Origin of the sequence: Rhizobium sp. PP-F2F-G48 (assembly GCF_004342335.1) — a bacterium.
Classification (GTDB): domain Bacteria; phylum Pseudomonadota; class Alphaproteobacteria; order Rhizobiales; family Rhizobiaceae; genus Ferranicluibacter.
Genome location: NZ_SLVH01000002.1, coordinates 647,996 through 702,903, shown reverse-complemented (window position 1 = coordinate 702,903; position 54,908 = coordinate 647,996). Strand labels below are relative to the sequence as shown.

At 63.0% G+C, this 54,908-nt stretch carries 51 protein-coding genes and 1 tRNA gene (1 of these 52 cut by a window edge); 36 read left to right on the top strand and 16 right to left on the bottom strand.

What is annotated here, in order from left to right:
• Positions 1-58 precede the first annotated feature (58 nt).
• The 3 genes from C8J36_RS07875 to C8J36_RS07865 form a co-directional block, all read right to left on the bottom strand.
• On the bottom strand, positions 59-1,507 hold the full coding sequence (locus tag C8J36_RS07875; protein ID WP_132533879.1) for a hypothetical protein: 1,449 nt from the start codon (positions 1,505-1,507) through the stop codon (positions 59-61).
• Between the two features lie 19 nt (positions 1,508-1,526).
• Positions 1,527-3,413, bottom strand: a complete 1,887-nt coding sequence (locus C8J36_RS07870) for a hypothetical protein (RefSeq protein WP_132533877.1) — start codon at positions 3,411-3,413, stop codon at positions 1,527-1,529.
• Positions 3,414-4,528: 1,115 nt separating this feature from the next.
• Positions 4,529-5,971 carry an IS1182 family transposase gene (locus tag C8J36_RS07865; protein WP_132533875.1) on the bottom strand — a complete coding sequence of 481 codons (1,443 nt, stop codon included), beginning with the start codon at positions 5,969-5,971 and terminating at the stop codon, positions 4,529-4,531.
• Between the two features lie 71 nt (positions 5,972-6,042).
• Here C8J36_RS07865 and C8J36_RS07860 point away from each other — a divergent pair, with 71 nt between their 5' ends.
• The 14 genes from C8J36_RS07860 (at position 6,043) to C8J36_RS07795 (ending at position 23,578) form a co-directional block, all read left to right on the top strand.
• Positions 6,043-6,564 carry a GNAT family N-acetyltransferase gene (locus tag C8J36_RS07860; protein WP_077107721.1) on the top strand — a complete coding sequence of 174 codons (522 nt, stop codon included), beginning with the start codon at positions 6,043-6,045 and terminating at the stop codon, positions 6,562-6,564.
• 607 nt (positions 6,565-7,171) lie between these two features.
• On the top strand, positions 7,172-8,788 hold the full coding sequence (locus tag C8J36_RS07855) for a phage tail protein (RefSeq protein ID WP_132533873.1): 1,617 nt from the start codon (positions 7,172-7,174) through the stop codon (positions 8,786-8,788).
• Between the two features lie 178 nt (positions 8,789-8,966).
• On the top strand, positions 8,967-9,266 hold the full coding sequence (locus tag C8J36_RS07850; protein WP_082477095.1) for a hypothetical protein: 300 nt from the start codon (positions 8,967-8,969) through the stop codon (positions 9,264-9,266).
• Positions 9,267-9,386: 120 nt separating this feature from the next.
• A complete protein-coding gene (locus C8J36_RS07845) occupies positions 9,387-10,079 on the top strand; it encodes a response regulator transcription factor (protein WP_062594724.1) in 693 nt (230 codons plus the stop codon).
• Positions 10,080-10,116: 37 nt separating this feature from the next.
• Positions 10,117-11,505, top strand: coding sequence for a HAMP domain-containing sensor histidine kinase (locus tag C8J36_RS07840; RefSeq protein WP_062594945.1), 1,389 nt, complete (start codon positions 10,117-10,119; stop codon positions 11,503-11,505).
• A gap of 157 nt (positions 11,506-11,662) precedes the next feature.
• Positions 11,663-12,121: a hypothetical protein gene (locus C8J36_RS07835; protein ID WP_062594725.1), complete on the top strand. Its 459-nt coding sequence runs from the start codon at positions 11,663-11,665 to the stop codon at positions 12,119-12,121.
• Between the two features lie 228 nt (positions 12,122-12,349).
• The gene (gene ccmI, locus C8J36_RS07830; RefSeq protein ID WP_132533871.1) at positions 12,350-13,537 is read left to right on the top strand and encodes a c-type cytochrome biogenesis protein CcmI; all 1,188 of its coding nucleotides are present in this window, start codon (positions 12,350-12,352) and stop codon (positions 13,535-13,537) included.
• Positions 13,534-14,019, top strand: coding sequence for a cytochrome c maturation protein CcmE (ccmE, locus tag C8J36_RS07825; protein ID WP_132533869.1), 486 nt, complete (start codon positions 13,534-13,536; stop codon positions 14,017-14,019). The genes ccmI and ccmE overlap by 4 nt, the downstream gene beginning before the upstream one ends.
• Positions 14,016-16,004: a heme lyase CcmF/NrfE family subunit gene (locus tag C8J36_RS07820; RefSeq protein WP_132533867.1), complete on the top strand. Its 1,989-nt coding sequence runs from the start codon at positions 14,016-14,018 to the stop codon at positions 16,002-16,004. Before ccmE ends, C8J36_RS07820 begins: the two co-directional genes overlap by 4 nt.
• Positions 16,005-16,051: 47 nt before the next feature.
• Positions 16,052-16,501 carry a cytochrome c-type biogenesis protein gene (locus C8J36_RS07815; protein WP_132533983.1) on the top strand — a complete coding sequence of 150 codons (450 nt, stop codon included), beginning with the start codon at positions 16,052-16,054 and terminating at the stop codon, positions 16,499-16,501.
• A 131-nt stretch (positions 16,502-16,632) separates the two neighbouring features.
• A complete protein-coding gene (locus tag C8J36_RS07810) occupies positions 16,633-18,225 on the top strand; it encodes a Do family serine endopeptidase (protein WP_132533865.1) in 1,593 nt (530 codons plus the stop codon).
• A 134-nt stretch (positions 18,226-18,359) separates the two neighbouring features.
• Positions 18,360-19,073, top strand: coding sequence for a response regulator transcription factor (locus C8J36_RS07805; RefSeq protein ID WP_062594729.1), 714 nt, complete (start codon positions 18,360-18,362; stop codon positions 19,071-19,073).
• Positions 19,070-20,479, top strand: a complete 1,410-nt coding sequence (locus C8J36_RS07800; protein WP_132533863.1) for an ATP-binding protein — start codon at positions 19,070-19,072, stop codon at positions 20,477-20,479. Before C8J36_RS07805 ends, C8J36_RS07800 begins: the two co-directional genes overlap by 4 nt.
• 96 nt (positions 20,480-20,575) lie before the next feature.
• Positions 20,576-23,578, top strand: coding sequence for a bifunctional [glutamine synthetase] adenylyltransferase/[glutamine synthetase]-adenylyl-L-tyrosine phosphorylase (locus tag C8J36_RS07795; RefSeq protein WP_132533861.1), 3,003 nt, complete (start codon positions 20,576-20,578; stop codon positions 23,576-23,578).
• A gap of 47 nt (positions 23,579-23,625) precedes the next feature.
• Here the strand turns inward: C8J36_RS07795 and C8J36_RS07790 are convergent, their stop codons facing one another.
• Together C8J36_RS07790 and pepN are read right to left on the bottom strand one after the other, a co-directional pair.
• Positions 23,626-25,953 carry an ATP-binding protein gene (locus C8J36_RS07790; RefSeq protein WP_165914990.1) on the bottom strand — a complete coding sequence of 776 codons (2,328 nt, stop codon included), beginning with the start codon at positions 25,951-25,953 and terminating at the stop codon, positions 23,626-23,628.
• A 206-nt stretch (positions 25,954-26,159) separates the two neighbouring features.
• Positions 26,160-28,808: an aminopeptidase N gene (gene pepN / locus C8J36_RS07785; RefSeq protein WP_132533857.1), complete on the bottom strand. Its 2,649-nt coding sequence runs from the start codon at positions 28,806-28,808 to the stop codon at positions 26,160-26,162.
• 325 nt (positions 28,809-29,133) lie between these two features.
• Here pepN and C8J36_RS07780 point away from each other — a divergent pair, with 325 nt between their 5' ends.
• Positions 29,134-30,072 carry a DMT family transporter gene (locus C8J36_RS07780; RefSeq protein ID WP_062594734.1) on the top strand — a complete coding sequence of 313 codons (939 nt, stop codon included), beginning with the start codon at positions 29,134-29,136 and terminating at the stop codon, positions 30,070-30,072.
• Positions 30,073-30,389: 317 nt separating this feature from the next.
• On the opposite strand, the gene C8J36_RS24825 is transcribed toward C8J36_RS07780, so the two are convergent.
• From C8J36_RS24825 to C8J36_RS07770, 4 genes are all read right to left on the bottom strand, one after another.
• Complete coding sequence (locus C8J36_RS24825) at positions 30,390-30,530, bottom strand: hypothetical protein (protein ID WP_165914989.1); 141 nt, start codon at positions 30,528-30,530, stop codon at positions 30,390-30,392.
• 106 nt (positions 30,531-30,636) lie between these two features.
• Complete coding sequence (locus C8J36_RS24820; RefSeq protein ID WP_165914988.1) at positions 30,637-30,813, bottom strand: hypothetical protein; 177 nt, start codon at positions 30,811-30,813, stop codon at positions 30,637-30,639.
• A gap of 177 nt (positions 30,814-30,990) precedes the next feature.
• On the bottom strand, positions 30,991-31,902 hold the full coding sequence (locus C8J36_RS07775; protein ID WP_132533981.1) for a uracil-DNA glycosylase: 912 nt from the start codon (positions 31,900-31,902) through the stop codon (positions 30,991-30,993).
• A gap of 117 nt (positions 31,903-32,019) precedes the next feature.
• Positions 32,020-33,318, bottom strand: a complete 1,299-nt coding sequence (locus C8J36_RS07770; protein WP_132533855.1) for an Hsp70 family protein — start codon at positions 33,316-33,318, stop codon at positions 32,020-32,022.
• A gap of 379 nt (positions 33,319-33,697) precedes the next feature.
• Here C8J36_RS07770 and C8J36_RS07765 point away from each other — a divergent pair, with 379 nt between their 5' ends.
• The gene (locus tag C8J36_RS07765) at positions 33,698-35,377 is read left to right on the top strand and encodes an electron transfer flavoprotein-ubiquinone oxidoreductase (RefSeq protein ID WP_132533853.1); all 1,680 of its coding nucleotides are present in this window, start codon (positions 33,698-33,700) and stop codon (positions 35,375-35,377) included.
• A gap of 122 nt (positions 35,378-35,499) precedes the next feature.
• Here the strand turns inward: C8J36_RS07765 and C8J36_RS07760 are convergent, their stop codons facing one another.
• A complete protein-coding gene (locus C8J36_RS07760; protein WP_062594736.1) occupies positions 35,500-35,766 on the bottom strand; it encodes a sel1 repeat family protein in 267 nt (88 codons plus the stop codon).
• 450 nt (positions 35,767-36,216) lie between these two features.
• On the opposite strand from C8J36_RS07760, the gene C8J36_RS07755 reads away from it, so the two are divergent.
• Entirely contained in the window at positions 36,217-36,564 is a 348-nt protein-coding gene (locus C8J36_RS07755; RefSeq protein ID WP_132533851.1) for a DUF2147 domain-containing protein, read from the top strand.
• A 111-nt stretch (positions 36,565-36,675) separates the two neighbouring features.
• On the opposite strand, the gene C8J36_RS07750 is transcribed toward C8J36_RS07755, so the two are convergent.
• Positions 36,676-37,377 carry a glutathione S-transferase N-terminal domain-containing protein gene (locus C8J36_RS07750; RefSeq protein ID WP_132533849.1) on the bottom strand — a complete coding sequence of 234 codons (702 nt, stop codon included), beginning with the start codon at positions 37,375-37,377 and terminating at the stop codon, positions 36,676-36,678.
• A 279-nt stretch (positions 37,378-37,656) separates the two neighbouring features.
• Here C8J36_RS07750 and C8J36_RS07745 point away from each other — a divergent pair, with 279 nt between their 5' ends.
• The 3 genes from C8J36_RS07745 (at position 37,657) to C8J36_RS07735 (ending at position 39,913) form a co-directional block, all read left to right on the top strand.
• A complete protein-coding gene (locus C8J36_RS07745; RefSeq protein WP_132533847.1) occupies positions 37,657-37,830 on the top strand; it encodes a hypothetical protein in 174 nt (57 codons plus the stop codon).
• A 167-nt stretch (positions 37,831-37,997) separates the two neighbouring features.
• Positions 37,998-38,336 carry a YnfA family protein gene (locus C8J36_RS07740; protein ID WP_132533845.1) on the top strand — a complete coding sequence of 113 codons (339 nt, stop codon included), beginning with the start codon at positions 37,998-38,000 and terminating at the stop codon, positions 38,334-38,336.
• Between the two features lie 77 nt (positions 38,337-38,413).
• On the top strand, positions 38,414-39,913 hold the full coding sequence (locus tag C8J36_RS07735) for an AMP nucleosidase (protein WP_132533843.1): 1,500 nt from the start codon (positions 38,414-38,416) through the stop codon (positions 39,911-39,913).
• A 40-nt stretch (positions 39,914-39,953) separates the two neighbouring features.
• On the opposite strand, the gene C8J36_RS07730 is transcribed toward C8J36_RS07735, so the two are convergent.
• Together C8J36_RS07730 and C8J36_RS07725 are read right to left on the bottom strand one after the other, a co-directional pair.
• Positions 39,954-40,904: a diacylglycerol kinase family protein gene (locus tag C8J36_RS07730; protein ID WP_132533841.1), complete on the bottom strand. Its 951-nt coding sequence runs from the start codon at positions 40,902-40,904 to the stop codon at positions 39,954-39,956.
• A gap of 208 nt (positions 40,905-41,112) precedes the next feature.
• Positions 41,113-41,736: a L,D-transpeptidase gene (locus C8J36_RS07725; RefSeq protein ID WP_132533839.1), complete on the bottom strand. Its 624-nt coding sequence runs from the start codon at positions 41,734-41,736 to the stop codon at positions 41,113-41,115.
• 277 nt (positions 41,737-42,013) lie between these two features.
• Here C8J36_RS07725 and C8J36_RS07720 point away from each other — a divergent pair, with 277 nt between their 5' ends.
• A complete protein-coding gene (locus C8J36_RS07720) occupies positions 42,014-42,535 on the top strand; it encodes a DUF992 domain-containing protein (RefSeq protein WP_062594742.1) in 522 nt (173 codons plus the stop codon).
• Positions 42,536-42,624: 89 nt separating this feature from the next.
• On the opposite strand, the gene C8J36_RS07715 is transcribed toward C8J36_RS07720, so the two are convergent.
• From C8J36_RS07715 to C8J36_RS07705, 3 genes are all read right to left on the bottom strand, one after another.
• On the bottom strand, positions 42,625-43,749 hold the full coding sequence (locus tag C8J36_RS07715; protein WP_132533837.1) for a pyridoxal phosphate-dependent aminotransferase: 1,125 nt from the start codon (positions 43,747-43,749) through the stop codon (positions 42,625-42,627).
• A 116-nt stretch (positions 43,750-43,865) separates the two neighbouring features.
• A complete protein-coding gene (locus C8J36_RS07710) occupies positions 43,866-44,279 on the bottom strand; it encodes a DUF2177 family protein (protein ID WP_062594744.1) in 414 nt (137 codons plus the stop codon).
• Positions 44,280-44,401: 122 nt separating this feature from the next.
• Entirely contained in the window at positions 44,402-44,767 is a 366-nt protein-coding gene (locus tag C8J36_RS07705) for a PilZ domain-containing protein (protein ID WP_062594745.1), read from the bottom strand.
• A 270-nt stretch (positions 44,768-45,037) separates the two neighbouring features.
• On the opposite strand from C8J36_RS07705, the gene C8J36_RS07700 reads away from it, so the two are divergent.
• From C8J36_RS07700 to C8J36_RS07630, 15 genes are all read left to right on the top strand, one after another.
• Positions 45,038-45,127 (top strand) — tRNA-Ser (locus C8J36_RS07700).
• A 101-nt stretch (positions 45,128-45,228) separates the two neighbouring features.
• Positions 45,229-46,872 (top strand): site-specific integrase, encoded by a 1,644-nt coding sequence (locus tag C8J36_RS07695; RefSeq protein ID WP_132533835.1) that lies wholly within the window; start codon positions 45,229-45,231, stop codon positions 46,870-46,872.
• A gap of 513 nt (positions 46,873-47,385) precedes the next feature.
• Positions 47,386-48,597 carry a phage portal protein gene (locus C8J36_RS07690; protein WP_132533833.1) on the top strand — a complete coding sequence of 404 codons (1,212 nt, stop codon included), beginning with the start codon at positions 47,386-47,388 and terminating at the stop codon, positions 48,595-48,597.
• Positions 48,594-49,016, top strand: coding sequence for a gene transfer agent family protein (locus C8J36_RS07685; RefSeq protein WP_132533831.1), 423 nt, complete (start codon positions 48,594-48,596; stop codon positions 49,014-49,016). Before C8J36_RS07690 ends, C8J36_RS07685 begins: the two co-directional genes overlap by 4 nt.
• Complete coding sequence (locus C8J36_RS07680) at positions 49,013-50,599, top strand: phage major capsid protein (protein WP_165914987.1); 1,587 nt, start codon at positions 49,013-49,015, stop codon at positions 50,597-50,599. The genes C8J36_RS07685 and C8J36_RS07680 overlap by 4 nt, the downstream gene beginning before the upstream one ends.
• A 12-nt stretch (positions 50,600-50,611) precedes the next feature.
• Positions 50,612-51,007, top strand: coding sequence for a hypothetical protein (locus tag C8J36_RS07675; protein ID WP_132533827.1), 396 nt, complete (start codon positions 50,612-50,614; stop codon positions 51,005-51,007).
• A 3-nt stretch (positions 51,008-51,010) separates the two neighbouring features.
• Positions 51,011-51,625: a phage tail assembly chaperone gene (locus tag C8J36_RS07670; RefSeq protein WP_132533825.1), complete on the top strand. Its 615-nt coding sequence runs from the start codon at positions 51,011-51,013 to the stop codon at positions 51,623-51,625.
• Positions 51,622-51,969 (top strand): HNH endonuclease signature motif containing protein, encoded by a 348-nt coding sequence (locus tag C8J36_RS07665; RefSeq protein WP_132533823.1) that lies wholly within the window; start codon positions 51,622-51,624, stop codon positions 51,967-51,969. The genes C8J36_RS07670 and C8J36_RS07665 overlap by 4 nt, the downstream gene beginning before the upstream one ends.
• A complete protein-coding gene (locus C8J36_RS07660; protein WP_132533821.1) occupies positions 51,969-52,526 on the top strand; it encodes an Ig domain-containing protein in 558 nt (185 codons plus the stop codon). Before C8J36_RS07665 ends, C8J36_RS07660 begins: the two co-directional genes overlap by 1 nt.
• A gap of 4 nt (positions 52,527-52,530) precedes the next feature.
• Positions 52,531-53,070 carry a hypothetical protein gene (locus C8J36_RS07655; protein ID WP_132533819.1) on the top strand — a complete coding sequence of 180 codons (540 nt, stop codon included), beginning with the start codon at positions 52,531-52,533 and terminating at the stop codon, positions 53,068-53,070.
• Positions 53,067-53,372 carry a head-tail connector protein gene (locus tag C8J36_RS07650; RefSeq protein ID WP_132533817.1) on the top strand — a complete coding sequence of 102 codons (306 nt, stop codon included), beginning with the start codon at positions 53,067-53,069 and terminating at the stop codon, positions 53,370-53,372. The genes C8J36_RS07655 and C8J36_RS07650 overlap by 4 nt, the downstream gene beginning before the upstream one ends.
• Before the next feature lie 25 nt (positions 53,373-53,397).
• Entirely contained in the window at positions 53,398-53,799 is a 402-nt protein-coding gene (locus C8J36_RS07645) for an HK97-gp10 family putative phage morphogenesis protein (protein WP_165914986.1), read from the top strand.
• The gene (locus C8J36_RS07640) at positions 53,792-54,211 is read left to right on the top strand and encodes a DUF3168 domain-containing protein (RefSeq protein ID WP_132533813.1); all 420 of its coding nucleotides are present in this window, start codon (positions 53,792-53,794) and stop codon (positions 54,209-54,211) included. The genes C8J36_RS07645 and C8J36_RS07640 overlap by 8 nt, the downstream gene beginning before the upstream one ends.
• Complete coding sequence (locus C8J36_RS07635) at positions 54,211-54,525, top strand: phage head closure protein (protein ID WP_348631353.1); 315 nt, start codon at positions 54,211-54,213, stop codon at positions 54,523-54,525. The genes C8J36_RS07640 and C8J36_RS07635 overlap by 1 nt, the downstream gene beginning before the upstream one ends.
• Positions 54,522-54,908, top strand: partial view of a phage terminase small subunit P27 family gene (locus tag C8J36_RS07630; RefSeq protein ID WP_132533811.1) — the 5' portion only. The gene runs 6 nt beyond the window's last position; only the first 387 of its 393 coding nucleotides appear in the window; the start codon lies at positions 54,522-54,524; the stop codon falls past the right edge of the window. The genes C8J36_RS07635 and C8J36_RS07630 overlap by 4 nt, the downstream gene beginning before the upstream one ends.

The following is a 54,908-nucleotide window of genomic DNA, read 5'->3' as shown; positions in this document are numbered from 1 at the left end:
ATCTGCTCTTCCGTAAATCTCTGCTTCTTCATTCGTCCGTCCTTCGTCAGGCCGAACTCTAATCAAGTCTGGAGGAAATTCTCAGTGGCAGGTCATCGGCCAGCTCAGACTTGAACTGGAAAAGCCATTCGGTGCCGGCTTCTTCTCTGGCCTCCTGAGAGAGCTCATGAAGGAGGTTTACCGCGTGAACAACGAGCTCCGGTACCGGTACCCGATCCACATCTTGAAGCGTTTTTTCGATGTAGACTGTAAGATAAACGATCCCCCTCCACATAACGATTGGATAAGCGCGGAGCGAGCCGGTTTCATTTCGTCTTCTGCCCGCAAGCGCCCCTATCAACATAGACGCAGCAACGAAAAGATATTGAAGCGCGTGTGTAAGTAGGAGACGCCCTTCATGGAAAGGTGATACGGGAGCAAGGGCTAGACTGAGCGCCGGAACGCCCTGCGGCCTTTCAAGGTCCATGCGCTCTGTTAATTCAGCTAGGGAGGAAATATTCGAGTGTCGGTTTCCGCCAGGATTTATGAGCTTCCTTTCTCGTAGGCACTTTAAGATGTAGGGTGAGTAGTCGAGAACCCATGTGGAGGACAGCTTCAAAAGCCGGTGAAGGTCTCGAGGCATCAGAGTTGTCGTGCGGTGCTGTACAGGTGAGCGACTGCGGCGTACATCGACCTGTGAAGGCTGGAATACAAGTGGGTCATGGCTGATCAAACCCTTGATCGATAATCGCTCTAAGGTGTCCCAGGCCAGAAGGCGGTGAAAAGGGTTTCGCTCCTCTGACGCTCGGCCTTCTGCTTCACCTAGGAAAAAGTCTACATCTTTTGGGGAAAGGTTCGATCTTTGCAAAAACGAAGGCGCGCGATCAGAAAAGGCCTGCCTGACCTTCTTCGAATGCCCAATGCTCCACCGATGTACGCCAAGCGTGTTAGCGAAAGCCTTCCAATCCATCCTGAAGCGACGACCGTGTCGATATAGCGGAAGCTGGTAGTTGCGATCTTCTAAGAGCACATCCAGTCGATCAACCATGGGAAGGAGGTCAGTTATGTCCGAGGTGCTGGCATCGTCTACGAACCGGCGATAGTGTTCGGGCGTCAGGTCGTGGAAACATCGAACTCCCAGAGAGTTGCGCCACCTTATTACCCATTCGAGATGTCGAAGGATCTTAACCGTCTGCGCCGCTGCGACCTTCTTGGCAGTTCCATTCCCCTTCAGGACTTCTACGCAGGCGATACGTATCAAGAGTGCATCACTTAACGGCGTGACACCCCCGGTCCAGCCATGACGAAAATCAAGTGAATCACCTAGCCAGACGTAACAGTCAGCCTTGCGGTTTTTCTCGGGATCTGCGGTTCGAAGGACATAGTAATCATGGCGAAGATCTCGGTGCTCGTCGTAGCACCACCCGCTGCGACCCTCTGGTCTTAACTCAAACGCCGATGTCGCGTGCAAGCTGGGCGGTAGAAGGATAGATGACAACAGGTTTTCGTAGTCATGAACTAGGAGCATGTTCAAATTCCGCGTTACGTTAATCGTCCATGACCGTGGGGACGACAATTTCTCTTTTCTGAAGTCGCTTGAGCGATGTCCGGACGGCGTCGAAATATTGGTCGATCAATCCCGCATCCAGCAAATGTCTGCGCATTGCGACTACGTAACCAAGTATCGGCACACCTTGGACACGCCACCGCCTCTCCCCAACACGTTGCCTCGCTGCGAGAATCCCGCGTCTAACGAGGTAGATCTCCTGAAAGGCTTCAGACGACCTTTCGATTTCAAGATAGTCACGTTCGTGAATTGTCAGTTTTCGCCCACGAACTTGGATTGAAGATGCGATGCCAGATGCGATCGCCAGATTGCTGAACCACTCCAGGTCATCGTCAGATATCTTGAGAGGAGAGCGAAGCGAAGTATCCCCCTCGATGACAAGTGCCTGGAAGCAGTTCTGCCAGAAGGCTATGGCAGCATCTAGTTCGGCCTGTATTTCAGGATCATCGTAGTGTGTTAGTAAAACTCCCGTAGCGCTGTTGTTGGTCAGATGGATGCTGGCAGCCAGTGATCCTGTCGAGCGTCGGATTACATTGACAAAAGTCTGTCGAGTTGTCCTGTAACTGACACCTCGTCGACCAAGTAGTTCGGAAAGCTTGTATTCGCGAATATTAAGATCAGTTCCAGAAAGCCCACCTTGTCCAATCGAAACAAAAAACCGATCGTTAAATCGCGATTCAAGGTCGAACTCGCGAAGCGGCTCTGTCATCGTGACGTATCGATCGAGAACCTCCATCGCAGACGGCGAGTTTACGATGCACGCCTCGCTGGAACCCTCAAGTTCTTGAACTGCATCGTCCCACAGAGAAAAATTCTCGTCCCGTGAGATGGTTTTGACCGCGGCTCCGCGTTCCAAATGAGCGTTCACGAAGTGGCCGGCACGCCGCTTGAAAACGGTCATGAAACCTGCTTCGCAAATCCCGCAAGCATCCTCGTACCGGAACGCGTATGGATCAAATGGTACGAGGCCAATCTGAGTCCGGTTCCAGCCGGTTACGGTACAGAGGTGCAACTTAACTGATGCCGTTAAGCGGTTTGTCGCTCCGATACATCTCGATGCCAGTTCGCGAACAGCATACGGCTCAAGAAAAGGTTCTGGCGCGTACCTCTTAGGAAAACCGGCATAGATCCAAGTCGATGACAGGTTCAAACCGTCAACAGCGCCATCTCGAAGGTCCTCTCCAGCCCTCAAGCGAGCTATCGTCTCATGAAGATACCGTTTAACTAGCATCCAGCATTCGTCGTTAACGTGCTTTGGCGGGGATGCCGCTCTGAGCACGGATTGGCCGTATGAAAAGACTGCTTCGGACTCCTCTAGGATCTCGATAATGTTGGATCGGACGAGTTCGAGAGCCTCTTCGTCTCTCAGGCTCGGCCTGATGCCAGCTAGTTCGGGCCAATCCAACGCTCCGAGGGATTTTGGGCTCCGTGAGTTCGATCCTGCTCTTACGGGCAAAAGCCCATGGTCGAATGATGGATACCTCTTACTAGGTAGCTCTCCCAGTAAGATAAACATCGAGGCAATTGCTCTCTGAGTGCGCCTAGGCCAGTCCGCTCTGAACATTTTGTAGTTAACAAGGATGTATTCATCAATAACTGCCGCGACTTTCATGGCAGCCAATTGGGGGCTGAACGCCGTCCAGGAGCCAGCGTTGTATATTTCTACAACTTCATTCGAATTAGGATTCGGGTTGTGGAATAGGTCTTTTAGGAATCTCCGAACAGGTGCATCCTGAGTCAGTTGTTCGGAAATGGAACGTAAGTCACGTGAGAAAGTTGGATCAATCATATTACAGATGTCATCCCAGCTTGGCGCTTGGTTCGCATCATCGTGAGCCCCAAGTCCGGTCTTAGCTTTAAAAGGCATTATAAACTTCTTCGAAAGAAGGACCGCATCGTTCAACGAGTTCGGCGGTAGTCATATGACGTAGCTTGGTAGGCACCCGGCCAATATTCACAAAGGGTCGATATCGATAAGCGACGGCTCCCTGCGCCCAAAGTCCTGAAAGGACATTGACCATTACGTATCTCAGCCTCAGCCTCGGCCTGATCGGGCGTTTGGCGGTCAGACAACGGTAAAACTCCCTCCAGTATGGCCGCAACTCTTTAGGCCATTCGTTGGAGCGTTCTGGACCAACGTCAGTAGTTTGATCGCAAACGCGCTCAGACCTCGCGAACAGAAGTATCCATCGCGAGAAGGGCGATGGTTCAGGCCATCTGCGGTACAGAATCCCGATACGATTGATTGATGACACGTCTGACGTTCTCACGGTGAGGAATGACAAGCTCACGGTAAGACTAGGCCGAAAATATCCGTCTGGTCCAATTTTATATTTTTAGGTTTAAAGTACAAAAGTGTTGCAAATGGAATTAGAATAGGGCATGGGCGAGAGATTTGCGAATCAAGCAGTATTGTTGACAATATCCAAAGTATGTGTTCGTTTTTGCTCGATTTAATATGCAATTATGAACATACGAATCCTTGAGTCCATTCTTGCTGCGCGCAAAAAATTCTCGCTTGGAAGTTCGGGTATTTTCTACCTAAACTATTGAAAATATTGAAATTTTTTCAAATAAATTGCGAGAATGGAAGGTCACATGCAGTCCGAGATTCTTAGGGGTTGCTTTACATAGAGCAAGGATTCATTTCCTCGCCTAGTTCGTGCGCCTCGCATGAATAAAGGTGCAGGCCAGCGGCTCCGAGATGAGCAATGTGGCACATTTATTATAGATACGACCTATCCGAAGCCCAACTCGCCCAGTTAGGCTAATCAGCGAAGCGGACGTTGCTCATCACAACGGATGCGAAAGTTCTGCAGACCGTCCAAGGACTCTTAGGCTGATTGATGCGATGCGCTGTTCCATGCCGGAACTCTGCAAGTGACGAGGTTTGTCGGATTTCGATGTCCAAAGAGCCTGATAAAGCACTGTTGAGCGGTTTGGCACCAGTATTTGGCTTAGGAAGTGCGCGCGGTGGCGCTATCATGCCCTAACGGCGGCAATCAGGCCCGAAACGCCGACAAGGGTGATGGCTCTTTTGATGTTGTAGGCGAGCGCCGTCAGGCTGAACTCCCCTCTCACGTTTTCCAGCCGCCGCATCAGGAATGCGCCCTGATACATCCACTGTTTTATCGTCCCGAACGGGTGCTCGACGCTTTCGCGCCTTTGGTCCAGAACGTCGGGCCGGGCGGCAAGACGCTCCCCCATGCGGTCGAGCACCGCCTCGTTCTCAAGGCGCGACACGCGGCGGAAGCTTTTGGTGCAGCGCTCGCGCAGATGGCATGCCTTGCAGGCGTCGCGGTTGACATAGTCGATCTTCACATTGTCGCGCGACTTGCCAAAGTGACGGGGTGAGAGCACCTGGTCTGCGGGGCAAAGGTAAATGTCCTTGTCCGGATCGTAGCGGAATTCCTCATTGGAGAAGAAACCCTCGGCCACGGCCGGACCGCGGATCGGCTTGGGAACATAGGCGGTGATACCGGCCTTCTCGCAAGCTTCGATGTCCTCGATCTTGAAGTAGCCGCGGTCAGCCACCGCCTCTATTCTGTCGACGCCGAGCGTGTCCATCGCCGCCTCAACCGTTGGGGCCAGAAGCCCCATGTCCAACACCTGATTGCAGACCTCCTGCTCGGCGATCAGCTTGTGCTTCACATCAACCGCAAGCTGGATGTTGTAACCGACGCCGACCTTGGTCATGCGTGCCATGGCACGGGAATCCGGATCGGTTAGCGAGATTTGGTCCTCGCCGGTTTTATCCAGTTCATCCAGCAGCGCCTTATGACGATCCCGCTTGCCTTTGATCGCTGCGATCTTTTCCGCGAGTTTGTCATCGCCGCGGCCTGAACCGCTATTGTTGCTGGCTTTCTCCTCTTGCGCATCGCCCTCATCGAGCCGCTTCATATAATCGGCCAGTTTCTCGTCGGCTTCGTGGATGAACTTCGTCAAAGCGCGCCGCGTGAAGTTGCGATCCTTGTTGTTCACCGCCTTGATGCGCGTGCCATCGACCGCCAGCAGTTCTCGCCCGAACAGATCGAGCTGTCGGCACAGGATGACAAATTCCCGGAACACCTGCCTGAAGGCCGACCGGCTCACGCGGCGGAAATCGGCGATGGTGCGAAAGTCCGGCTTCAGGTGCCGCAGCAGCCAGATGACCTCGATGTTGCGATGGGCCTCGGCCTCCAGCCGCCGGCTGGATCGCACCCGATTGATGTAGCCGTACACATAGAGCTTCAAAAGGTCGGCCGGATCATAACCCGGACGACCCGTCTCCTTCGCAGCCACCCGCACGAAGCCTGCGGCAGCAAGATCGAGGCCGTCGACGAAGGCCTCGATGAAGCGGACCGGATTATCCGGGCCGACGTAATCGTCCACCGCTTCCGGCAGAAGCAGCAATTGCGCGCGATCTGTTCCTGAAAGATGTGCCATGATGCATTGTAGGGGAGAACGCCATTTTCTGGAATCCCAGGTCTTCGCTTTACCAATGCAGTTTGAACAAGATGATCGATCACCACCAGGTACCAGTCGCAGAAACCCGACGCACCGACCGCCTATTGCTGCGTCTCCCAAAGGCGGATGACCTTCCCTTTTTGACAGAGCTGTTCGCAAAACCCGAACTGGTTGCTCACCGCCCTGTTCCCCGGCCGGACAGCCCAGAAGAATGTGCTGCGAGGTTGGCGAGGGACAGGGCGCATTGGAAGGACCACGGCTTTGGGCGATGGGCAGTTATAGCCAATGGAAAGCTGATTGGGTTTGGCGGGGTTACCGTGTCGAAGGAGTTTGATGGCCTCAATCTGTCCTACCATCTCGACCCGCAAAGTTGGGGGAACGGTTATGCAACAGAACTGGTACGAGAGAGCGTATCCTTCGCTTTCAAAGATCTTGGAGCCCGTCGAATTATTGGGCTTGTGCGATCAGCAAATCCAGCATCTCAGAAAGTTCTGCAAAAATCCGGCTTCAGCTTCGAAAGGGAGGTCATGCTTCATGGCGCGCCAACCGATCTCTACAGCCTTACACCGTAGAGTTCTTGGACGGTCTGTCTGGGTTAAACGGCAATCAGCATTCTGTCTGTCACGGAAAGGCCAGCACCTGTTATGCAATCTAGGGTATCGCAGTCGCGTGCATATAGCCATGAAGGCGTATGCTCGAAGTCCTGCCGATGGCTGCAATTTGCGATTGGACAAAGATATTAATGTTAAATGGTTTCACGCTGCTGTCACCGCGAATATCGACAGCTACTTCCCTCTCCATACGATGAATCGGTGACAACCCCGCACGATCTTTTGCCCTCCAGCAAGCGCCAAGACACCGAGTACATGTTAGGAGGCTCAAAGATTCACCCCACAACTGCGTCCGCTAAGGTCTTCGTGCATAAACCGCTGTCTGGCGCAATTATTTCGAACCTAGCTTGATGTGCTGGCGCTGAATTTTTCGATTCAAGCTTACTACTCGATGGACTCCATAAGCCGCCATCCACTGGTTGAGGAGTAGTATGATTTATCTAAGGCAGACCGTAACTGACTGAAAACGGGAATTTATTTCTGGTCGGTGACTACTACTAATTCTGAGCTACGTGAAAATGCTAGGCAGACAGGCCACTGGCTGAACGGCCGGCTGGGCACGGCGACGATGGCCGACACGATCGCGGCCATCCTGGCCGATCACCACTTTGCCGAGGGCGATACGCGCCTCGTCTGCGGCGATCTCGGCGGCTATGTGCAGGCCGAACAGATGTCGGCGCGCGACCTGCTGGAGCCGTTGATGGCGGCCGGCAGCATCGATGCGGTGGAGCGGGACGGGCGGCTCGTCTTCCGCTCGCGCCTGCTGCAGGCCGGCCCGCCGGTGCGGCTCGACACGCTGGCGGAGGTGAAGGACGCGGCCTTGCTGGAGGACCTGCGCGGTGATGCCGGCGACTTCGCCCGCGAGGCGATCCTCGACCATCTCGACCCCATGAACGACTATGGCCGGACGACGGCGCGCTCGCGCCGGGCCGCACCCGGCAACGAGCGCCTGCTGCGGCTGTCGCTCGCGGGCGCGCTGCACGAGGCGGCGGCGACCGATGCCGTGGAGGCGGCTTTGCGCGACCACCAGGCCGGGCGAAGGCGGGTGAGCTTTGCGCTGTCGCCGAGCGCGATCGGCCCGGTGCCGGGGGATGTCGCGACGTTCGAACAGGGGCCGGCCGGGACCTTCCTCATCGAGCGGATCGACGATGGCGACGTGCGCCGGGTGGAGGCGCGCGGCATCGTCACCGGCGGCGCCAGCCGCTTCGTGCCGGAGACGCGCACGCCGACCGTCGGCCACAGCGCCGCCTCCGCCTTCTCGCCGCTCGTTCACCTGATGGACCTGCCGCGCTACACGGACGGCGAGGCCAGCGGCTTTGCGCGGGCGGCGGTCTTCGCGCGGCCCTGGACGGCCGTGACGCTCTCGGCCTCGCCGACGCGCGAGGGTTTTGCCGCGCGCCTGTCGCTCGCGCGGCCGGCGCGCACCGGGACGCTGGCCGAGGCTCTCGGCCCCGGCGTCTCCGGGCGGTTCGACCGTGCGAACAGCCTGGTCCTCGACCTTCTTGCGGGCGAACTGACCGCGCTGAGCGACCTGGCGCTGTTCGGCGGCGAGAACCGCATGGCCGTGCTGTCGCGCAACGGGGCCTGGGAAATTCTGGGGTTCGGTCTCGCCGACGAGATCGCGCCCGGACGCTGGCGATTGTCGCGGCTCCTGCGCGGGCTGGGCGGTTCCACGGATGCGCAGGCGGCGGGCGCGGCGGCCGGTGCCGCGATCGTGATGCTCGACGCGGCCGTGCAGCCGCTGGGCTTGAGCAGTGCGGAAGCGGGGCAGGCCCTCAACTGGATCGTCGAGGCGCAGGGCCGGCCGGCCGGCGCGGCGCAGACCTACGCCTTTGCCGGCGGCCTGCGGGCGGAAACGCCGCTGGCGCCGGTGCACATCCGCGCGCGGCGGGATGCGGGCGGCAACCTCACGCTCCGCTGGATCCGCTGCGCCCGCGCCTCGGCAGACGCCTGGCTCGACGGGGAAACGCCGCTCGACGAGCCCGTCGAGGCCTACCGGATCGAGATCCTCTCGGGGACGCAGGTCCTGCGCCGGGGCGAGGCGACCGCGGCCGAATTCGCCTATCCGCTGGCGCAGGAAATCGCGGATTTCGGATCGCGGCAGAGCCGGCTTTCCGTGCGGGTGCGCCAGAGGGGGCAGGTGGTGGCGCTCGGGCTTGCCGCCGAGGTACTGCTGGCCGTCTGAGGCGGCCTTTGCCGACCGTGGCGGACGGCGAGGGCGAAACCGCTGGCGGGCGCGCAGATCAGGGGGTATCAGGGCTTGATCCGGAGCGGAGAGAATGGCGTGAGTCGCGCATTCATTCGCCATTCAGGCAGGGACACCTAATAGACACGCAACACCTCGGAAATGCGAAAGTGCGTTCATGCCGTCACCGCTGATCATCGCGATGCTCGCCGGAAGCCTGGCCGGAAGCCTGATGCTGCTGTCGCTGCCGACGGCCGCAGCACCGTTCGCGGTCACGCCCGCCATCGGCACCGTCGAGGCCCTGGAGGCCGCGCCCGTTTCCGGCGATTGCAGTTCGGCGGCCTCGGAGGTTGTCGAGAAGACCGGCGGCGATCTCCTGTCGGTGCAGCTGACCTCCGACGGGCAATGCGTGGTGACCGTGCTCATTCCCGGCAATGGCGGACGGCCGAAGAAGGTGACGATGCGGGTGCCGATGTAGATCGGCGCCGCGCGCCGGCCGTGCCGCTTCCCTCCGGGGGCGGAGAGCGGCTATGAACGCAATGCAGCCGGGCTTGCCCGGCGAGGTCCGTGACGACGGACAGACGGAGAGTGATATCGGATGCGCATTCTGGTGGTCGAAGACGACGTCAACCTCAACCGGCAGCTGGCCGACACGCTGAAGGAAGCGGGCTATGTCGTGGACCAGGCCTTCGATGGCGAAGAGGGGCACTATCTCGGCGAGGGCGAGCCCTACGACGCGATCATCCTCGACATCGGCCTGCCCGAAATGGACGGCATCACGGTGCTGGAAAAATGGCGCGCCGCCGGACGCCGCATGCCGGTGCTGATCCTCACGGCCCGCGACCGCTGGAGCGACAAGGTCGCCGGCATCGATGCCGGGGCCGACGACTATGTGACGAAACCCTTCCACGTCGAGGAGGTGCTGGCCCGCATCCGCGCGCTGATCCGTCGCGCGGCCGGCCACGCGACGTCCGAGATCGTCTGCGGCCCGGTGCGGCTCGACACCAAGGGCTCTAAGGCGACGGTCAACGGCGTCGCGCTGAAACTCACCTCGCACGAATTCCGGCTGCTCTCCTACCTGATGCACCATATGGGCCAGGTGGTCTCGCGCACCGAACTGGTCGAGCACATGTACGACCAGGATTTCGACCGCGATTCCAACACGATCGAGGTCTTCGTCGGCCGGCTGCGCAAGAAGATCGGCAACGACCTGATCGAGACCGTGCGCGGGCTCGGCTACCGGATGCAGGCGCCGGGTGTCGCTGAAAAAGGCATGGCGGAAAAGTCTTGAGGCAGACGCTGCCCAACAAACGCCGGCACGGCTGATGCTGCGGCTGCAATCCCTCACCGCGCGCGTGCTGCTCGTCTCCACCATCTGGGCGGCGGCGGCGCTCGTGGTGATCGGCGTCGTGATCTCGACGCTCTACCGGCAGGGCTCCGAGCGCGGTTTTCAGGATCTGCTGCGGGCGCAGCTCTACAACGTCATCAACTCGATCGTCGTCAACGACAAGGGGGTGCTCGCCGGCAGTCCGCAGCTCGGCGACCTCCGGTTCTCGCAGCCGCAGACGGGCTGGTACTGGATCGTCGAGCCGATCGGCGAGTTCAACACGCCGCCGCTCGTCTCGACATCGCTCGGCTCCGGCAAGCTGCCGATCGTCAGCGTCGACGAGGTGCCGTTCGACATCCGCTACGAGCGATTCTACACGACGCTCGACAGCTTTGGCAACGAAGTCGAGGTGGCCGAGACCGAGGTCGTGCTCGACATTCAGGGCCGCACCGCACGGTTCCGCATCGCCGGCAACCGCGATGTGCTGGAAGCCGATATCAACGATTTCAACCGCAACCTCTATCTGGCGCTGGCGATCTTCGGCTTCGGCGGGCTCGGCATGAACGCGCTCGCCATCCTGTTCGGCCTGCGCCCGCTCGACCAGGCGCGCCGGTCGCTCGAAAAGATCCGGGCGGGCGAGAGCGAACGGCTGGACGGAGAGTTTCCGCGCGAGATCCAGCCGCTGGCAAGCGAGGTCAACGCGCTGATCGACAGCAACCGCCGCATCATCGAGCGGGCGCGCATGCAGGTGGGCAACCTCGCCCATTCGCTGAAGACGCCGCTTGCCGTGCTGATCAACGAGGCGCGCGTGCTGGAGCCGCCGCATGGCGAGCTGGTGCGCAGCCAGGCCGACGCCATGCAGGTGCAGGTGCAATCCTATCTCAACCGCGCGCGCATCGCCGCCCAGCGCGAATCGGTGCTGGCCCGCACCGAGGTCGAGCAGGCGCTGGAGCGGCTGGTGCGGGTGATGCGCCGCCTGCATGCGGAAAAGACCTTCCACCTGACGATCTCGCCGCCGAACCTGGTTCTGGCGATGGAGCAGCAGGATGTGGAGGAGACGGTCGGCAACCTGCTCGACAATGCCGCGCGCTATGCGCGGACGGAGGTCCGGATCACGGCGCATCTCTCGGCCGAAGGCGTGCAGGGGCTCGACCCCGGAAGGCGCGCCTGGATCACGGTGGATGTCGAGGATGACGGGCCGGGCATCGAGCCGGAGCAGATCGCCATGGCGATGAAGCGCGGACGACGGCTGGACGAGAGCAAGCCGGGCACCGGCCTCGGCCTCTCGATCGTGCGGGAGATCGCCGGCGAATATCACGGGACGCTGGCCATGGACCGGGCCGAGATCGGCGGTCTCAAGGCGACGCTGGTGCTGCCCGCGGCCTCCTGAGTAGACACGCAGACGCTCCGGCGTGCTTTTTCGACACCGCTCGGGCGGAAATGCACGGGCGCCCGCGCTTATTTCGCGATGCGCTGTTGCCCGCATTTTGCGGCGATGCAAAATAAGCGCTTCGACCGTTCCCGATGAAGCCGGATCCGCATTGCGCATGACAGACAGACACCGCTTTTCCCGCACGATCCGGACACTGGCAACCGCAGGGCTTCTGGTCGCGCTTGGGGTGGCCGGCGGCTGCGCCTCCCGCGCCACCGGCGGCAAGGCGGCCGCGCTGGGCGGCGTGGCGACACGCAGCGGCGCCTCCTCCTCCTTCATCGCGGCGCTCGGAAACGGCATCATCGGCCAGATCGCCGGCATCAAGCTCTCGGGGGCCGATCGCCAGAGGGCGCTCGAAGCGGAATATCGCGCCCTGGAGGCCGCACCGGGCGGCCAGCCCGTCGTCTGGCAGGGCAGCGGCATCCGCGGCTCGGTCGTCGGCGCCGCCCCCTATCAGGTGGGCTCGCAGAACTGCCGGCAGTACAGCCATACGGTGACGGTGGGAGCAACCGACAGCGTGGCGCGCGGCGTCGCCTGCCGCAATGCCGACGGCAGCTGGACGCCGCTGATCTGAGCGTCGTCTCCCGGCCGAGTGCGACCTTTCGCCGGAGCGCGCCCGCCCGTTTCGCGCCTCAATTTTTCGTCATGCTCGCTTTGGCGATTGGAACCCGGCTGCCTGCATAGTATGGCAGCATAGGACGGCTGCGGCGCAGGACGGCTCGTCCTGCGTTTTTGCAGCGCGGACAGGGGGATGGCGGAGGTGCCGCATCCTCGTGCCGAAGATGGGCTTGAAAGACTGGACATGCTGTTCTGGATCATCGTTGCCGTGATGACCGCCGCCGTCGCGGCGCTGCTTCTCCTGCCGCTCTTGCGGGCCGGCAGGGCGGAGGCCGTGGCCGGCGACTATGACGCCGAGGTCTATCGCGACCAGCTGGAAGAGTTGAAACGAGACGCCCGGACGGGGATGATCGCGCCCGAAGAGGCCGAGCTGGCCCGCGCCGAGATCGCCCGGCGGCTGCTGGCCGCGAGCGCCAAGGCAGAGCGGAACCGGGCGGAGCGGACCCCGGCGGTCGGGGGGATGTCGGCCCATGGCCGCACCAACCGGCTGGCGCAGGCGGCCGTCATCGTCGTGCTGCCTCTGGTCGGGCTCTGTCTCTATCTCAACACCGGCAGCCCGGAGCTGCCCGATGCGCCGCTTTCGGCGCGGATCGCCAATCCCGGCGACGACATCGAAATCCTCATCGCCCAGGCCGAGCGGCAGCTCGCCGCCCGTCCGGACGACGGCGCCGGTTACGACGTGCTCGCGCCGATCTATTATCGCAGCGGCCGTTTCGACGATGCCATCTCCGCCTTTTCCAACGCGATCCGCCTCAACGGACCCTCGCCGCAACGGCTGGGCGGCTATGCCGAAAGCCTGATCGCGCGCTCCGGCGGTCTGGTGGCGGCGGAGGCGCGCAAGGCGCTGGAACAGTCGCTGGTGCTGCAGCCCGAAGATCCGCGCGCGCGCTTCTACCTCGCGCTGGGGCTGGAGCAGGACGGCAAGGCGGCCGAGGCACTGACGGCCTTCCGCGCGATCGTCGCGACCTCGCCGGCCGGCGCGCCCTGGCTGCCGCTCGTCAACCAGCATGTCGCCGCGCTCGCAGCGTCCGACAAAGCGCTGGCCGACAAAGGGCTGGCCGACAAAGCGCCGGCGACGCTTGGCGGGCCGGATGCGGCCGCGATCGCCAGCGCCGAGGCGATGAGCACCGGCGACCGGCGGCAGATGATCGAAGGCATGGTGGCAAGCCTCGCCGCCAAGCTGAAGGAGGAACCCGCCAACCTCGAGGGCTGGCAGCGGATCATCCGCTCCTATGCGGTGCTGGGCGAGACGGCGAAGGCAGAAGGCGCGCTGCGCGACGGGCTCGCCGCGTTTCCGGGAGACGGCGAGGGCGGACGGCAACTGCTGGCGCTGGCCGCGGAACTGGGCATCGACACGGGGAGAGCACCATGACGCGCGCGGTGACAGGTGGCACGACGAGAGGGTCGGCGCGCAAGCGGAAGCGGCTGGGCCTGATCGCCGGCGGCGTCGGGTTCCTGACGCTGGCCGTGCTGCTCGTGCTTTTCGCCTTCAGCCAGGCGGTGGCCTATTTCTACGTGCCGGCCGATCTCGAAAAGGCGCATGTCGCGCCGGGGACCCGCATCCGGCTCGGCGGGCTCGTGGCCGCGGGTTCCGTGGAGCGGAGCGCGGGCACGACGGTGACCTTTACCGTGACCGACACGCTGGCCAAGGTGCCGGTGACCTATACCGGCATGCTGCCCGACCTGTTTCGCGAGGGGCAGGGCGTGGTGGCGGAGGGCGCGATGAACGATGCCGGCGTGTTCGTGGCCGATACGGTGCTGGCCAAGCATGACGAAACCTATATGCCGAAGGACGTGGCCGACCGGCTGAAGGCGCAGGGCGTTTCGCTCGGCGGGCAGGAGGTGATCCGATGATTGCGGAACTCGGGCACTACGCGCTGGTGCTGGCGCTGGCGACCAGCCTGTTGCAGGCGGCGCTGCCTTCGATCGGCGCGTGGCGACGCGACACGGCCCTGATGGCGAGCGGCACCTCGGCCGCCTATGCGACCTTCATCCTCGTGGCCCTGTCCTTTGCCGCGCTGACCCATGCGCACGTGACGTCCGACTTCTCCGTCGAGAATGTCTGGGCGAATTCGCATTCGGCCATCCCGCTGATCTACAAGTTTTCCGGCGTCTGGGGCAATCACGAGGGCTCCATGCTCCTGTGGATGCTGATCCTCACCTTCTTTTCGGCGCTCGTCGCCCTCTTCGGCGGCAATCTGCCGGCCACGCTCAAGGCGCATGTCCTGTCGATCCAGGCGCTGATCGCCACCGCCTTCGCCCTCTTCGTGCTCCTGACCTCCAACCCGTTCGCGCGGCTGGTGCCGGCGCCGGGCGAGGGGCAGGACCTGAACCCGGTGCTGCAGGATATCGGGCTCGCGATCCATCCGCCGCTGCTCTATCTCGGCTATGTCGGCTTCTCCGTCTGTTTCTCCTTCGCCGTGGCGGCGCTGATCGAGGGGCGGCTGGATGCGGCCTGGGCACGCTGGGTGCGGCCCTGGACGCTCGCCGCCTGGAGCTTTCTGACGGCGGGCATCGCCATGGGCTCCTACTGGGCCTATTACGAACTCGGCTGGGGCGGCTGGTGGTTCTGGGATCCGGTCGAGAACGCCTCCTTCATGCCCTGGCTTGCCGGAACCGCACTGCTGCATTCGGCCCTGGTCATGGAAAAGCGCGAGGCGCTGAAGATCTGGACGGTGCTGCTGGCGCTGATGACCTTCTCGCTGTCGCTGCTCGGCACCTTCCTCGTGCGCTCCGGGGTGCTCACCTCGGTGCATGCCTTCGCGACCGATCCCCGGCGCGGCATCTTCATCCTCGTGATCCTCATCCTTTTCATCGGCGGGGCGCTGACCTTGTTTGCGCTCAGGGCGGCGCGGCTGAAGGCGGGCGGGCTGTTTGCGCCGATCTCGCGCGAGGGGGCGCTGGTCTTCAACAACCTGATCCTGACGACCGCGGCGGCGACCGTGCTGACCGGCACGCTCTATCCACTGGCGCTCGAAGCCCTGACCGGCGACAAGATCTCCGTCGGCCCGCCCTTCTTCAACATGACCTTCGGCCTCCTGATGCTGCCGCTTCTCTGCGCGGTGCCCTTCGGGCCGCTGCTGGCCTGGAAGCGCGGCGACATCCTCGCAGCCGGCCAGCGGCTTTTTGCCGCCGTCGCCTTCGGCCTCGTCGTCGGCGCGGGAATTGCCTATGCACAAGGCGGCGGGCCGGTTCTCGCGCTGCTCGGGATCGCGCTCGGCGCCTATATGATCGGCGGCGCGGTGACCGATCTCGTGCTGCGCTCCGGCCTCGGCAAGGTGCCGCTCGCCACCGCCCGGCGGCGGCTGTCCGGCCTGCCGCGCTCGAGCTTCGGCACGGCGCTGGCGCATGCCGGCGTCGGCGTGACGATGATCGGCATCGTCGCGGTGACGGCGTTCCAGAGCGAGCATATTCTGGCGATGACGCCGGGGCAATCGACCGAGGCCGGCGGATATGCGCTGCGCTTCGACGGCCTGAAGGCCGGGCAGGGGCCGAATTACAGCGAGGAACGCGGGCATTTCACCATCAGCCGCGCCGGCATCGTCGTTGCCGACGTCTGGTCGGCGCGGCGGCTCTACACCGCGCGGCGCATGCCGACGACGGAAGCGGGCATCCTGACCTTCGGCACGAGCCAGCTCTACGTCTCGCTCGGCGACGACCAGGCGAATGGCGGCGTCGTCGTGCGCATCTGGTGGAAGCCGCTGATCCTCTGCATCTGGGGCGGCACGCTGCTGATGATGCTCGGCGGCGCGGTGTCGCTCAGCGACCGGCGCCTGCGCATCGGCGCCCCGTCGCGAGCGCGAAAGCCGGTCCGACCCATCGCCGAGGCAGCGGAATGACGGTGCTCGGGCCCCTGGCGCGCCGGTGCGCCGGTATCGCGGCGACGATGCTCGTTGCCCTGATGCTCGGGCTGATGACGATCGGGCCGGCGCTGGCGGTCAATCCGGACGAGGTACTGTCTGATCCGGCGCTGGAGGCGCGGGCGCGGGCCCTCTCGGGGCAACTGCGCTGCATGGTCTGCCAGAACCAGTCGATCGACGACAGCAATGCCGAGCTTGCCAAGGACCTGCGCCTGATCGTGCGAGAGCGGCTCGCCCGCGGCGACACCGATACGGCGGTGATCGACTACGTCGTCTCGCGCTACGGCGAATTCGTGCTGCTCAAACCCCGCTTCGAGGCCAAGACGCTGATCCTCTGGGGAACGCCCGTCGTGCTGCTGCTCGCCGGCGGCACCGCCATGCTGCTCGCCGTCCGCCGCCGCCGCGAACGGCCTCCTGCCCCCGACCCGCTGTCGGCGGAGGAAGAGGGGCGGCTGCGCGCCGTTCTCGACGACTGAGTGCGTTTTTCCCAACATTACCAAATGTTCATGCCCAAGACATTCCCTCGTAAGGTGGGCGGGCCTATCTCTTTGGTCATCAGCTGTTTCCTCCAGTCACAGCCCGAGCAGAGAAGAAAAGGCATATCAGGATGACAACGACACGTTCTTTCCGCCCCTCCTTGAAGACCGTCCTGAAGACGTCCAGCGTCGCCGGTCTCGCGGCCGTCATGCTCTCCACGGGCATCCCCGCCGCCATCACCAGTTCCTTTGCAGAACCCGTCCGCATCACGGCGCCGCAGCAGGTTCCGAGCTTTGCCAACGTGGTCGACGCCGTCTCCCCGGCCGTCGTCTCCGTTCGCGTCCAGAGCCGTGCGAACCCGGTGTCGGAAGATGCGACCAACGGCTTTTCGTTCGACTTCAACGGTCGCGGGTTCGACGACCTGCCGGACGATCACCCGCTGAAGCGTCTCTTCCGCGAATTTGGTGGCCAGAACGGGGGCCCGAACGGTGGGCCGCAGCACGGCCCGAACGGCCCGCATGCCGAACGCGGCCCGCATGGCAAGGGTGGCGAAGGCCGCCTGCGCCCGACTTCGCAGGGCTCGGGCTTCTTCATCACCGAAGACGGCTACCTTGTCACCAACAACCACGTCGTCAGCGACGGCTCGGCCTTCACAGTCGTGCTGAACGACGGCACCGAACTCGATGCCAAGCTCGTCGGCAAGGACAGCCGCACCGATCTCGCGGTGCTCAAGGTCGATGACAAGCGCAAGTTCACCTATGTCAGCTTCGCCGACGACAGCAAGGTTCGCGTCGGCGACTGGGTCGTGGCGGTCGGTAACCCGTTCGGCCTCGGCGGCACGGTGACCTCCGGCATCGTCTCGGCCCGCGGCCGCGACATCGGCTCCGGCCCGTATGACGACTATCTGCAGGTGGATGCGGCGGTGAACCGCGGCAACTCCGGTGGCCCGACTTTCAACCTCGAAGGCCAGGTCGTCGGCATCAACACCGCGATCTTCTCGCCGTCGGGCGGCAATGTCGGCATCGCCTTCGCCATTCCGGCTTCGGTGGCGAAAGACGTGGTCGAGGACCTGATGAAGGACGGCAGCGTTTCGCGCGGCTGGCTCGGCGTGCAGATCCAGCCCGTCAACAAGGACATCGCCGACAGCCTCGGCCTGGCGGAAGCCAGCGGCGCGCTGGTGGTCGAGCCGCAGCCGGGTTCCCCGGGCGAAAAGGCCGGCATCAAGAAGGGCGACGTGGTGACCGCCGTCGATGGCGATCCGATCAAGGGACCGCGCGAACTCGCCCGCAAGATCGGCGCGATGAAGCCGGGCAGCTCGGTGGATGTCTCGCTGTGGCGCGACGGCAAGTCGCAGAGCGTCAAGCTGGTCATCGGCACGCTGCCGGACGACAAGCAGGAAGCCGCCGCCGACCCGACGCAGCCGGAAGAGCCGTCGCAGCCCGCAAGCGAGAAGGCGCTGGCCGACCTCGGCGTGACGGTTGCGCCTTCCGAGGACGGCCAGGGCGTGACGATCTCGGAGGTCGATCCCGATAGCGACGCGAGCGATCGCGGCCTGAAGGAAGGCGAGAAGATCGTCTCGGTCAACAATCAGGAAGTGAAGTCCGCGGACGACATCCTGAAGGTGATCAGCCAGGCGAAGAAGGATGGCCGCTCCAAGGCGCTGTTCCAGATCCAGGCCGACAATGCCAGCCGCTTCATCGCGCTGCCGATCGACCAGGGCTGATCGGGCCTCGATAGACGGATGGCGCGCCGCGAAATCGACGAGGTTTCGCGGCGTTGCCGTTTTCAGGGGCCGGATGTTCCAACAAAGCCCCTCTGTTGTCAGGGAAACACTGTGAAAGTGACGGGACCGGCATTATGGTCAGCCACATGAAGATATTGATCGTCGAGGACGACCTCGAAGCTGCAGCCTATCTCTCCAAGGCCTTCCGCGAGGCGGGGATCGTCAGCGACCAGGCGAGCGACGGCGAAAGCGGCTTGTTCATGGCGAGCGAGAACAGCTACGACGTTCTGGTGATCGACCGCATGCTGCCGCGCCGTGACGGCCTTTCCGTCATCACCGAGCTGCGCGCCCGCGGCATCCACACGCCGGTGCTCATTCTCTCCGCGCTCGGCCAGGTGGACGACCGGGTGACGGGCCTGCGCGCGGGCGGCGACGACTATCTGCCGAAACCCTATGCCTTCAACGAGCTTCTGGCCCGCATCGAGGTGCTCGGCCGCCGCAAGGGCGCGCCGGAACAGGACATGATCTACCGCGTCGGCGATCTCGAACTCGACCGGCTGTCCCACACCGTCAAGCGCCAGGGCCGGGAGCTTCTTCTCCAGCCGCGCGAATTCCGCCTGCTCGAATATCTGATGAAGAATGCGGGGCAGGTGGTGACGCGCACCATGCTGCTCGAAAATGTCTGGGACTATCATTTCGATCCGCAGACCAACGTCATCGACGTGCATGTGTCGCGCCTGCGGGCGAAGATCGAGAAGGACTTCGACCAGCCGCTGCTGCGGACCGTGCGCGGTGCCGGCTACATGATCAAGGACGAACCCAGGATCGAAGGGCGCGCCGAGGCATGAGCCGTGTCGGCATTCTGATGCGCACGACGGCCGTGCGCTTGTCGGCCCTCTATCTCGTGCTGTTTTCGCTCTGTGCCGCCTTCCTCGTTTTTTACGTCACCGGCATGTCGCAGCGGCTGCTCGACCAGCAGACCAAGGATGCCGTGAGCGCCGAGGCGACGCAGATCGAGGCGATCTACGGGCGTGCCGGGGTCAACGGGCTTTTGCGGACGCTGGAGCGACGCGCGCGCCAGCCGGGGGCCGCCCTCTATGTCATCGCCGGCCCGACGGGGGAGATCCTCGCGGGCAATGTCGCCTCGCTGCAGCCGGGCCTGCTCGACAAGGAAGGCTGGACGGACGAAGCCTTCGCCTACCAGCGCTACACGGACGAAACGCGCAAGGACCGGCACGTGGCGCTCGCCCAGGTGCTCTTCCTCGACAACGGGCTGCGCGTGCTGGTCGGCCGCGACCTGCAGGAGCCGGAGAAATTCCGCGTCCTCGTCCGCCAGGCGCTGATGGTGGCGCTCGGGGTCATGGGCGTCGGCGCCCTGATCATCTGGTTTGCCATCGGCCGCAATGCCCTGAAGCGCATCGACCGCATGTCGGATGCGAGCACGCGCATCATGGCGGGCGACCTGTCGCAGCGCCTGCCGATGAGCGGCTCCGGCGACGAATTCGATCGCCTGTCGGAATCGCTGAACGCGATGCTCGGCCGCATCGAGAAGCTGAACGAGGGCCTGCGTCAGGTCTCCGACAACATCGCCCACGACCTGAAGACGCCGCTGACCCGCCTGCGCAACAAGGCGGAAGCGGCGCTCGCCCACAACACCTCGATCGACGGCTATCGCGGCTCGCTGGACGAGATCATCAACGAATCCGACCAGCTGATCCGCACCTTCAACGCGCTGTTGATGATCTCCCGCGTCGAGGCCGGGTCTTCGGCCGCGGAGATGAGCGACGTCGATCTGTCGCAGAGCGTGGCCGATTGCGTCGAGCTTTACGAGCCGCTGGCGGACGAGCATGCGCTGTCGCTGGAGGCCGAGGTCGAGCCGGGCATTTCCGTTACCGGCAACCGCGAGCTGATCGGGCAGGCGCTCGGCAACCTCATCGACAATGCGGTCAAATATTCGGAGGGCGCGGCGGACGCGCGCATCCTCGTGAAGCTGTCGCGGCGCGAGGGCGGCGCGGTCGTGTCGGTCGCCGATTTCGGCCCCGGCGTGCCCGATGACAAGCGCGAGGTCGTGGTTCAGCGGTTCGTGCGGCTCGACCAGAGCCGGTCGAAGCCCGGAACCGGCCTCGGCCTGTCGCTGGTGGAAGCGGTCATGGAACTGCACCACGGTCGTCTCGCGCTGCGCAGCACGATGCCGGAGGCCGACGGCGCCAAGGGGCTGACGGTCGATATGATCTTTCCCCAGATTCCGACCTGAAAACCCCCGTCGATCCGGCCTTGTCTCCAAACCGATGCACGAATTCGGCAGAGATGCTGTATGAGTCTTCGGAAAACGTCGTGATCGGGAGGTTTCATGACATCGGGAGGTTTCAACGCGGGGCACACGACAGGGCACACGGCAAGGCACACGACGGGGCAGGAGACGCCGGCCGGGCTGGCGGCGCTGGCGACATGCGCGCTCAAGCCCATCAGCCAGACGGAGGCGCGCAGCGTCAGTGCCGATCTGAGGGCGATGACGAAGGCGGAGCCTGCGCTGCAGCCGCGTCTGGAGGCGGCCCCCGTGCTGCGGGAGTTTCTCGTCGCGGCCTTTTCCCTTTCGCCCTATCTGCGCGATATCGCGGTCGCCCATCCGGCCCTGCTTCTGCGGGTGATCGGTCAGCCGCTCGGAGCCCTCCTCGAAGAGACGATTTTCGAGGCGCGCGAGAGCTGGCGCGGTGCCGAGGTCAGCGACACCCTGTTGATGGAGCGGTTGCGCAGGGCCAAGCGAACCGCAGCCTTCGCGCTCGCGCTCCACGATCTCGCGCGGTTGACGGACGCGCGCGACAGCGCACGACTGCTGAGCCGGTTCGCGTCCGCCGCCACGTCCGCCACGATCGATCATTTGTTGCTCGGCGCGCATCGCGGGGGCAAGATCCGGCTTCAGGACGAGGACCGGCCGAGTGACGGCTCGGGCGTCATCGTGCTCGGCATGGGCAAGCTCGGTGCCGACGAGCTGAACTATTCCTCCGACATCGATCTCGTCGTGTTCTACGAGCCGGAAATGCTTGGCTTTGCCGATATCCTCGACGCGTCCGACATCTTTGCGCGGCTGCTGCGCCGGCTGGTGCGGATCCTGCAGGAGCGCACGGGCGACGGCTATGTGTTTCGCACCGACCTGCGCCTGCGGCCCGACCCCGGCGCGACGCCGCTGGCGATCCCGGTCGAGGCTGCGCTGATCTATTATGAAGGGCGCGGGCAGAACTGGGAACGGGCGGCCTATATCAAGGCGCGTCCCGTGGCCGGCGATCTGGAGGCCGGCGAGCGGTTCCTGAAGGCGCTGCGGCCCTTCGTCTTCCGAAAGTATCTCGACTACGCCGCCATTGCCGACATCCACTCGATCAAGCGGCAGATCCATGCGCACAAGGGGCATGGCGAGATCGCGGTGAAGGGGCACAATGTCAAGCTCGGCCGCGGCGGCATCCGCGAGATCGAATTCTTCGTGCAGACCCAGCAGCTGATCGCAGGCGGGCGCTCCGCGGCCCTGCGCGGACGCGAGACGGAGGCGATGCTGGCGGCGCTCGCCGAGGCCGGCTGGATCGACGGGCGCACGCGGGACGAGCTGACGCAGGCCTACTGGTTCCTGCGCGATGTCGAGCACCGTATCCAGATGGTCCGCGACGAGCAGAGCCACACGCTGCCGACGACGGAGGCCGAGCTGAAGCGCATCGCGCTGATGGCCGGTTTTGCCGACACGAAGGCGTTCGGCGAGGCGCTGTCACGGGCCATGCGCACGGTGGAGCGGCGCTATATCCAGCTGTTCGAGCGCGAGGCCGAACTGTCCTCGGACCTCGGCAACCTCGTCTTCACCGGACAGAAGGACGACCCCGACACGCTGGAAACCATTCGCGGCCTCGGTTTCGAGCGGCCGCAGGACATCGCCCGCGTGATGCGCACCTGGCACAATGGCCGTTACCGGGCGACGCAATCCGTCGAGGCGCGCGAGCGGCTGACGGAGCTCACCCCCCGGCTGTTGAAGGTCTTCGGCGAGAGCCGGCGGGCCGACGAGGCACTGCTGCGCTTCGACGGATTCCTCGCCAAGCTGCCGGCCGGCATCCAGCTGTTCTCGCTGCTCGGCAACAATCCCGCGCTGCTCTCGCTCATCGTCACCATCATGTCGGCAGCGCCCCGGCTGGCCGACATCATCGCGGCCAAGCCGCATGTCTTCGACGGCATGCTCGACCGGCGGGTGCTCAACGAAATGCCCGAGCGGGACGATCTGGCGGGGCGGCTGGACGACTTTCTCTCCACGGCGCGCCATTACGAGGACCGGCTCGACCGGCTGCGCATCTTCGCATCCGAACAGCGTTTCCTGATCGGAATCCGGCTTCTCACCGGGGTGATCGACGGTTCCAGGACGGGCAGGGCCCTGACCGACCTTGCCGAGATCGTCGTTGCCGCCGCCTTCAGGGCCGTCCGACATGAGATTGCCGAGGCGCATGGCGAGATCGCCGGCAGCCGGGTGGCGCTCGTGGCGATGGGCAAGGCCGGCAGCCGCGAATTGACGGCGGGCTCCGACATCGACCTGATTCTCATCTACGACCATGATGGCGATGCGGCGGATTCGGACGGGCCGCGCCCGCTCGACGCCGCGCGCTACCACGCCCGCCTGACGCAGAGGCTGATCGCCGCTCTCTCGGCGCCGACGGCCGAGGGCGTGCTCTACGAGGTGGACATGCGCTTGCGCCCGTCCGGCAACAAGGGGCCTGTCGCCACCCGCCTGCCCGCTTTCGTCAAATATCAGCGCGAGGACGCCTGGACCTGGGAGCACATGGCGCTGACCCGTGCCCGCCCGATCGCCGGCGATCCGGACATGATGAGCACGACGGCCGATGCGATCCAGGCCGTGATCCGGGAGCCGAGCGACGCGGCGGTGGTGCGAAAGGATGTGCGCGAGATGCGCGTCCTCGTCGAAGCGGAGAAGCCGCCGGAGAATGCCTGGGACCTGAAACTCATCCCCGGCGGTCTCGTGGATATCGAGTTTTCGGCGCAGGCCATGTTCCTCCTCGCTTCGGCGCAGGGGCAGGCTTTGCCGGTCTGCGGCCTGCCGACGATGGAGGTGCTGGAACAGCTCGGCCCGAGCTTCCTGGCGCCTCCGGATCTTGCGCTGCTGACACAGGCGCTCGCCCTGATGACGGAGCTGTCGCAGATCATCCGCCTCTGCATCGACGGGCCGTTCGATCCGCAACAGGCGCCGGCCGGGCTGGTCGAGCGGCTGTGCCGGGCCGGCGACGCGCCCGACATCAAGGTGCTGGAGAGCGAACTGCGGCGACTGACAAAGGCCGTGCGCCGCATTTTTCTCGCGCTCGTGACCGGTTGAACCCCAACCAGAGCCAATTTAGCCAGAGACGTCCTAGCCAGAGCCGTCTAGACAGAATCCGGGATACGCACCGAGATGATCGTGCCGACGTTCTCGGCCGAATGGATCTTCATGCGGCCGCCATGCAGGGTGGTCAGCGAGCGGGAGATGGCGAGCCCGAGGCCCGAGCCGCCCTTGCTCTTGGCATACTGGCTCTGCACCTGCTCGAACGGCAGGCCGATCTTGCGCATGGCCGAGCGCGGGATGCCGATGCCGGTATCGGCGATGGTCAGCATGACCGCGCCGGAAACCTTGCGGGCCCGCAGCGAGATGCGCCCGCCGTCATTGGTGAACTTCACGGCATTCGACAGGAGGTTGAGCAGAACCTGCTTCATCGCCCGGCGGTCCGCGACCATGGTCAGGCCCGAGGACACCTGATGCATGACGCTGATGTTCTTCTGCGTGGCCGGCACGGTGGTCAGTCGCAGCGTTTCCTCGATCAGCGGTGCGAGATCGATCCGCTCGCGGTCGATCCGCATCTGCCCGGCCTCGATCTTCGACATGTCGAGAATATCGTTGATGACGTTGAGGAGATGCTTGCCGCTGTCGTGGATATCGAGCGCATACTCGCCGTATTTGTCGGAGCCGAGCGGGCCGAACATGCGGTTCTTGAGGATTTCCGAAAAGCCGAGGATCGCGTTCAGCGGCGTGCGCAGCTCGTGCGACATGTTGGCGAGGAACTCGGATTTCGCCCGGTTGGCCGCTTCCGCGCGCTGCTTTTCGGCAAGGTAGTTGGCGTTGGCGATCGACAGTTCCGATTTCTGATGTTCGAGCGTCATGCGCGAGGTCGAGAGATCGCCGATGGTCGCCATCAGCCGGCGCTCGGACTCGCGCAGGCGCACCTGGTGGCGCTTCAGGAGCGTGATGTCGGTGCCGACGGACACGAGACCGCCATCGCGCGTGCGGCGATCGTTGATCTGCAGCCAGCGCTGGTCGGCCAGCTGGACCTCCGAGGTCGAGGAATGATTGGAGCGATCCGGATCGGCGATGCGTCGTTCGATGATCGGGCGGGCCGAGGCGGCATTGACGGCCGACCGCTCGGTGCCGGGCACGAGCACGGTGTCGGGAAGCTGGTAGGCCTGCTGGTAATGCGTGTTGCACATCACGAGACGGTCGTTCTTGTCCCAGAGCACGAAGGCTTCCGAGGTACACTCGATGGCGTCGGCCAGCCGCTGGTCGGCTTCGGCATAGCGCTGGGCGAGGCGGTGCTGCTCGGTCACGTCCATGGCGATGCCGATGAGGTGCACGCGGTCGCCACTGGTGCGGATTACCTGCGCGCGGGCACGCAGCCAGACATAGTGCCCGTCGGCATGCCGCATGCGGAACACGTGGTCGATGTGGCGGATGTCGCCGCGGGCGATCGAGCGGGCGACCTTGTAGAGGCCGGTATCGTCGGGATGCATCAGCCGGGCGGCATCGCCGAAGGAGAGCACGCTGCCCTGCGGCGTCATGCCCAGCATCTCGTACATCGAGCGTGACCAGAAAAGCCGCCGGTTCGGCATGTCGAAATCCCACAGCCCGCACCGGCCGCGCGACAGCGCGGTCTCGACGCGCAGGTTGGATTCGGCAAAGATCTGGTCGGCGTCGCGCGCGCGCTTGGCCTGGATGTAATAGGCATAGAGCACGACGAGCAGGATGGCCGAAATGCCGGCAAACAGCGTGACGTTGAGCGAGACCTCGTCGCGCCAGAGCCGGTCCATATGCGCGAGCGGCGTCGCCACCATCAGCGTGCCGGCCTTGTCGCCCACCTGCATCAGTGCGACGACATATTCGCTGCCGCCGATGAAGGCGTTCATGACCGTCGAGCGTTCGCCGAAATACTGGAAGGCGGCGATTTCCGGCGAGATCGCCGACAGCGCGCGTCCGGTAAAGGCCTTGCCCTCCGACGAGGAGGCGAAGATGCGACCGTCATTGCGAACGCCGAGCGCGAAAGCGCCGGGGGCGAGCATGTCGGGCGTGAGAAGATCGTTGAGCGCCTGTTCCACCGGCGCGCGCTGTGCCTGGTCGAAGAGGAGGTGCGCCTGCGGGGCGAGGATCGCTTCGGCTGCGGTGGCCGCCATGACCGTCGTCTGGCGGGCGCTGTTTTCCATCCGGGCATATTCGTTGACGATGCCGCTGATGCGGGAGATGGCGACCACGATGAGGAACGCCGTGATCAGCACGGGAATGGAGCGCTTCAGCAGCGGCTCCGCCTTGTTGAGCCGGCTCGAGGCCGGCGCGGCCAGACCGCGCACATGCCGCAGGAAAGCCTGTTCAAGGCTCGCAAGGCCCGGGAATCGTGGGCGCAGCCCATCCCCGGCCGCGCGCATCTGCTGCGCTTCCGCCATCTTCGTCAAATCTTTGAACCTCGTTTGATTCGACGCGCCGCTCGCCCGAATCTGGCTCAATGAATCAATTCGGATTCTTCTTGTCCAGTGAAAAGGCTAACGAGAGGTTAACCAGTTCTCACCGGTACGAATTCGCAGCTTGCCGCGCCGCGAATCCGGTTTTTCCTGTAAGCCGTTGAAAAGAATCAGGCATTTGACGCGCCCGATCCGGAAAGTCAGCCGTTCAGGGTGCGCTCGACGATGTCGCTGACATCGGGCGAAAGCTTCGCGCCAGCTGCGATCTCACCGAGCGCCGCACGGGCCTGTTCGGCCCGTCCGGCCTCGAGCGAACGCCAGGAGCGCATCGCGGTGAGGATGCGCGCGGCGAGCTGCGGGTTGCGCGGATCGATCTCCAGGATCTGGCGGGCGAGGAAACGGAAACCCTTGCCGTCCGCCCGGTTGAAGCCGGTCGGATTGGAGAAGGCGAAGGTGCCGACGAGCGCGCGGACGCGGTTCGGGTTGAGACCGTTGAAGAGCGGATGCGTCATCAGGGCCTCGACGCGCTCCAGCGTCGCGGCGCCGGGAATGGTCGCCTGGACGGTGAACCACTTGTCGAGAACGAGCGCATTGTCCGCAAAACGCGTCTGGAAGCTCTCGAGCGCCTTAGCGGCCTCCGGCGTATCCGGGAAGCGGTGCACGAGGATGGTCAGCGCCTGGACGAGATCGGTCATGTTGTCGGCGGCGGCGAAGGCCTCGACGGCTCGGGCCGGGATGTTTTCGGCGAGCACGAGGTAGGACAGGGCGCCATTGCGCAAGGCGCGGCGACCGGCGCTCGCGGCATCCGGAGAGAATGCCTCCGACGAGCCCATGGTGTCGAACAGGCGGGCGAAGGTCTCCCGCGCAGAAACCGCAATGGCCGTCATGATCTCGCGCCGGGCGGCGAAGATGGCGTCCGGGTCGTTGTCCCGGCCGATCTCCCGCGCAATATCCGACTCGCTCGGCAGCGCCAGCGCCTGGGCGCGGAAGGCCGGCTCCAGCGCGTCGTCCGAAACCGTCGCCATCAGCGCGTCGATGAGCGACGCGTCGCACACGACCGGCGTGCCGGCGCGGACGCTGGCGGTCGCGGCCACCAGCGCGTCGAGCGCCATGTCGTTCAGCGCCTGCCAGCGCGCGAAAAGATCCGTCTCGAACCGGGCGATATGGGCGCGGTCGGCCAGGGATTTTTCGAAATGCAGGTTGATCGGGGCGGAGAAGCCGCGATTGAGCGAGACGACCGGCCGCGAAGCGATGCCCTCGAACGTCACGGTCTGGCTGCGCTCGACGAGATGCAGAACGTCGCCGGTGACCTCGGCGCCGGTCACGCCCGACGGCTGCGCGATCGTGCCGTCTTCCGAGATCAGCGCGAAGCGAAGCGGGATGTGCATCGGCTGCTTCGTGCTCTGGCCGGGCGTCGGCGGCACGGTCTGCTCCAGCGCCAGCGTGAAGGTCTGCCGGTTCGCGTCGAAGGTGCCCGATGCGCTGACGAGCGGTGTGCCTGCCTGGTGGTACCAGAGTGCGAACTGCGCGAGATCGCGACCGCTCGCATCCTCGAAGCAGCGCACGAAATCCTCGATGGTCACGGCCTGCCCGTCATGGCGCTCGAAATAGAGGTCCATGCCGGCCTTGAACAGATCGGGCCCGAGCAGGGTCGCGATCATGCCGGTGACTTCCGAGCCCTTTTCGTAGACGGTCGTCGTGTAGAAATTGTTGATCTCGCGAAAGTGCGTCGGCCGGACCGGATGCGCCAGCGGGCCGCCGTCTTCCGGGAACTGCTCGGCCTTCAGATGACGGACTTCCGCGATGCGCTTGACGGCGCGCGACCGCTGGTCGGCGGAAAACTGGTGGTCGCGATAGACCGTCAGGCCTTCCTTCAGGCACAGCTGGAACCAGTCGCGGCAGGTGATGCGGTTGCCGGTCCAGTTGTGAAAATATTCGTGCGCGATGATCGCCTCGATATTGGCGTAGTCCTGATCGGTGGCGGTTTCCGGATCGGCCAGCACGTATTTGTCGTTGAAGACGTTGAGCCCCTTGTTCTCCATGGCGCCCATGTTGAAATCGGACACGGCGACGATCATGAAGATGTCGAGATCGTATTCGCGGCCGAACGCTTCCTCGTCCCAGCGCATGGAGCGTTTCAGCGCGTCCATGGCGTAGGCCGCGCGCGGCTCCTTGCCGTGCTCGACATAGATCTTCAGAACGACCTCGCGGCCGGACATGGTGGTGAAGCTGTCCTCGATGACGCCGAGATCGCCGGCGACCAGCGCGAAGAGGTAGCTGGGCTTGGGATGCGGATCGAACCAGGCGGCGAAGTGCCGCCCGTCGCCCATGCCCGCACCGCCGAGAAAATTGCCGTTCGAGAGCAGCAGCGGCACCGTCGCCTTGTCGGCGATGATGTTGACCGTGTAGACGGCGAGAACGTCGGGCCTGTCCGGGAAGAAGGTGATGCGGCGGAAACCCTCGGCCTCGCACTGTGTGCAGTAGACGTCGTTCGTCCGGTAGAGGCCCATCAGCTTGGTATTGGTCTGGGGCGAAAGCTCGGTCGTGACGGTGATTTCGAACGGCGTGCTTTCCGGCAGGCCGCGAATGGTCAGCGTCGCCGCGGTCTCGGTGTAGTCTTTTGCGGCGATCGGCTCCTGATCGAGCGCCAGCCCGGTCATTTTCAGCTCGTCGCCATCCAGCACCAGCGGACGATCGGCAGCAACGCCTTCGCGGCGATGGAAGATCAGCCGGGCTTCGACCTTGGTTTCCAGCGGATCCAGTTCGAATGTCAGATCGACGCGCTCGAGCACGAAATCCGTCGGTTGATAATCTTCGAGGTGGATAATCTGGCCCGTGTCCGTCCGCATGTTTCGTTTTGCTCCCGAGGCAGCCTGAGAAGCCGCTCGCAAGGGTGCGAGGGCCAGTGCCGATCAAAGACCTGAACAATTACGCGTTTCGGCCTAACAAGATTTTAAGCAATAAGCCATTTTCAAGCGGACATCATCCTTTTCGAATCACTATTTCTTGGGTGCCCCGCGCCGGGGGGGGGGGCCGCACGCTGCACGTTCGCGCGCGGATATCTGCAACTTTCCGCCCAAGGCGATTCCGGTTTGCGGATTTATGCAGTAGGCTTGCGATTCTCCGCGCCGCCTCAGGCTCCCTTTCCCTTCTCGTGCATGCAGGACCGATCTTATGGATCGCGACGAGCCCAACCCGCTTCTGGGTATTGCTCTCAAAGTATCTTCCGTTCTCGTTTTCGTGGCGATGTCGACCTTCATCAAATCGGCGGGCGACGGTATCGCTACGGGGCAGATCACCTTCTACCGCTCCGCTTTCGCCATGGTGCCGATTCTCGGCTATCTCGCGATCAAGGGCGATCTCGGCACCGCCTTCAGGACGCGCGATCCGTTCGGGCATCTCATTCGCGGCTTCATCGGCATTCTCGCCATGAGCTGCGGCTTCTACGGCCTGACGCATCTGCCGCTGCCCGAGGCGATCGCCATCGGCTATGCCATGCCGCTGCTCGCCGTCGTCTTCGCCGCCGTGTTCTTGAAAGAGGTCGTGCGCATCTATCGCTGGTCGGCCGTCATGGTCGGTCTTGTCGGGGTGATGATCATCACCTATCCGCGGCTGACGCTGTTTGCCGGCGGCGGTGGCGAGGCCGGCGCGGCCTATGGCGCGCTCGCGGTGCTGATCTCGGCAGCGCTCGGCGCCACCGCGATGGTGCTGGTGCGCAAGCTGGTGATGAACGAGCGGACGCACACGATCGTGCTCTATTTCTCGCTGTCGGCCTCGCTGTTCTCGCTGCTGACCTTGCCCTTCGGCTGGGAGCCGCTCAGCTGGCGCGCCTTCCTGTTCCTGATGGCGGCAGGCTTTTGCGGCGGCGTCGCGCAATTGCTGCTGACGCAGAGCTATCGCTATGCGGATATGTCGACCATCGCGCCGTTCGAATACACGTCGATCGTGCTCGGCCTCGTGATCGGCTACTGGCTGTTCGACGACGTGCCCACCATCACCATGCTGATCGGCACCGCCATCGTCATCGGTGCCGGCATCTTCATCATCCTGCGCGAACACCGGCTGGGTTTGGAACGACGGGCCGCGCGCAAGCATGTGACGCCGCAAGGGTGACACGGTCGCGGTTGCGTAAAGAGGGTCAGGGAGGGGAGAGGGTCAGGGAGGGGAGAGGCTGTGCGGGTGGCGTCGGGTGAAGACCCTAGGGCTAACGCGGATCGACCGAAGAGATGAGGTGGCAGCGTTCGCGACGCCGTCGTTCTCTCAGATGGGCGCCTTCTCAAACGGCTGTCTTCTCAAGCGGGTTGGTGCGGCGAAGAGGCAATGCCGAGGCGCCTCACGCCTGAGGCGCAAGACTGTGCGGTGGTTTTGCAATAACGACATGCGCAAAACGACGAGCGAAAGCGCAACACGCTGATCTGGAAGATCGCGCCTTAACGCGGCAGCAGGCCGAAGGTACCGCGGTTCACATCGGACGACGCGCGGAGATCGCGACTGAGGTCGGAAAAGGTCTGGGAGGCGCGCACGGCGATCCGGATGTCGGAGAAAAAAGCGTTGAGAGCGCGAATGGGCATGGGGCAGTCTTTCAGTTGCGTCCGGAGACCGCCCGGATCGACGTTCGTCAGTCTCGTGATGACCGACAAACCGCCGGACGGGCTCAGCGATCGTCGCTGAGACGGCTTAGCGCTGGATGAATTCGGCGTAGATGGTGGCAGGACGTGCGGCACGGGCATAGCCGGCGGCGGTCATCTGCTCGTTTGCTGCCGAGCCGAAGCCGCTGAACGGCGTACGGAGGGCAGAGCCACTGCGGCGGAGCGTTTCGAAGCCGCAATGCAGGGGGCGCGGACGGGTGTTCATTGTCAGTTCCTTAAATTCCGTTCCTCCCGTGATGCTATATTGCGCCGCACCATGCTTTTCACAAGCCGTGAAGTCGGGTTGCTGCCATGCGCAACTTGCATGGCTTTTTGCATGCATCCTTCACAGTTTCTTCAAGATTACGAATCGCGCGCAGAAACGCCTGCCCATGCCGACGTTTCAGGCGTCGTCCGGTGCGGCGAACATCTGCAGGTCCTGCCAGGCGAGGCGCTTGCAGATCGGGGCCGACATCAGGTCCTGCGGATGCAGCGTTGCCAGCGCCCGAAACGTCTCGCCGCCGGTGGTGATCGTCCGCCAGTCGCCGCGCATTTCGTGGATCGTGTCGCTGCCGCCGAAGAAGAACCGTGCCGCGAAATTGCCGAGCACCAGGACGCGCCGAGGCCGGGCGAGCGCAAACTGCCGGTCGAGAAAGGGCCGGCAGATCTCTAGTTCGCGCGCCGACGGCATGCGGTTGCCCGGCGGCCGCCAGGGAATGACGTTCGTGACCAGCACGCCCGCGCGCTCGAGGCCGATCGCGGCCAGCATCTTGTCGAGGAGATCGCCCTGCCGTCCGGCGAAGGGCCGCCCGTCGCGGTCGTCGTCGCCATTCGGTCCCGGCCCGACGATCATCAGCCCGGCGGCCGGATCGCCCTCGGCAAAGACCAGATTGCGGGCGCTGTTGCGCAGGTTGCAGCCGGTAAAACCGTCGAGCGCAAGCTTGAGATCGGCGAGCGTCTGCGCCGAGCCTGCGGCGATCCGCGCCTCTGCCACGGCCTGCTCGTCGGGAATGGCGACCCGCGTCGAGACCGGGCGGGGTGCGGGGTCGGACTTGCCGCGGCCCTGCTGCTTTTCCACAGCGGGGGGGTGCGCGCGCCCGCCAGCCTCATTTTTGGGCGTCGTTCTGGACGAGCCTTGCGATTCCCGCAGAGCTTCGTCACGGACGCCGGATCCGGCGCCACCGCGTGTCGCCTGACTGGCGGCAAAGGCGGCGATCCGGTCAATCGGGTCGTCCTCCAGAAGCCAGTCCACGCCGGAATCCGCATGGAACGCGAGAAGCACCGCAAGCTCGTGCGGCGACATCGCATCCAGGATCGGTCCGTCGGCAAACCGTGTCTCGTCGGGGGAGGTCATGGGTCAAGGTTTACAGAAGCGCCGCCGTGCATGAAAGCGGCAATTGGCCGAAAGGCCGCCGCGTGACGCCCGGAAGCCTCAGTTCGCCTCCGCCGTCCACAGATCGATGTCGTCGCGGGCGCCGATCAGGGCCAGGCCATGGGCGATGGAGAGAAGTTCGCCGCCGCTCTCGATCTTTCCCGCATCGAACCGCCGCTCGAACAGGCGCCGCACGGCCGGCACGAAGGAGGTTCCGCCCGTCAGGAACACCTTGTCCACGCCACCCGCCGTCGTGTTCGTCTTTTCCAGCACCTCGTCCAGCGCGCTCTCGATTCGTCCGAGTTCAGGCGCGATCCATTGCTCGAAATCGGACCGACGCACGATCTTGCGGCTGCGTTCGCCGAGCGGTGCGAAGTAAAACTCGGTCTCGTCCTCGGCCGAAAGCCGCATCTTGGTCGCCGAGACCGCCTGGTAAAGCGGATAGCCTTCGTCATGCTCGATCAGGTCGATGAAGGCTTCGAGCTTTTCCGGCTCCAGCGAGGAGCGGACGAGCTGCTTCAGGTCGGCGAAGTCCTTCAGCGTCTTGAAGATCGACAGCTGGTTCCAGCGGCCGAAATTGGCGTAGTAGCCCGAGGGCACGTCGAGCACCTTGTCGAAGGAGCGGAACTGGGTGCCCTTGCCGATCAGCGGCGAGACGAGGTTGTCGATGATGCGGAAGTCGAAATGATCGCCGGCGACGCCCACGCCGGAATGGCCGATGGGCGTTGCCGACAGCACGCCGGCATGGGTCTCGAAGCGGATCAGCGAATAGTCGGTGGTGCCGCCGCCGAAATCGGCGACCAGCACCGTCGCATCCTGCCTCAAGGTCTGGGCGAAGTAGAAGGCGGCCGCCACAGGCTCGTAGACATAGCGGATGTCCGAGAAGCCGAAGGTGCCGAGCGCCGTCTGGTAGCGTTCCAGCGCCAGATTGTCGTCCGGGTTCGCGCCGGCATAGCGCACCGGCCGGCCGACGACGATGCGGGTGCCTTCGACCGGCCAGGCATCGCCTGCATAGTCGCGCAGGCGTGCGACGAAAGCGCGCATCAGGTCCTCGAACCCGTTGCGGCGCGCAAAGATCAGCGTGCCCTGGAACAGCGGGCTGGCCGCGAAGGTCTTGATCGACTGCAGGAAGCGCGTGTCGCCGGGATTGTCGATGAAGGTGCGGATGGCGGCCTGTCCCGCCTCGATCTGCAGGGCCTGCGCGCCGAGATTCGGATGCTTCATGAAGGACAGGGCGGTGCGCATCGTGTCGTAGCGGCCGGCAGGGCTGTCGAAACCGATCGCCTGCGTGCCGCTGCTGCCGACGGTGGCGAGGACGGAGTTGGTGGTGCCGAAATCGAAGCCGAGCGACGGGGTCATGATCTGTCTCCTGGTGCGGATCGCCGCGACGCAAGGCCGTCGCGCCGGAGCTCCGGCGCCGGGTCGGCGAGGTGTCGCGGGCGGTGCGATGCGGGCATGGGCCGGTCCGGCGGGACGGGCTTGCGGAAAGGGCCCTGCGAAAAGGCCCCTGCGAAAAGGCTCTGTGAAAGGGCCCTGTGAAAGGACCCTGGGAAAAGAAATCTCGCCACTGGCGGCTTTGGGAAGGGCGCTCCCTCGCATGGGCCCGTGCGAAAAACAAGAGCGAATGGCCGGATCGGCATGGTCGATGGCGCACATCGGCTCGACAAGCCGGCGCGGATTTGACATGACGAAACGATGAAGACGGGTCCGGTAGCAGTCGCTGGGAGGCGGGGTGATCATGAGCGAAGCACAAGAATTGCCTGAGCGCGCCTTGCCTGAGCGCGAGAGCATGGATTTCGACGTCGTCGTGGTCGGCGCCGGCCCGGCCGGCCTTTCCGCCGCGATCCGGCTGAAGCAGATCGACCCGGAGCTGACCGTCGTCGTGCTGGAGAAGGGCGCAGAGGTCGGCGCCCATATCCTGTCAGGCGCCGTCGTCGATCCCTGCGGCATGGACGCGCTCCTGCCAGGCTGGCGCGAAGAGGCGGATCATCCCTTCAAGACGCAGGTGACCGAGGACCAGTTCCTGCTGCTCGGCCCGGCCGGCTCGCTGCGCCTGCCGAACTTCGCCATGCCGCCGCTCATGAACAATCACGGCAACTACATCGTCTCGCTCGGCAATGTCTGTCGTTGGCTGGCGGGCAAGGCCGAAGAGCTCGGCGTCGAGATCTATCCGGGCTTTGCCGCGACCGAGGTGCTCTACGACGAGCAGGGCGCGGTGGTCGGCGTCGCCACCGGCGACATGGGCATCGAGAAGAACGGCGAGCCCGGCCCGAACTTCGCCCGCGGCATGGAGCTGCGCGGCAAATACGTGCTGATCGGCGAAGGCGTGCGCGGTTCGCTCGCCAAGCAGCTGATCGCGAGATACGACCTGCAGAAGGACCGCGAGCCGCAGAAATACGGTCTGGGGATCAAGGAACTCTGGCAGGTGAAGCCGGAGAACCACAAGCAGGGTCTCGTGCAGCACTCCTTCGGCTGGCCGCTCGGCCTCAGCACCGGCGGCGGCTCGTTCCTCTATCATCTCGAGGACAACACGGTGGCCGTCGGCTTCGTGGTGCATCTCAACTACAAGAACCCCTATCTCTACCCGTTCGAGGAATTCCAGCGCTTCAAGACGCACCCGGCGATCCGCGGCACGTTCGAGGGAGGCAAGCGCCTTTCCTACGGCGCGCGCGCCATCACCGAGGGCGGCTATCAGTCGGTGCCGAAGCTGACCTTCCCGGGCGGCGCGCTGATCGGCTGTTCCGCCGGCCTCGTCAACGTGCCCCGCATCAAGGGCAGCCACAACGCCGTGCTGTCGGGCAAGATGGCCGCCGAGAAGATCGCCGCGGCCATTGCGGCCGGCCGGGCGAACGATGAAGTGGTCGAGATCGAAAACGAATGGCGCGCCGGCCCGATCGGGCAGGATCTCAAGCGCGTGCGCAACGTCAAGCCGCTCTGGTCGAAGCTCGGCACGGTGGCCGGCGTGGCGCTCGGCGGTCTCGACATGTGGACCAACCAGCTCCTCGGCTTCTCGTTCTTCGGCACGCTGAAGCACGGCAAGACCGATGCCCAAAGCCTGGAGCCGGCGGCCAAGCACAAGCGCATCGCCTATCCGAAACCGGATGGCGTGCTGACCTTCGACCGTCTGTCCTCGGTGTTTCTCTCCAACACCAACCACGAGGAAGACCAGCCGGTCCATCTGAAGGTCAAGGACATGGCGTTGCAGAAGCGCTCCGAGCACGACGTCTATGCCGGTCCGTCCACACGCTACTGTCCGGCCGGCGTCTATGAATGGGTGGAGAAGGATGGCGACGAGGTCTTCGTGATCAACGCGCAGAACTGCGTGCACTGCAAGACCTGCGACATCAAGGATCCGAACGGCAACATCACCTGGGTTCCGCCGCAGGGCGGCGAGGGGCCGGTTTACCCGAACATGTAAGGCGCGTCACTGGAGGCTCGGTTCAGAAAACGCCGAAAGCCTCCGCTCTCCGTCCACGTCCTGTCAGGTCGGCCTGAAGAAACGCGGTGCGGAGAGGGAGGGTTTTTCTATGCGTGGATCGATCAATGCACGGTCATCCATTCGCGGGCCGAACGCAGCGCGATGGCGAGGTCGGCTTTCGACATGGTGGCGGCCAGTTCGGCGCGCAGCTCGGCGGCCCGCTCGGATCCCTTGATGGCGGCGATGTTCAGCCATTTGTGCGCGGCGACCACATCGACGTCGCAGCCGCGGCCGGTGGCGTACATCAGGCCCATGTTGCAGAAGGCTTCCGCGCGGTTTTCGCCGGCGATCGTGGCATAGGTGAAATTCTGGAGGTCGAAGCGTGCCATTGTCGTTGTCCCTGTTGCGTTGAACGTTTCTTCGTGCAGTCCCTGTTTCGACCTCTGGAAGCCCGGCCCTCTGCGGGGCTCTTGATCTTCCGGAGGCTGTCGGCGGAGTGTTTCGTCTCCGCTCGTCTTATGGATTGAAGTATGCCGCACGGCCTTCAATGCGCGCTTAAAATGCATGATTAATTCGCGGCAAACGAAGTTCAAACGATTGGTAAACTTGGGTTTTCGTTAAACATCGCAGGCCCTGCAATGCCTGGCTTTCGCGTCAAATTTTACGCATCTTTCACGTCTGGATTTCAACGCTTCGTTCACCACGAAACGCACCGGCGCTCTTCGTCCCTGGAAAATCCGCGCGGCACGAGATTTTTCCAATGCGCTTTTGACATTCCTTTTACGTTCACGTAATTTTTGAACGTGGCGCTGGGGAGGCGCCTTTTGGGAGGAGATTTCATGAAGATCACATCGATTGTGTCTGCAGCCATTCTGGGTTCGGCTCTTCTTGCCTTGCCCGCACGGGCGGCGGAGCCCATCGTCGGCAACTGGAAGACGGCAAGTGGCGAGACCGCGGCGATCGCGTCCTGCGGCGGCAGCTTCTGCATCACGGTGAAGACCGGCAAGAATGCGGGAAAGAAGATCGGCACCCTGTCGGGCGCTGGAGAAAGCTACACCGGCGAAGTGACCGACCCCGACAACGACAAGACCTATAGCGGTTCCGCCGCCGTCACGGGCAACCAGCTTAAACTCAAGGGTTGCGTGCTGAAGGTGCTTTGCAAGAGCCAGACCTGGAGCCGGCTCTGAGCCTTCGCGCCTCCGTCCGTCGCCGGCGCCATGGCGTCCGGAAGGATGACGGATGGATGCCGGAAGGATAAAGGAGCCCTCCGGCAGAGGGCTCCGCTTTTTTAAAGCGATCTACTGCGCGCGCTGGCCGAACAGGATCTTCTGCGCGTCCTTGTCTTCCGACAGATGTTTCTGCCGCTCGCGCTCCTCGCGACCGACATCGAAGCCGGCGATGACGGCGGGGCGGGCGACCAGCGTCTCGAACCAGCGCTTCAGGTGCGGGAAGTCGTTGAGATCCTGTCCGCCGCTTTCATACTGGCGCACCCAGCCGAGGCAGGCCATATCGGCGATCGAATAGTCCCCGGCCAGATAGTCCCGGTCGGCCAGGCGCCGGTTCATGACGCCGTAGAGGCGATTGACCTCGTTGGTGTAGCGCTCGATGCCGTAGGCGATCTTTTCCGGCGCATAGTGCCGGAAATGATTGGCCTGTCCCGCCATCGGGCCGAGCCCGCCCATCTGCCAGAACAGCCATTGATCGACATCGACGCGCGCCCGCTCGTCGCTCGGGTAGAAGCGCCCGGTCTTGCGACCGAGATATTGCAGGATGGCGCCGGACTCGAACACCGAAATCGGCGCGCCGCCCGGGCCATCGGGATCGACAATGGCCGGCATGCGGTTGTTGGGGGCGATCTTCAGGAAGTCGGGCGCAAACTGCTCGCCCTTGGAAATGTTGATGTATTTGACCGCGTAGGGAAGGCCGAGCTCTTCCAGCAGGATGGTGATCTTCCAGCCATTGGGTGTCGGCCAGTAATAGAGGTCTATCGGTGCGGACATGTTTGGCTCCGGTCTCTCGATTGCATCGGGTTCGACGCCAACCTAGCGCAGAAAGCGTCGAACCGGAACCGTTTGCGCAGGATGATCGGTCCTGCCGCGCGGGGTCGGGCAGGCCGGATCGGCGGGTGTCGCAAGGACGGATGGAGGAGACTCTGTGCATTGCAGCATTCAACCTGAACGGCACATGAACCGGCCTCTCAGCTAGAATTCAGTTTGGCTGTGCGAAAAGACGATCATCGAACCCACACCCACCCAAATCGCTCGAACGGATCGACTGTCATGGATATCATTGCTCGCCGCCTCACGATCATCAGCGCCCTCATGGTCGTCTTCGCCATGAGCCTGGCGGCCGCCGTCAGCGCCGACACCGAGCGCCGCCGCCAGCATGATTATACCACGACGCTGGCCGACTGCACCGCGCATACCGCCCAGTTCTGCCAGGCAAAGCTCTGACGCGAACCTGCCGCGCGCCGGCTTGACCGCCGCCCGATCCGGCACGCTGACCCTATCGAACCCGCCACTTGGCGGCGGGTTCTTGGCCTCTTCTCTTTCTCCGGCATTGCGGAAGACCGGCTGAAATCCGCTTGCGTCGATGCCGCGCCTGCGATCATCATCGCACCATGTTCGCCCTTCCTGTCTCCACCATCCTCCTCTATGCGCTCGCAGCCCTGTTCGAGATCGCCGGCTGTTTCAGCCTGTGGGCCTGGCTCCGGCTCGGACGCTCCGCGCTCTGGCTCATCCCCGGCATCGCCAGTCTGGTGGCCTTTGCCTGGCTCCTGACATTCAGCCCGCAGCCGGCGGCAGGCCGGAGTTTCGCGGCCTATGGCGGCATCTACATCGCGGCATCGGTTCTCTGGATGTGGCTTGCGGAGGGCGTGCGGCCCGATCGCTTCGATCTCGCCGGCGTGCTGCTGGCGCTCGCCGGAACGCTCGTCATCATCGCGCCGTCGCGCGGCTGAAGACGTGCGGGAAGGAATTGCAGCGCGGCGGCGTCACTTGTCGTTTGCTTGTCAATTACGGCATCCTATAATGCCGTATGAGCGCACGAATCTCTTCCGTCCCCGTCCTTCCCATCGCCATGCCCGAGGCCTTCGAGCCCCAGACCTTCGACGATCCCGTCCAGGCGGTGGATGCGCTGACCGCGCTCTATGAGCGCAACACCAATTTCCTCGTGGACGGGTTCACGGCGCTCGGCAAGGGCGTCGCCGCCAGCCGGTTCCGCGCCTGCTACCCGCAGGTCAGCATGGAAACCTCCAGCTTCGGCCATGTCGATTCGCGCCTGTCCTACGGCCATGTCACCGCGCCCGGCGTCTACACGACCACGGTCACCCGCCCAAAACTGTTCCGGCACTATCTCAAGGAACAGCTCGGCCTGTTGATTCGCAATCACGGCACGGGCATCACGGTGTCGGAATCCGCGACGCCTATCCCGCTGCACTTCGCGTTCGGCGAAGGCGCGCATGTCGAGGCGTCGCTGGCCGAGAACATCGATGTGCCCCTGCGCGACCTGTTCGATACGCCCGACCTCTCGACCACCGACGACGAGATCGCCAACGGTGCCTATGAGCCGGGCCCCGGCGAACCCTTTCCGCTGGCCCCCTTCACGGCGCAGCGCATCGATTATTCGCTGGCGCGCCTCAGCCATTACACCGCGACCAGCGCGGCGCATTTCCAGAATTTCGTGCTCTTCACCAATTACCAGTTCTACATCGATGAATTCTGCGTTTGGGCGCGCAAGCAGATGTCCGAGGGCGGCAATGGCTACACGGCCTTCGTCGAGCCGGGAAACATCGTGACGCAGGCCGGCTCCGACGAGCCGGACAGCGACCTGACGCTCGCCCGCCTGCCGCAGATGCCGGCCTACCACCTGAAGAAGAAGGGTCATGGCGGCATCACCGTCGTCAATATCGGCGTCGGCCCGTCCAATGCGAAGACCATCACCGACCATATCGCCGTGCTGCGCCCGCATGCCTGGCTGATGCTCGGTCACTGCGCCGGCCTGCGCAACAGCCAGGCGCTCGGCGATTATGTTCTGGCGCATGCCTATGTGCGCGAGGACCATGTGCTGGACGACGATCTGCCGGTCTGGGTGCCGATCCCCGCGCTTGCCGAAGTGCAGATGGCCTTGCAGGAAGCCGTGGCGGAAACCACCGGCTACGAGGGCTATGACCTCAAGCGCATCATGCGCACCGGCACGGTCGCGACCATCGACAACCGCAACTGGGAGCTTCGCGACCAGCGCGGCCCGGTCAAGCGGCTGTCGCAGTCACGGGCGATTGCGCTCGACATGGAATCCGCCACCATCGCCGCCAACGGCTTCCGGTTCCGGGTTCCTTATGGAACGCTGCTCTGTGTCTCCGACAAACCGCTGCATGGCGAGCTGAAACTGCCGGGCATGGCGACGGCTTTTTACAAGAACCAGGTCAGCCAGCATCTGCAGATCGGCATTCGCGCTCTGGAAAAGCTGGCCGCGATGCCGCCGGAAAAGCTGCATTCCCGCAAGCTTCGCAGCTTCTTCGAGACGGCGTTTCAGTAGAGGCTTCGAAGGATGACCGCAGGCGGACGCGCCGCTTCGGTCAGGCGGTCTGTTCCGCCGCCGGGGCGACGGCCGCAGCCTGCGGCGCCACCGGTCGTCCCACGAGCAGCTTGAGTTCGCCCGCATGAATCCGGATATCGACGTCGCCGCGCAACGGCAGCAATTCGCCGTCGATGACGCAATTGATCTTGTGCCGGCGGGCGTGTGGGAAATAGAGCTCCACCTGCTTCACGCTCATCTCGGTGATCAGCGTGCTCTCGCGGAATTTTCCCCTGAGAATATCGAAGACGAGGCGTCCGACGCCCGGCGGGGTGAGGGGCGGCGCGGTGTAGAAGCCGAGATGGCCGCCGGTCAGGTCGTCCGCATACATCAGCGAATTGGCGCCGAAATGATTGTTGGAGACGGACAGGGCGGACACCTTGCGCCGTTCCGTCACGCCGTCGGCGCGAAACTCGATCTTGAACTGCGGCGGGTTGAAGACCACGCCGATCGCGGCCCGGGTGCTGGCCGAAATCTTGCCGAGGCGCGAGGCGAAGCTGTAGGATTCGCGGTAGCGCACCATGCGCGCATGCAGGCCCATGGAAAACTGGTGCACGAAGGCGCGACCATTGGCGCTGCCGATGTCGCCCTCGATCACCTCGCCATGGGCGAGCACGTCCAGCACCTTCCAGATATCGAGCGGCAGCTTCAGCGAGCGGGCAAAAAGGTTCATCGTTCCCGCGGGCACGACGCCGAGCGGCAGCCCGCTTTTCCAGGCGACGCCGGCGGCTGCCGAAATCGTGCCGTCGCCCCCGCCGGCAATCATCGCATCGAGGTCGTCCCGGTTGGCCGCTTTTTTGAGTTCCGCTTCCATGTCGCTGCCCGACACCACGGCGATCTCGATCTCGTGGCCGGCAGAGCGGAAGGCGCCTTCCATCGCTTGGGAATAGGCAGCCATATCGGTGGTGCGAAAGGTGCCGCCGTCGCTGTTCAGTATCGCTTTGAGCTTCATGCGGATCCCGGCTATGTCTGAGCGCAAGGCATGGGCAGACCGGGCAGGTCCCGGCCGGTCCCTCCTGCCGGATCGTATATGCGGCGTTTATCACAGGCTTCAAGATGAGCCCCGCCGGTGAAACCCTGCTTATTTCGCATTCGCGCATGAAGGCGACAGCGGTCCGCTGACGGGACGCGCTCTGCCGTCGAACGGACGGGCAAAGCCCTCACGCTGCGGCTTGCAGAACCACGACCTGATCGCCGGGCTTCACGCGATCGTAGAGATCGACGACATCGTGATTGAGCATGCGGACGCAGCCGCTCGACATCGCGTGGCCGATCGATCGCGGCTGGTTGGTGCCGTGAATGCGGAACAATGTGTCGTTGCCGCCGCGATAGAGATAGATCGCGCGCGCGCCGAGCGGATTGTTCGGGCCGCCCGGCAGGCCGCCGGCATATTTGAGGTTCCGGTCGGGGTCGCGACGAATCATGTTCGGCGTCGGCGTCCAGCTCGGCCATTCCGCCTTGCGGCCGATATAGGCATTGCCGGCCAGCGCATAGCCTTCGCGACCGACGCCGATGCCGTACCGCATCGCGCGGCCATTGCCGAGGATGTAATAGAGCCGCCGCGCCGGCGTATCGACCACGATGGTGCCGGCCGCATAGCTTGCGGGATAGGCCACGTCTTGGCGTCGCAGGTCCGGCTCGATCTGGTCCAGAGGCACCGCAGGCAGGGGGAAGCGTTCGTCGGGCAGGGCCGCATAGTTGAGGCGGGCAACGGATCCCGTGTCGGCGCAGCCGGCGAGAAGAGCGGAGAAACCGAGCAGCAGGCCGCGGCGGGAAATGGACATGAACAAGCCCCAAGTTGATGATTCTGGAGCGCTCAAAATGCCGGAATTATGGTTAACGCCTGGTAAAGACGCGCCACCTTGCGTTGTCGCCCGCGCTGTCGCCTTGCGCGGGCATCCGGCGCGTGTCGGGGGAATCGTGACATCCTGTCATGGTTTGTGACATCCCGGTCACAGGGTTTGCCGGATCGTTTCGGCTCCTCGTGCGTTATGAACGGCCAAACGCATTTCCGCCCTATCTCGGGTCGATGTCCGTATCTCGTTCTGACAGGAGAATATCATGAACCAGTCCCTCGCCAGCATCGTCTGCGCTGCAGCCATCGCATCCGGCACCCTTCCGGCCATGGCCGCCGACCTCGCTCCCGCGCAATCCTATTCCGATTCCGGCGCCCGCAACGGCGTGAAGATCGGTTACCTCGATTGCACGATTGCCGGCGGCGCCGGCTATGTCCTCGGCTCGTCCAAGGAGGTCAATTGCGCCTTCAAATCGACCATCGATGGCGAACCCGTCGATGATTACTCGGGCGCCATGCGCAAGCTCGGCATCGACCTCGGCTTCACCACCGAAGGCCGCCTGATCTGGGCCGTTCTCGCGCCCACGGCCGGCTATCACCATGGTTCGCTGGCCGGCCTTTACCAGGGCGCATCGGCCGAAGCCACGGTCGGTCTCGGCGTCGGTGCCAACATTCTGACCGGCGGCACGTCGGGCTCGATCCACCTGCAGCTCCTGAGCCTTCAGGGTCAGATCGGTCTCAACGTCGCCGCCGCAGGCACCTCGATGACGCTGACGTCGGTCAACTGATCGCCGGAAGCCTCGAATGACGAGACTTGAATGACGAAAAGAGCGCGTGGCCCCCGCCACGCGCTCTTTTCATATCCGGTTCCCGCGTCTCACGCCCGGCGAAGACGCTCCAGAACTCGCGGCAGCGCCTGCGCGAAGGCGTCCATCTCGGCCTGTGGGCCGGCGCTGACGCGGATGCACCGGTTGAGCGGGGCCGCACCCGGCATGCGGATGAACACACCGGCATCGTCCATCAGCCCATCGACGATCGCGCGCGAAAAGGTCGCATCCGCGCCGCAATCGATCGCCACGAAATTCGTCGCGGACGGCAACGGCTTCAGCCCGGCCTCGTCCGCAATCCGGGCGATGGTCGCACGCGCAGCGGCGATCTGGGCGATCACGGTCTGAAGATGGGCCTGATCCTGCAGCGCGGCCTCCGCCGCCGCCGTGCCGATGCGGTTCATGCCGAAATGATTGCGGATCTTGTCGAAAGCGGCGGCCGTGCCGGGCGTGGAGATCGCATAGCCGATCCGCGCGCCGGCAAGGCCGTAAGCCTTCGAGAACGTCCGAGTCCGGATGATGTTCGGCCGGTCGATGAGGGCGGAGAGCGCGGGCAGGGTGCCGGCCGGCGCCGTCTCGCCATAGGCTTCGTCCAGCACCAGCAGGGTCGATTCCGGCAGGGCCCGTGCAAAATCCAGCACGCTGTCGGCGTCCCACCAGCTCCCCATCGGATTGTCGGGATTGGCGAGATAGACCAGCGGTGCATCCTCGCGGATCACGGCCTCCAGCAGGCCCGCCAGGTTTTCCCGGTCGTCGCCGTCATAGGGCACGGTGACCAGTCGCCCGCCATGGCCGGCGACGTGGAAATTGAACGTGGGATAGCCGCCGAGCGAGGTGACCACCGGCATGCCCGGCTCGATGACCAGGCGCACGATCTGCCCGAGCAGCCCATCGATGCCTTCGCCGATCGCCAGATTGTCCGGCCGCAAGCCGAGGTGACGGGCGAGCGCCTGCTTCAGATCGAAATTTTCGGGATCATTGTACTTCCAGACGCCCGACAGTGCGGATGTCATGGCGGCGACCACGCTTGGGGCAGGGCCGAAGCCGCTCTCGTTCGCCCCGATTCGCGCCGTCAGCCGGGCATGGCGCTGCCGTTCGATGGCTTCCGGCCCGACGAAAGGGACGGTTGCAGGGAGGGAACGGGCAAGCGGCGTGAAGCGGGCGAAAGCTGACATGATAGGGTCCGATGGTGACGACGGTTCACCACCCTAGCAGAAACCGCCGCGCCGGAAACCGTCCGCCATGGCGACCGCCCCTCCAATCTCGAAAGCCCTATTGCGAAGGACCGCTCTCAGACGGCGGCGTCGCCCAGCCAGCGCACGGCGAAGAAGCCGCAGGCAGCGCCCAGCGCCGTGAGGAAGGTGCCCCAGATCATATCCACCACGCTCAGCATGGCCGGCCAGTTGCGCAGGGTGGAGAGGTTGGTGATGTCATAGGTGCCGTAGGCGGCAAGGCCGAGCACCGCACCATAGCCGATCGTCGTCATCAGCGAGCCCGCCCGGAGCCCCGGAAGCACGGCGAGGATGACGATGGCCACGGCGAAGAACAGGTAGAAGACGGCGGCAACGGCAAGGTTCGGCTGCGGCGACATCAGGTCGCCAAGCTGGTCGCGGTAGAACGTCCGCGCCACGACGCCCAGCCACACGGCATCGACGACGAGGAAGGAAAGGAGGGTACCGGCATAGGCAATCAGATAGGTCTTCATCGTCGCGCTCCTGTTTTGCACGTCTACGGAGCGCGACCACAACCGGATTACCGTTTGTTGCGTCATTAAAGACGCACCAAAGAAGCGCGAGGCGACGCGATCCGGCCTTCGACGGCCCGCGCCTAACGGGTGGCGATGCTGTTCTGGGCGAAATCCATCCGGATCAGCTGGCGGATGAATTCCGGCGTCAGCTGCATATTGAAGCGCACGCCGAGTTCCGAGCCGCTGCGGTGAACGACGGTGCTGCCGATCTCCTCGGGAAAGCCGATGATCTCCACGAAGAAATGCTGTGGCAGGGAGACGGCCGGGTTGAAATCGATCATCGCGCCGCCGATCGAGATATGCCGCAAGAGACCGTTATATTTCGTCTTCGGTTTCAGATGCTGACCGACCACGAGAATGCGGCAGGGGCGCTCGAGGAAGAAGTGCTTGTAGGTTGCACTCGTCTGCCCCGGACGGGCCTCCGCCCTGTGCATGATCATGGACATGGGATTGCTCCGGTCAAGGGTCGCTCGCTCTTGCCCTGATCCTTAGGCCGCGAGCCTTGTTTCAACCTTGTCATTGCGGGCGTGAGGGCCCATGCGGCCAACGGTCCATCCAACCCGGCGCGCGATCGCCATACGCAGCCGCACCCGGCCCCCGAGCACCTTCCGGTGCGGAAGACACCCGCATCTTCATGACCGTTTTGCGAGATCATCGCCAGAAAGACCAAATAGCCCTTGATCCCCACGTGGATTGATCCTATCAGGGGCCTCGACGGAGAGGTGGCCGAGTGGTCGAAGGCGCTCCCCTGCTAAGGGAGTATACCCGGAAGGGTATCGTGGGTTCGAATCCCATCTTCTCCGCCATTAATCTAATAAATCCTTATTTCCTAGGCTATCCCTTGTTCTACAGGGGTTTGTGCTACAAACCTTGCTACAAAATCTGCTACAAAACAGGTCAGCAAGGTATGAAAAAGCTCGGCAAGAACCTTCATTTCTATCGTGGACAGTGGCGCGCTCGAATCGTCGTGCCTGTCGAGTTGCGCCCGTTCGTCCTAAAGGCAGACGGAACGCCACGAACCGCCCTTGAGGAACCTCTAGGTGCAGATCCGAAGATCGCAGAGAAGCGGTCTCATGCCGTGCTTGCTGATTTCCACGATATCCTCGACCGCGCCAAAGCTCACCTTGAGGCATCGAAGCCTACGGTATCCGGTGCGGCCAAGGCAGCATTTGAAGCCGAGCTTCAGTATGATCTACAGGAACGCATGGGCGGGAAGCGTATCGCTTCCCCGATCTTAGAGCGGATCTATACCGACAAGCTTCGCCTCGTGGCATCGGGCTTGATCACCGGCCCGGAGGCTGAAGCGTTGATCGGCTACGCCGTGGATAGCCTCACGGAGAAGGGGTTAGCTTCAGCCCTATCGTCCGACCGTGCCGAATTGCTGAAGGTGCTTGCCAGTGTTCGCCTCGATAGCCTTGCCGTCTCTCATAGCCGCGATGCGGGCCAAGTCTACGCGCCCGACGCCCGGACGCCAGAACTGTTGATGCCAGACCCGGCCCCTCTGCCGGCCGTCAATCTGCCCGCTAAGGCTGGCGATGGTATGACGCTCGACCAACTGTTGACGCGCTTCCATGGCGAACGTGAGGGTGCAGAGAAGACGAAGAAGGAGCATGCCGTTGCCATCCGCATGCTCACTGGCTTTCTCGGCAAGGGCGTCTCAATCCGGCAGATCACCCGCGCCGATATCCTGCGATACAAAGACGCGCTCAAGGTGACGCCTTCGAACAGCCAACAGCGGTTCCCCGGCATGACGATTGTGCAAGCTGCAAGGGCGAACAGCAATCTTGCAAAGCCGTATCCAGTTCTTCAGGCCGCGACCATCAATGGCAAGTGGCTCATGCACTTGAACAACATCTTCAATTGGGCCGTTCGGAATGACCTTATGCCCGACAATCCCGCGAAGGGCGTCCAGATCGACACCGGAAAGGGTTTCAAAGAACCGACCCGCGTCCCGTTCTCAAACGACGACCTGAAGGCGATCTTCTCGCACCCGTTCTTTGTCGAGGCGAAGGCTTATGAAGATCGCCACTGGGCTATCTTGCTTGCCCTATACACCGGCGCACGTTCGTCCAGCGAAGTGCAGCGTTTGAAGCTGGTCGATATCTACGAGGAACAAGGCGTCCCGGTTCTGCATATGATCGAGGCGTCTAAGAACGTCCAGTCACGCCGGATCGTGCCTGTCCACAAAGATCTTGTGTCTCTTGGCCTCATGGACCGCGTAGCTGCCCTACGGAAGAAAGGCGAAACGAAGCTGTTCCCGTCATGGGAACCGGTGGACAAAATAAATCGGTGGTTCCTGCGAACCTACAAAAAGGAAGTCGGTATCGATGACAGCCGCAAGGTCTTCCATTCGTTCCGGCATAACCTGAAAACGGCTCTGGCTAGATACGGCGTTAACCGCGACGTATCAGACCTTATTACCGGCCACAAAGATCAGTCAGTCGGCGGGATATATATATCCGATCAGGCGCTCACAATGGTGCAAGCAATGAGCGATGGTATCAACCGCGTAGATTTCGGCGTTCTCGGATATCTGAAATGTAGGCAGTAGCATCGCGAAGCTAAACATCATTACGCTCTGTCTAACCGTAGTTTTTGTCCACAGGTTTCCGGGGAACTAGCGCAAGAACGCTTAAGTAGTTGCCTTAACCCATTGTTTTTATTGCGGGCCGCATCTGAAGTCAGCTTTCCACAAGATATAGTTGCTGGTGGATCATCGGGCGCTAGCCCTTGACGGTCGAATCGGACTCGCGGTTAGATGTAGTTGCCCGACGCGATGGGAGGCAGTGATCAGGTGCCCTACACCAAAGATCACCGCCTCGCACCAAGTGCCCGTTGGGTTGGCTCCCTGGGCTAAGAAAGAACCGCCATCGGGTTCTTGACTTAAGCCTACCTCATTCTTTGGCGGTGCCAAGAGTGCGGCGTGCGTTTTTACAAATTTGTCAACAGTCGCATTCCTCAGATTATTATCCTATAACTTAGGAATAAAAGCTCTTTAGGGGATTCACAAGTGAATCCGCATATGAGATAGTCCTCCTCAAGCAACTTGAGGACGGATCGCAGAATGCTCGCTGGCATCTTATCGAATGCAAAGAAGGCCTTTGGCCTTCCGGTAGAACAGAAGGCGTATCCCCTCACGTCACCGGAAGTCGAACGGATCTTCGGTGTCGGTCCTACCATCGGAGACATCGCCGTTACCGCTGAGACGGCGATGGAAGTCCCGGCCGTTTCTTGCGCCGTTGGAATCATCGCGGAAAAGATCGGTGATCTTCCCGCAAAGCTCTTCGCGCACGGCACGAAGGAAACCAATCGCGATCATCCTGCTTACAAGCTGATCCACGACGAAGCCAACGGCCATACCAGCGCTGCCAAGCTGCGCGCCGATCTGACCATGGATGCGTTGAAGCACGACAAGGGCGGGTTTGCTCATGTCGTGCGTTCGGACTTTGACGGCCGGCCGTTGGAGCTTAATCGACTTGATCCCGGCGCGGTCCAGCTTTGGCACGAAGATGACGGCGAACCGTTCTACATCGTGCAGGACCGCAACAAGCGGCTTCGCATTGATTATACCGACATGCTGCATATTCAGGCGCTCGGTGGTCGCTCACCGATCACGCGCGGCCGCAACGCCATCGCGCTGGCCATCGCATTCGAGCGTCACGTTGCGAGCCTCTTTGCGAATGGTGGCCGTCCCTCCGGTATCCTGTCCACCGAAAAGAGCCTGACCCCTGAAGCCAAGGAGCGGATTGGTTCGAGCTGGTTCTCGACGCACTCCGGCAAGAAGGCCGGTGGGATTGCTATCCTCGATGAGAAGATGGCCTTTGAACAGCTTACGATGTCGCTCACGGATGCGCAGTTCTCCGAGAACCGCGTCGAACAGATCCGAGAGATTGCCCGTGTTTTCCGTGTCCCCGCGACAATGCTTTTTGAGCTTTCGCGCGGCACTTTCGCGAACACGGAAGAGATGGCCCGGCAGTTCTACACCATCACCCTCAAGCCTTGGCTGACGACATGGGCGTGGGCCTACGCCCGCGTTCTTCTCACGCCGGAAGAGCGCGACCGGTTCTACATCGAATTCGTCACCGACGATCTTCTCACTACCGACACCGCAGCGCGTGCGACCGCCTACGGGCAGTATCGCAGCATGGGCGTCATGACTGGCAATGAGGTGCGTGCAGGTTTGAACCTTGCGCCACACCCGGACGGGGACAGCCTCTCAAACCCACACATCACCACGACGCCGGCCGCGCCGGAAACGTCCAAGGAAGCCGAATGAAGCACACCGCCTTCTTCGGTGACGCGGCCTACACGTTCGCGCTCACCGACACCATGATTCATGAATTGCAGATCAAGACCGGCGTCGGTATTGGCGCGCTCTACCTGCGCATGACCAGTTCACAGTTCCATGTTGCCGACATTATCGAGATCATCCGGCTTGCCTTGATCGGCGGTGGCACCGCCCCGACCAACGCGCAGCGGCTTATCAACACCTATGCCGTGGATCGCCCCTTCGAAGAGACGTTCCCGCTCGCGCTCGACATCCTTGACGTTCGTTGGAACGGCAAGCCGGAAGTAGCCCCGGAAGACGTCGAGCCGGCCATTTGGACGAACGCCCAGCACGATCTCCGACATGCCGCAACCACCGGCGATATGTCCGCAGCGATCAACGAGTCTTTGCAGGAGATCGGGCTTTGAGCGAAGCAGCGACCCGCGAAATCAAGGCTGAGATCTCGATTGACGAAGCCGGAACCGTCACCGGTATCGCATGGCCGTTCGACGCGCCCGACACGAAGGGCGATCTGATCGAACCGACCGCGTTCACCTTCGCGCCTAAGGTTCCGATGCTGCTTGAGCACGAACAGCGACAGTGTGTCGGCATTTGGGACAGCATGAGCGTCACCGACAAGGGCCTTGAGGTGAAGGGCAGTTTGTTCGTTGACGGCATCGCGCCAGCCCGCGCAGCACGCGAACGCCTTCGCAGCCGGGCCATGTCCGGTCTGTCGATTGGCTACATGCTCCACGAACACAAGGCCCGCCCTGAAGGTGGGCGTGTCCTCACCGATCTCACCATCACCGAAATCTCCCTCTGCCGTAGCCCGGTCCATCCGTCCGCGCGCGTCACCGAAGTCAAATCCATCATTGAGGAAAATCACATGGCACTCGAAATCAAGAACGAACCGGAAGTGAAGGCTGATCCCGTTGTCAGCCCGGAAGAACTGAAGGCTCTCAAGGCCCGCATGGACACGTTCGAAGCCAAGGCGAATCGCCTTCGCGGCTCGAACAACAATCAGCCTAACGGCGAGAACGACAACAGCGAACGCAAGGCGCTTGAATCTTTCATGCGCACCGGATCGACTGCCGAAGTGAAGGCTATCGCATCGGACAACAAGATCGACGGCGGCTATTTCGTCTTGCCGACGACCGACCTCACCATTCGCAGCCTGCTTACGGATCTGTCGCCGCTGCGCGGCCTTGCCGAAGTCGTCACCATCGCTAGCGACACGTATGAGCGTTTCTATTCGCTCGGCAAGCGTGGCGCGAAGTGGGTTTCTGAGCGTTCCGACCGCCCGCAGGATACTGCCACGCCGGAACTGATCAAGCATTCCTACGCCACCGCCGAAATGTATGCCGCACCGACCACGACCCGCACGCTGCTTGATGATGCAGCGATCGATCTGTCGGCATGGCTGATTAACAATGCGGTTCACGATTTTGCCGAGACCGAAGGCGAATCCTTCCTTGCCGGGGATGGAGTAGGCAACTCCCCGAAGGGCTTGCTCACCTATTCGACGGCTGCTGATGAGGATTTCGCACGCGGGTGGAACAAGTTCCAGCACGTTGCTGCCGGCGCTACCCCGACCGATTTGCAGCTTACCGATGCGCTGATCAAGTTGATTGCCGCTCTTCGCCGGCCTTACAAGGGCAATGCCTTGTTCCTCATGAACAGCAACACGGCCCTTCGCCTTCGCCAGATCAAGGACTCTACCGGACGCTACCTTTGGGCACCGACCGGCAACCTGATCGAAGGTATCGACCATCCGCTCTTCGGCTTCCGTGTCGAGATCGATGACGGCATGCCCGACATCGGCGCGAACACTACGCCTATTGCTTTTGGCGACTTCCGGCAGGGCTACGTCATCGTGGACCGGCAGGGCGTCCGGGTCGCTGAGGATTCCACGACCCGGAAGGGATGGATCATCTTCGACATCTACAAGCGCGTCGGCGGCGGTGCGGGCGATTTCAACGCCATCAAGTTCCTCAAGATCAGCGCCAACTAAGGAGAACCGGCCATGAAGGATACCTATCACGATATGAAGGCCGTGCAGGCAATCGCACCTGCCGTTCTCGCCGCGGCAGCTACCGGCGCTGCTATCGACCTGTCGGGCTTCGACAGTGCCGTCCTTGTCGTTAATACCGGCGCAATCGTTGCTTCCGGTGATTTCGGCGTGAAGCTTCAGGAAAGCAACACCACGACCGAAGCCGACTTTGCTGACGTAGCACCTGCCGACCGGCTCGGCGCGATCCCGGCCACGCTTACCGCGAACACCACCTACCGGCTCGGCTATATCGGTTCAAAGCGCAAGCGCTACATCCGTGCAGTCGTCACGAAGGCAGGCGGCACGTCTATCGCCGTCGCGGCTGTTGCCGTGCTCGGACATCCGGCTATCGCTCCGGTCGCGGCCTAATCCATGACCTATCAGCGGCCCGCATATGAAGAAGTGACGATTGCAGATGGCGGAAACGCCATCGTGCTCCGCCCTTCCTTGCGGGCCGCTACCAGCCTTGAACAGCGTCACGGCCTTCCGGCGCTCTATCGTGCCATTCAGGAACGTGACCACGCCATTCTTTGCGAGATCGTTTTAAGAGCGTCGGTCACGCGAGACGAAGCATTGCGGTTTCTCCGCCAGCACGAAAATCGTCCCCTTCGCTCCTTCTTCTATGTTGTCGTCCCCGCAGTCTCCGAACTTCTACAGATGTTTATGCCGGCCGTTGACGGTAGTGGCGAAGCATCGGGCGAAACGATGTCGTGCGCGCAGTTCTATCGAGATCTCTACCGCATCGCCACGGGCGCGCTTTGCTGGACCCCGGCCGAAGCATGGGCCGCAACTCCGCAGGAGATCCGCGAAGCTTTTAAGGGCCATATCTCCGCAAATCGGATGGCACGCGGCGAAAGCGTAGGAGAGAAGCCGACCGAACGTGACCCTAATCAAGCGGCAAACAACATCGCCGAAGGCCTTGATCCCGAGTTCGATCGTGCCGGTCTCCGTGCTCTCAAGACGAAGATTTCAGGCGGTGATGTATGACCGGTGTTCCTCGCTTCTGCCCTTCCTGTCTCAAGAGTGTCCCGCACGGTATTCGTTGTGAATGCCAGATCAGGGCAACCCGCGAACGCAACGCACGCCATGATGCGCGCCGTCCTTCACCTCGCGACCGTGGCTACGATGCGGACTGGCGTCGTGAGAGCCGCACCTTCCTCGCAGAGCACCCGAACTGCGCAATGCCGGGATGCGGCAAGCCGGCATCTGTTGTCGATCACATCGTTTCTATCCGGCTTGCACCGCATCGCCGGATGGATCGCCGGAACTGGCAACCATTGTGCGCACCCTGTCACAGCTCAACCAAGCAGCGCTTGGAAAGGAACATCTAATGCGGACTACCCAGACCTACACCCTTGGCCCCGGCTATTGGTGGCCTCTCGGCTCCCTTACCAACGTCGAGATGCTTCAGGTTCGGAACGGCAAGGGCCTTCGGCTCATGTTCACCGATGCCCTGATCTCGCCCGACGATGATGATGAAGAGCCGAAGAGCTACATCTCGACGGTCCCCTATGACCCGCATCCGATCGTCCTCGACCCGTCGCGCGCTAAGTCTGCCGCTGAGTTCCTCTATGCGTGGGTCGAAGGCGACCAGTCCGCAGAGGTAACGGTGGTCTACAACGCCGCGACCAGCATTAGCCCGCCCGGTGGCCTTTTGCCTGATGGCAAGGTTGGTCAGGCCTATACGCGTGCCTTCACTGTTCCTGGCTCGACCGGCTCGACTACGTTTTCTACGTCCGACACCTTGCCCTCTGGCTTGACGCTTAGCGCAGCCGGTATTCTTTCCGGAACTCCTAGCAAGGCAGGCGTCTATTATCTGACGCTGCGCGCCACGCCGTCGAGCGGACCTATCGCCTACGCCGTCTACTCGCTCTTGATCGTGGCTTGATCCCATGACGCCCGCCGAAGCCCGTGAGATCGATAGGCAGGAGTTCGAAGCTGAATGCGCAGCCGTTCGGCGGCGTCTCTATGAGCATCTTCTTAAGGTGAATGGGCGTCGTGACACGCATGTTCAGCGGTGTATCAGCCGTGGCTACGAGGCACCCCGCCAGCGCTTCAACGTTGCAACCATTGCGCATGCACGGATGAAGCCTTCACCGGCAGCACGCCGTCCCGCAGCGACCTATGAGGCGTTCGGCAGGGTCCAGACGCTCGAACAGTGGGCTAACGAATACGGTATCCAGATTGGCACCATTCGAACCCGCCTCAAGCTCAGGTGGACGATTGAGGCGGCGCTTAGCAAGCCTGTCAAGAACACAGGGTATCGAGCACATAAGAAGGTTCTTAATGAGGTGCTGCGCGAAAGCCGGGTCGTCGCCTCGCTCGGCCGGGGGGTGGTCTCCGACTTTGCGCCTTCAAAGGGGACCGGCGGGGGGAGCACTGCGCGTGAGATTCCCGAAATAGATTTTTCCGAAATGAGCGAAAACGCATGACCATCGTCCCCCTTTCCCTTCTCAAGGCACAGTCGAATATCGACCACGACACCGACGACGCGCTGCTTTCGCACAAGCTGGCAGCGGCCGAAGAGTGGTGCGCGGCCTATCTCGGCAAGCCGCTGTCTGGTTTCGATCCGCTGCCGGCAACCATCGTTGAGGCCGTCCTTCAGCTTGCCGCGCACCTCTATGAGAACCGTGAAGCGGTCCTGATCGGCATCAACGCCTACGATTTGCCCTATGGCACCATCGATTTCTTGCGCCCTTATCGCGTGGAAGTGACCGGCCATGTCGCGGAATAAGACCCTCTCGGAACAGTCGGCTGCTTTGAGCGCGCGCCTTTCTGCCATTCCGCAGGACGTATTGGACGCTCTTCGCCCGGCTCTGATGAAGTCCGGTGAAGAGGTAGCAGCCAACATGCGCGCCCTTGCCGAAGGATCACGCGACAGCGGCGCGCTGATCGACAGCATCGAAGTCACCGGCCCCGGACAGACCACGCCCGCCTATGCCGAGGGCGGCGGGAAGCGCACGGCCGGCCCGAATCAGGTGCTTGTCACCGTGGGTAACGAGACCATGCGTCACGGGCATCTTATCGAGTTCGGCACCGTCAATCATGAGGCTCAGCCGTTCATGCTGCCGGCTTTTCGGATCGCGAAGCCGAAGGCGGAACGCCGTATCCAGCGCGCAATCACCACGGCCCTGAAGAATCGGAAGCTCAGCAATGATTGAGCCTAGCGTTGCCCTGCGCACCGCAATCCGTGCCGCGTTGATCGACACGCCGGCCGTTACCGCAATGGTGCAGCCTGACCACATCCGCGCCGGCTCGACGCGGCCGGAACATATGCCGATGATCATTATGAGCGACGGCCAGACCGTGTTCCTTGGACACGCTGCCGGCTCGCAGTATGTCGCGCGTGTCTATGTCGACCTCCACATTTGGGCTATGGAAGACCGTAACGACACGGCCAAGGCTATAGGCTTTGCGGTCATGAACGTCCTGAAGCACGCGCCCGCGACGGCAGGTTTCGACGTTGACGAATGGGCTCTCCCGGTCGTGCGTTGGATGCGCGACCCTGATCCCGATAAGGCCTACACGCACGGCGTCATGACGGTCGAAGCCGTCATGCGGTGGAGCATCTGATGCGCGCCGGGAAGCTTGATCGCGTCATCTCCATTGAACGTCAGGCCGATGTTATCGCGCCTTCAGGCAGCGTGTCTAGCCTGTGGTCGATCATCGCAACGACGCGCGCTGAGATCGTTCAGCAGTCGTCTAACGAGTTCCTGACCGGCTTTGGCGAGGCTGAAACGGGCACCATCATTTTCCGTGTCCGATATGTGCCAGGCATCACCACGAAGGACCGCGTGACCTACAACGGCGCGGCCTACGACCTTGAGGAGATCAAGGAGATTGGCAGGCGGCGCGGCCTTGAGCTTCGAGCGGTCGCAACGTTATGACGCGCGGCCTGAAGCCTTCGACGATCACGCCCGGCACGTCGCCGGTTGTCACGGTTCCGCCGCCGCCCGCATACCTGTCGAAGGATGCGAAGGCGGAATGGCGTCGTGTCGCGCCGATCCTGATCCTTGAGCGGAAGGTTGTCACGTTCGCGGACATGGGAGCGCTCGAAAACTACTGCATTGCGCTTGGCACCATGCGGGAACTGCACCGGCTGCTTCAGGTCGAAGGCCACGTTTCCGCGTCCGGTAAGCGCCATCCTGCCAGCACTGCCCTTATTCAGGCGCAACAGATGCAGCTTCGCGCGGCGGGCGAACTTGGCCTTACGCCTTCGGCCCGGTCGCGTGCCGTCATGATGGAAGCGGACGACGAAGAGGGCTTGGAT

Coding starts and splice junctions, on each gene's coding strand:
- C8J36_RS07740 (WP_132533845.1), top strand. CDS start 37,998: ATGTTCGCCCTTCCTGTCTCCACCATCCTCCTCTATGCGCTCGCAGCC.
- C8J36_RS07635 (WP_348631353.1), top strand. CDS start 54,211: ATGCGCGCCGGGAAGCTTGATCGCGTCATCTCCATTGAACGTCAGGCC.
- C8J36_RS07665 (WP_132533823.1), top strand. CDS start 51,622: ATGACCGGTGTTCCTCGCTTCTGCCCTTCCTGTCTCAAGAGTGTCCCG.
- C8J36_RS07815 (WP_132533983.1), top strand. CDS start 16,052: ATGCTCGTTGCCCTGATGCTCGGGCTGATGACGATCGGGCCGGCGCTG.
- C8J36_RS07725 (WP_132533839.1), bottom strand. CDS start 41,736: ATGTCCATTTCCCGCCGCGGCCTGCTGCTCGGTTTCTCCGCTCTTCTC.
- C8J36_RS07835 (WP_062594725.1), top strand. CDS start 11,663: ATGACAGACAGACACCGCTTTTCCCGCACGATCCGGACACTGGCAACC.
- C8J36_RS07730 (WP_132533841.1), bottom strand. CDS start 40,904: ATGAAGCTCAAAGCGATACTGAACAGCGACGGCGGCACCTTTCGCACC.
- C8J36_RS07735 (WP_132533843.1), top strand. CDS start 38,414: ATGAGCGCACGAATCTCTTCCGTCCCCGTCCTTCCCATCGCCATGCCC.
- C8J36_RS07690 (WP_132533833.1), top strand. CDS start 47,386: ATGCTCGCTGGCATCTTATCGAATGCAAAGAAGGCCTTTGGCCTTCCG.
- C8J36_RS07745 (WP_132533847.1), top strand. CDS start 37,657: ATGGATATCATTGCTCGCCGCCTCACGATCATCAGCGCCCTCATGGTC.
- C8J36_RS07810 (WP_132533865.1), top strand. CDS start 16,633: ATGACAACGACACGTTCTTTCCGCCCCTCCTTGAAGACCGTCCTGAAG.
- C8J36_RS07755 (WP_132533851.1), top strand. CDS start 36,217: ATGAAGATCACATCGATTGTGTCTGCAGCCATTCTGGGTTCGGCTCTT.
- C8J36_RS07685 (WP_132533831.1), top strand. CDS start 48,594: ATGAAGCACACCGCCTTCTTCGGTGACGCGGCCTACACGTTCGCGCTC.
- C8J36_RS07875 (WP_132533879.1), bottom strand. CDS start 1,507: ATGCTCCTAGTTCATGACTACGAAAACCTGTTGTCATCTATCCTTCTA.
- C8J36_RS07765 (WP_132533853.1), top strand. CDS start 33,698: ATGAGCGAAGCACAAGAATTGCCTGAGCGCGCCTTGCCTGAGCGCGAG.
- C8J36_RS07800 (WP_132533863.1), top strand. CDS start 19,070: ATGAGCCGTGTCGGCATTCTGATGCGCACGACGGCCGTGCGCTTGTCG.
- C8J36_RS07855 (WP_132533873.1), top strand. CDS start 7,172: ATGGCCGACACGATCGCGGCCATCCTGGCCGATCACCACTTTGCCGAG.
- C8J36_RS07705 (WP_062594745.1), bottom strand. CDS start 44,767: ATGTCCATGATCATGCACAGGGCGGAGGCCCGTCCGGGGCAGACGAGT.
- C8J36_RS07710 (WP_062594744.1), bottom strand. CDS start 44,279: ATGAAGACCTATCTGATTGCCTATGCCGGTACCCTCCTTTCCTTCCTC.
- C8J36_RS07850 (WP_082477095.1), top strand. CDS start 8,967: ATGCCGTCACCGCTGATCATCGCGATGCTCGCCGGAAGCCTGGCCGGA.
- ccmE (WP_132533869.1), top strand. CDS start 13,534: ATGACGCGCGCGGTGACAGGTGGCACGACGAGAGGGTCGGCGCGCAAG.
- C8J36_RS07715 (WP_132533837.1), bottom strand. CDS start 43,749: ATGTCAGCTTTCGCCCGCTTCACGCCGCTTGCCCGTTCCCTCCCTGCA.
- C8J36_RS07670 (WP_132533825.1), top strand. CDS start 51,011: ATGACCTATCAGCGGCCCGCATATGAAGAAGTGACGATTGCAGATGGC.
- C8J36_RS07805 (WP_062594729.1), top strand. CDS start 18,360: ATGGTCAGCCACATGAAGATATTGATCGTCGAGGACGACCTCGAAGCT.
- C8J36_RS07845 (WP_062594724.1), top strand. CDS start 9,387: ATGCGCATTCTGGTGGTCGAAGACGACGTCAACCTCAACCGGCAGCTG.
- C8J36_RS07675 (WP_132533827.1), top strand. CDS start 50,612: ATGAAGGATACCTATCACGATATGAAGGCCGTGCAGGCAATCGCACCT.
- C8J36_RS07865 (WP_132533875.1), bottom strand. CDS start 5,971: ATGGCACATCTTTCAGGAACAGATCGCGCGCAATTGCTGCTTCTGCCG.
- ccmI (WP_132533871.1), top strand. CDS start 12,350: ATGCTGTTCTGGATCATCGTTGCCGTGATGACCGCCGCCGTCGCGGCG.
- C8J36_RS07795 (WP_132533861.1), top strand. CDS start 20,576: ATGACATCGGGAGGTTTCAACGCGGGGCACACGACAGGGCACACGGCA.
- C8J36_RS07650 (WP_132533817.1), top strand. CDS start 53,067: ATGACCATCGTCCCCCTTTCCCTTCTCAAGGCACAGTCGAATATCGAC.
- C8J36_RS07870 (WP_132533877.1), bottom strand. CDS start 3,413: ATGCCTTTTAAAGCTAAGACCGGACTTGGGGCTCACGATGATGCGAAC.
- C8J36_RS24825 (WP_165914989.1), bottom strand. CDS start 30,530: ATGCCCATTCGCGCTCTCAACGCTTTTTTCTCCGACATCCGGATCGCC.
- C8J36_RS07820 (WP_132533867.1), top strand. CDS start 14,016: ATGATTGCGGAACTCGGGCACTACGCGCTGGTGCTGGCGCTGGCGACC.
- pepN (WP_132533857.1), bottom strand. CDS start 28,808: ATGCGGACGGACACGGGCCAGATTATCCACCTCGAAGATTATCAACCG.
- C8J36_RS07695 (WP_132533835.1), top strand. CDS start 45,229: ATGAAAAAGCTCGGCAAGAACCTTCATTTCTATCGTGGACAGTGGCGC.
- C8J36_RS07640 (WP_132533813.1), top strand. CDS start 53,792: ATGATTGAGCCTAGCGTTGCCCTGCGCACCGCAATCCGTGCCGCGTTG.
- C8J36_RS07660 (WP_132533821.1), top strand. CDS start 51,969: ATGCGGACTACCCAGACCTACACCCTTGGCCCCGGCTATTGGTGGCCT.
- C8J36_RS24820 (WP_165914988.1), bottom strand. CDS start 30,813: ATGAACACCCGTCCGCGCCCCCTGCATTGCGGCTTCGAAACGCTCCGC.
- C8J36_RS07760 (WP_062594736.1), bottom strand. CDS start 35,766: ATGGCACGCTTCGACCTCCAGAATTTCACCTATGCCACGATCGCCGGC.
- C8J36_RS07655 (WP_132533819.1), top strand. CDS start 52,531: ATGACGCCCGCCGAAGCCCGTGAGATCGATAGGCAGGAGTTCGAAGCT.
- C8J36_RS07750 (WP_132533849.1), bottom strand. CDS start 37,377: ATGTCCGCACCGATAGACCTCTATTACTGGCCGACACCCAATGGCTGG.
- C8J36_RS07770 (WP_132533855.1), bottom strand. CDS start 33,318: ATGACCCCGTCGCTCGGCTTCGATTTCGGCACCACCAACTCCGTCCTC.
- C8J36_RS07720 (WP_062594742.1), top strand. CDS start 42,014: ATGAACCAGTCCCTCGCCAGCATCGTCTGCGCTGCAGCCATCGCATCC.
- C8J36_RS07780 (WP_062594734.1), top strand. CDS start 29,134: ATGGATCGCGACGAGCCCAACCCGCTTCTGGGTATTGCTCTCAAAGTA.
- C8J36_RS07860 (WP_077107721.1), top strand. CDS start 6,043: ATGATCGATCACCACCAGGTACCAGTCGCAGAAACCCGACGCACCGAC.